Below are 57,671 nucleotides of genomic sequence, written 5' to 3'. Positions count from 1 at the left end.
CAAAATGCTAGCTGGTACCTGATACCACAAAAATATGCAGACAATCTAAAGGAAATCGCAAATCAACTGGATGAAAGCGTTAAGCCTCTCATTGATGCGCTTTACAGTGGTAAAGCGGATGCTAACGAAACTCAGCAAGTCAAACAGTCTGTACTTCAAAACTTAAATAACAAAGGCGTACTGGAAAGCTATAAGACTCTGTCACATGCGTTTTTTTTAAAAAGCATTGACGATAAAAAGGCTTATGCACAGGCGATCTATGCGCGAGAGTTACTCAAGACGTACGTCAGATTGCTATCAAACTCATCTAAGAGACCTAGGTTTGAGTTGATTAAAGAGGATTTTGACCAAGGAATACAAAGCTATGCCGCTCAACTTGGTTTAACCGAAGCTGACCTTACCAACGGAGCACCAGCGAATCAGGCGATAAAAACGATACAAAGGTTTGTCACTATTGCCCAGACAACGCGAATCGGTAACTCAACACGTTCTGACTTAGTAGCGTTTATCAATAACCATGTTATCAAGGCAATTGAAGAAAAGATTAAAGACTTCGAACATCAAGCTCAACAAACTTCAAAACAACAAGGCTACTCCTGGTATAAAAGTCACAGCAGCCAGGAATTTCGTTTTGTAAAAAACGAGGAAGTTCGCTTAGAAAAGCTATATAAAAGTTATCTCAAGTTACTACCCCACTTTCATCAGCAATATCTCGATGAATCAACCATTGGCAGCATGCAAGAAGAGTTTGCAAAGCACCAGTCGGGTCAATCCTACAACATTATCGCCAGCAACATGTTTAACGTGTTCTTAGAGTTAAACCGACGAGGGGTCGCGTTACCTGAGCAAACCTTGGACAAAAGTGAGCTATTTGCAGACAGCGATGAGACTCAAAAAGAGTTCGAGAGAATCTATAACGATTTCAGCTTCAAACAACTCGGGGAGTTGATATCCAAAGGCAATACGTTCAAATCTCTCTCTTTGAATCAGCTGCATTATGACAGCGAGAATACCGAACCTAAGCCATTGAGCGCGCTCACTCAAAGTCGTGAAATCGACTTTATTGAAAGTATGGGGTATCTCAATCTACTCAGCCTTGCCCAAACTCTAGATAAACAGCTGGCTCGTTACATTAAGCAATTTGTCGAACAAATTATTGGTGGAACCGCATCCGCGCAAGGGTATGCGGATGGGGGATTGTATTATCTTATGGCTCTTCGCTATCAGATTAACTACCTGAAACACAAAGCGAAAGTGAACCTGGAGTCAGAGAAAATACACTTTTGCAAACTTAACACACCTCAGTTCTCGAAAACGGCGCTCTTGCCGCTCGACGACATCAGTTGGACAAGTCAGGATATTCAACTGACTCAATATAAATTTGCCTGGAAAGAAAGCAACAGCCATATTGTTGAGTTCTTCTTAATGAGTGAGCAAAACAAACCCCGCTACATGTTAAGCAATGAATTAGAGAAGGTAAGCGACTACCTTGCTCTCGGTCTCATCACCGAGCTGAACATAACAGAACGGGGGAAGGCCCAGAGCACCAATACCGATCCTCACCAATTAAAACCAGTGACTTCGGCGCAGTTGAAATCGAAGTTGTCTGGTGCAATCAGCGATGCTCAGGCCGCGGCAAAAGCCAATTCATCCACTAACGTCTCGTTAAGCTCGACGCTTTCTGAGCAGGATATGGATAACTTCACCCAATATACCTCTTTAATCCAACACTCTTACACAGGAGCGGGTGGAGAGGGGCTCAACTATACGGTCAACGCCCAGGCTGAACTGCTGCGTTTTTGTTCCGACTCATTTCGTTGTGAATCGGACTATCCTGCCTCATTCGATGAGCTAGAAAAAGACGCTACTATCGCCTCCCTGAACGCAAGGGCTCAAGTTGACCTTGCCGCTGGCTTTATAAAAGTGCATCAAATGTTACCGAGCCGAAATGGCTTCTCAATGATGCTTCCGGCGGTAAAACAATCGGCGGGCAGTGAAACGTCAACTTACTTTCACCTTGGGCAACTGCGCAATGATTGTGATATGACCTTTTATGGCAGTGTTGGAGTCGGGTTATCGCTGGCGAGCTCCATTAACCTCTCTTCGGTCGATGCAGCGGTTCATCTGCAACCCGTTATCCCCGCAGACACCTCTATCAAGTTACCCGATGGTGGCTCTATTCAAGGACAAGTCGACCTGTTTGCCGGGGCGAGAATAGGGCAGGCAGTCAGCTCTCAGGTGAAATGGTGCAAGCCGAATGAACAAGCCAGCACCAAAAATTGGATCGCCAGCCTGAGTGAGGCACAACGTAACACTCTATTGAGTACCACACGATACAGTGAGACCCCTGATACAAACTGGAAAACGCTTGGCCGCCTTGGGCGTTCGGTAGAATTGAGATTTGGCATCGGCATCCGCGGTGCATTCCAGTTTGGCTACGTCAATAAGCAGTATGTACTCAAAGTTGGTGGAGGCTTTACTTATGGCGTTGGTGGCGCACTGGATTACACCATTGCCTTGTACCCGGAATCTTTACTAGACATAGTCAATGCTCTAACTGAAATCTTAGCCAGAGAAGACTTTCGCCGGGTGGAAATGTTTACCGAACAAGATGAGGACGGCACACTAGACGGATTTAAAGTCCTCAACACCTTGATCACCATGACCATGGTGACCGGCCTTGATATCACCCAATTAGCTTTACTCGATATGACCGAAGTGATCGAGCAGGAGCAGAATATGCTCCTCCATCAGCATAGTGATACGGTGGCTCAACAAGTAGTGTTGTATTTTCAAAAGAATGGTCGTTCAGACAAAACCATGCCTTGGTTTAACAATATTCCACCAGAAGCCAGAGCCCGATTACTCTATACCCTAGTAAAAGAGGAAGACGCGTTAACCCCAGAGCTTTTTGAGCGCATTGAACAGGTCAACACCTTAGGCAGAAGAGCCAAACCGTTAGGTTATGAAGAGATAGAGCAACTTCGCACAGGTGTAACTCAGGAAGTGGCGCGCTGGGTCGCCGTAGCGCGCTTACTTGAGGCATGGTCCAGTGAGCATATGGTGGTTCACAGAAAGCTCAATCGCCAAGTGGAAGAGACCTTTAGCCGCTTTAACTCGCGAGGGCAAACCATGCTCGCTCACCCCTACGGCAATAAAATTATGCCGATCGTAGTGTGGGAAAGATTAAAGGGCTTCCTACAACGGATGATTAAATGCCAGCTTCGAGATATTGAAGTACTTGGTGATGGTCTATATGGAGACAATTTGATGTCTGATGAGACTCAAAGATACATTGCACTTGTTTCTTCGATTATCAAAAATTTTAATGACTATTTTTCCGCCTATAACAAATACGAGCAAAAGACCTACCAGGTTCAAGGCCAACAATCGACCTACTATATCTATAACGAGATCAATGAGCAGGAAAAACAAACGGCTCCAGCGCAATGGTTGGATCAAGCCCAGCAGTTTGGCTACTACCATCTCGCACGTAAAGAGATCTTCCCCCAAGATTATGCCGATGCATCCATGTTATTTAGCAACCCAAAACAGTGGTTCAGTGACCGTATAGACGAGGCGAAACAAGAGGTTAACCAGCTAATTGAAGAGTTAACCGGTATTGACGATGGCTTGGGCAAGATCAACAATCTAAACGAAATACGACAAGCGGCTGGTAGTGGAGACTACTCGCGCCTATTTGAACTACTCGGAGAGATATCATGAAGTCAATTTGGTTACTTACACTGGTGCTGCTAACAAGTGTCAGCTGGGCGATGGATGAGGAGGATATTCAATATCTCCCAGAGCTACGTTCTGCTGCTTGGTCTCCGGATCTGACCAAAGAAGACATCCGTAAAATGCGAACCGCGATATTTGGTATGACCTACTATGACAGAAGCCAAGCCAGGGAATTACTTCAACCTTATATAGGTGACGCTCGAAATGTGGAAGCGCGCTATATTTATGCGTTAGCATTGGCAGATAGAAACATTAACCAAGCAATAGAAAACTTGAAAGAGCTAAGTATCGAAGGCTACCCCTATGCGTTGGAAACATACGGCGAAGAACGAGTCTGCTCGCTTAAACAGTATCGCGATATCTGTGACGAGTTTGGTTTTAATGAAGTGAAAAAGCGCGCTTATCTTGCTTGGGCACGGAAAGATCCGTTAATTCCCAATATGTATTTTCGTGCGTTTCGAAGTTCTCCGAATGGTGGCTACATCGGTAACTATGATGATCAGTTTACCGTCGAAGGAGAAGCCATTTTGAAGGAAGGGATGGAGGCCGGCAGTTATTTTGCCGCATCTACACTCTATCAGAATTATATTGATCAGGGTCGAGATCTAAACGGTTTGCTCCAAACAACAAAGAACTTGATGTTAAAGGGAAATAGTTGGGGCGCTGCAAGTATACCTACCAGAGTATGTTATAAGGACAAACAGTTAGCGAATGACAACGGCTACCTTTGCCTATCTGATTCTGAAAACCAACAGCTATTAGACAATTATTCAAAGTACGGAAACTTAATTGCTTATAACGCTTTATTTTTTATAATCGAATATAAAGAAGGAGATGAACTATTTCCGTCTTTAGATGATTATATACGCTTTGGCGATAATGAAAATAAGCTCTCACCAGAATTAAAAGCCAAGTATGACCGGGCTATTAAGCTTAATAATGGCAGAGGCTGGGGACATCATGGCGTGATAGCGAGCATAGAAAACTGGGAAAAACTGTTCAACGATAAGAAAATCAAAGGCTTCTTTGAAAAAGTCGGCACTATGTTTAATTAAATCGTGACTCTTGTATGCCCAGCGAATGCTGGGCATTTTATTGAAGCCCTTATCTAAAACCTCGCCTTAGTAAACACACTAAACCTCATACTTGGATTTATCACCGATGTCATAATGCCTTGGCATGCGCCATTTATAGATACTGGTGACAAGCAACAGAAGCGAAGATATTACTGCCAATGCCTTTGCCGCAATGTCGAAATCAAGCATCAAACAGAGCCACAAAGCTGCAAAAATTAAAGGCTGTAGACGCAGCCCTGGCACCTTGAAGCAATAATGCTCTTTGAAACACAACCCGCCCAAAGTAATAAACGCCCCTCCCAAGCCTATATACGGGTAGCCCAGCACAAAACATAGTAAGCCGACCCAAGTGGCAAATTGCAGCAGTAACCGAAACGACTTCATGTAGATGTGTAGAGAAGAAGCACACATGACAGCACATAACATCACCCAGCTTTCTATCGGTAAGCCACTGTGCCAGGGAAGTAGCGCAATCACAGGACAGGCTAAAGTAAATCCTAATCGATAGATGATAACAGTGATGTGGTCATAGTGGTCCATCGGAGATTGAATATGTGGATCAGCCATTTTAAATCCTTGTCTAAGTAGCCCTAAAGCAACTTCTTGGTTATGGTTATCGGGACACACGCGATAAGGATAAGCGTTTTAATGGCGTCTGTCCCTTTAACTATCGATTCTATAGCTCTAATGTCGAACTGCAAATTTACGACGCTTTGACAACCCTTCATAAAGAGAGAAAATCGATTGGATTGGATGACTCTCTTAATAGTAAAGATCTAAAAACCAACAGCAAAATTCCTTCGCTGGAAGAGGCTTACAACGGCTATGACTACTGGGTCACACACGCTCATTCTGTTCTAACAAAACTCAATAGCCAGCGAATAGAATGGAAACCATTGGCGTTCTTTACCGCGAATAACCAAAACAACATTAAATACCGCCACTTTTTTGCGGCTGTGCATCGTTTAAATCAGACCGGAACATACATAAAAGAACAGTGCTTAAGTGAACAGCAACTCTTTCAAGGTTGGCAAAATGTCGAGTTTCTTCGCCAGCACCTTGAGAACCATCGTCCAAGCATCGACAAATTGCTCCTTGGCTTAGAGAAGCTCAATAGAGAGACGCCTATTCACAGTGAGCTCGGTTACTACAGTGCCTATATATTGAACCTCGTTTTACTCCAGGAAGTCGCGGTTCGTATTCGAGATTTCTCTGAACGATTTGGGCAAAACGAAAACTACAGCAATTACGTTAAGCGGCTATTTGTGTTTGCTGAAAAGGCCCAAGAACGTTGCGACGCTTTACTGGTCACCGCGCAAAGCCGCGCCAACAATCCTTACTTTGATTACCAGAGAACCTCCGTTACCTTTGCTGGTGACGTTCCAACACAAAAAGCCTCGGATCGGCGTGTGGTGCTCAATGAAGCACTATGGAAACCGAAAAACTTAGACAACCATATCTATGCCAATAACGGAGCGAACCAAAGGACGATTGTTGAGTGTGCGCTCTCTTCCAAGCCAGATAAGCTGCTATATATCCTTTCCGATAGTCCGGTACTGTCGCATGATGTAGCCGATAACAAAAAATGCACTTCCATTGTTAACCTAAATTTAGCAACGTCTGTCAGCCGACAAAAAGAGTCACTATCTAAAGCCTTTGAGCAGGCACTTGGTGGCTCTTCTGACGCTGTTCTTCGCTCTTTAAAATTTGAAAAATCGATTAACTGGGCGAATATTAGCGATGTTATTTTCCCTTGGAGTAGCAAAGAGTACCAAAATGAAACGTTTGGTATTAGTGCAATGACAGAAACCAGCGGAGGAGCGCAATTTGCTCGTTTTGCTTACAGTGCCAGTACCGCTATTGACCAAGACACCTTCCACAAAGGCACCTTAAAAGCCGAGTTTCAAAGCGATTTTTCTCTCGCCAGTGCAGAGCAAAAGATAAAACTCAGGCTGCCAGCCAGCGGCAGCATGGCATTGGACATCCCTTATCGTACCCGTGGTAACCAAAAACGACATACAGAAAACATTGGCTCTGCTGTGCTTGAATTTGAAGGTAAAGTCTATGGTGTGCTCGCAGCAAGCTTAAAAGTTGCCACGCAAATACACATCGGCAATATGGAAGAATCTTCGGGAGAGCAAGAAGTTCGCCCTCTCGGCATCAAAGGAACAGTACCAAGCAGAAGTGACTATACCAATTACAATGTGTCCGGCTTAGGGCAGGAAGGCAACCGAAACAGTCCACTTGCGGCAGGAGCTACTGCGCAAGCAAAAGCTTTTGCTGGTTTGGAAGCGGGGGGCACTCTGAGCTGTAAGCTAGATTGGGCAAAAGATCAAAAAAGCGCAACACAAAACCTGTTTAAAGTCAGTTCTGACTTTAAAGTCTCGGCGGGGATTGGGTATGATGGTGTATTCCAGTGCACGTTCAATAACGGCCGTTTTATCTTTATTACGGCGATGGCGGCCACGGCTGGGGTAGGATTCGGTGGGAAATTTGCCACTGAACTGAACCCGAAAGCCGCAGATGACTTCTTTGCTGCGCTGCTTGGCGTGATGAATAATAAAGGGTTTCAGCGATTTGAGTTTTTCGATGAGTCAGGCAAAGTCAACAGTTTTGCCGAATTCAATAAAGTGCTGACGGTCGCCGCTGCATTTGGCTTAACCATTGGCCAAGTGATGATGCTGCCATTTAACATCATTGATGATATGGAGAAGCAAGCCACCGACCAAGAAAGCGCCTACTTTGTGGCTAACTTTTTGCTTTCAGAACAGCACCAACAAGAAAATCAGCAGTGGATCACCAATATGCCAGCGGAAACATTGGCTAAGTTATTGTCGGTGTTGATTCATTATAATGATATTCCAAGTATTGGCTGGGGCGAAAGTTTTAATGAGAGCAGAAATATCGCTGCAACCAGAAATCAAAATCAGCGCAAAGCGATCAATCAAATACTCAATTGGCTAGGAGCAAACCGAGCCGATACAGGGCAAATCAAGCGCTTTGAAAATGCCCTGCAACGCATGGGCTTACCATACCCCACTGAACTTAATAAAGCAGAGCAATGGCAACGCTACGCCAAAAATGTCATCAGCTTAAGAGATTTTTTTACTCAAGCCTTTTCACAGCCTTATGAAAACCCAAATGATAGAATTAAAGCTAACTATATGGAAACACTAAGTAAAGATTATGCCAAATTCTGCGAGAATATGTTCTGGTTGACACAAGATAACCTTATCCTTGAAAAAACGTACCCAGCCCGAGCGCAAATGAAAGCGGAATATGCAGTGCTCCGAGAAAAAGATAGTGAACAACTAGAGAAATCTAAGTTGCTCGGCTATCAGCTAAGTAATTGGTTACCTGAGAGATAAACCATGAAAAAAACGTTATTTATTTTCCTGCTCTTGTGCAGCGGTAAGCTGTGGGCTATTTCGCCTATTGAACAAGGGATCCGACTGTTTAACCAAAAACAGTACCCACAAGCCGAGCAGATTTTTCAACAACAATCAGACCAAGGCAGTGCTTACGCGACTTACTGGCTAGGTGTTACACAGTATAAAAACCGCCAGCAGTTTGAAGCGGGGCAGACCTTTTTAAAAGCCGCCAATATGGGCGACCCTTGGGCTATGGACGTATTGGCGGGAAATGGCAATAGCCCTTGTAAGTATCTTGGATGGCCATGTGATGAAGCTTGGACAGATAAAGCCATTCCCCAATGGGAAAAACAAGCATCCCAAGGGAATGGAAAAGCAATGTACCAACTAATTCTACGAGGTAAACCTTGGTGGGAAATAGTCCCCATCTATAAATATAAGAAATATAGGGAAATATACTCCAAAGCTATACCTAATGGTGGGTATAGGTTTTTAAATTCTAGCGTGGTTTGGGAATCGACTGAAGAAAAAATAAAGTACCTAAAACTCGCAGCCAACCAGGGCCACGCCCCCGCGATGCTGTCCTTGTACTACTTTTTTTTGAAGCCTGAGACTTTGGATGAAGCGCTAAAGTGGAACATCAAAGCAATCAAACTGGGCTACCCTGATGCTGCAACCAGTCTCTACCATGCCTATTCTCAAGGGAAAAAGGATAGTTTAGGGCAGACGTTCATTCACCCAGACGTTAAGAAAGCCTATTACTATAATCGCTTATCTGGTGCTTTGGGTGGCGAAGAGACACCGGCAGACCTCATTACAGAAGAGCATATACTTGACGAATATGGATACCCGTTAGCAGATGAAGAAGGTCGCCCTGTGTTTAAAACACTCATCACTAAAGAAGAACAAGCTGAATTAGACAAGCAAGTGGCAGAGTTTGTCAAAGACATTACGCCAAACATGTTCTTAGATGAAACGTCTCTAGAGCTTTTCTAGTTACCGTAAAAGCCACTAAGTGAAGCTAACTCCTACCACTTAACGTGTTTGGAGCGAAAACAGGGTAGCGAGTTTTACTTATACGAACGGTCCTTGATTTGGGCCGCTTTGTGATTGTAACGACCCGTAGAAGATCAAATCCACAACTGGCTGATCGGCATATCTGACTGATAGTGATGGGCAATCTGTGCTTGTAGCAACTCCGCTGTTGCAACGGCATCGGTAAGGGCATGATGGGGTGTGTATTGAGGCAAGCCATAGCGGGTTCGACTCGCTCCGAGCCTGACTGACGCTGGTTTGCGACCCTTGAGTTTGTTGACTATCCCACCAGTAAGCTTTTTCTGTAGGAGAGTTTCAATCTGCATGGTATCTACCGCGGGAAATTCTATTCCTTCGTTAATTCGAGCCATCAGTGCTTTATCGAAAAACTCACGTTCAATACGTTGGTAGTGAACCACCACTATTTTCCCTTCCATCTGTGCCAAGATCTGGTCATAGACGACAGATAGATCAGGTGCATCAAGAACGTCAGAGTGGGTGATTCCATGGATGACGACCGATTCTTGCGCTAACTGCTTACGAGGTTTAACCGTCCAATGCTTCGCTTGATTTATAAAAATGCGATTCAAGTTAAAGGGAACGGTTCCGATGGTAATAATGTCATCTTGGTCGGAGTTTAAGCCTGTGGTTTCAAAGTCCATCGCCAGAAATGTAATTTCTTCCAATGGTGTATTGGGTAATGGAACCCCAGCCGTATAGTACTGTTGTAAAGCAGCGGTTGTTGTCGTGCGCAATTTTTGAGCAAACTTTGCCGGCCAGTCGATCGAAGGGGGAGATATGATTCTGTTAAGCATCGTTACCTCACTTAAAGTTATTACTGGCTTGATAACGGAACTTAAGGAAGTTCTGAGCATTGCTTAGAATTTGGAATGCGTCCTTGAGGTTACGGCGCTCAAAATCCGATAAGTTTTCTGGTTCAATGTTGTTGTCTGGCTCGATTTCATTTTCGACGTCCAGCGCTTGGTGGCGAATACGAACGATGGAGATAAACTCAAGTGCATCACGGAGGTCTCTCGCTTTGCCTTTAGGTAAAATACCCGCCTCATGGATGTCATCCAGACGTTCAAACGAATTCTTTGACCGCGAGCCGACGGCGAGGGCATGGACGCGAATAAGATCCGCTAACGGCGCGGTGCCACGTCGTTTAAGGTTGATTGAATTTTTGTGTTGACCATCTTTTTCCATCACAAAACTCTTAAAGAAGCCCAGCGGAGGAGTTCGATTCATTGCATTGCGGGCTAAACAGGCAAGGAAACGATTGTTTCTACGTGCTCTACGTACAATAAAACCGCTGAGCTGTTCCGCCCATTTTAGACGCCCATATACACCATCAAGGTCAAAGAAAATCGAAGCGTTGAGTAACGCTTTAGGGTTGGGGTCATCTATCCAATCCGCAAAGCACTCTTCCCATTCGGTTCGAGTCATACGCCAGTCTGGATTCGTTGCCATGATATCGCCAGTACAGTAACTGTAGCCACATTTATCCAATCCTTCACATACACGGTTTGCCAGTTGCGCAAAGTAGTCGTCATGTTTCTCTTTGACGAAGGTGTTATCGAGGATGATAGCGTTATCTTGGTCAGTGACGAGCAGTTGCTCATCGCGCCCCATTGAGCCTAGAGCCACAAAGCAATAGGGTATCGGTGGTTCACCTAATTCTTGCTCTGCAAGTTCGATAATACGCTGTTTAAAGCTACGTCCAATTACGGACATCGCACTGCCAACCATGTGAGAGTTTGCGTCTTCATTGACGAGGCGAACAAAGCTGTCTTTCACTTGCTCAGATAATACCGAGAGTTCATCAATCGATTGTTGCTGGAATATACTGCTGACCAACAGAAGTGAATTTTGCGATTCGTAACGAACAATATCCGTTGCTTCGATGACGCCAATGGGCTGCTTGTCCTTGAGGACAGGAAGATGATGAACGTTGTATCGCAACATCGTCAGCATCGCTTCGTAGACATAGGCGTTGTGATCAAGTGAGATGACTTCAGTCGTCATTACGCTAGCAACGTCGTCGTTGGGGTTGAGCCCTTGAGCTAACACGCGGGTACATAAGTCTCTATCAGTAATGATTCCAACTAAAGGGCTGTTGTCGTCATCATCATCCTCAGCTACTTCGGGATCAATAATTAGCAGCGAAGAGACATTGTCTTCTGCCATTTTTATCGCTGCATTCTGGATTGATTCCGTCTTGTGAATCGTTGGTGCGATGCTGTTTAGCAAGTTTCTTACCTTTGATGTAGTAAGATCGTTTTGCTCTTTACTGTTTGAGACGGTCTGCCTCAGGCGTGCGTTATCTTCTACTTCGACAAAGTCTGCAAAGGCTTCGTGCTGCTCATACAAGTGTTGAAAGACCGCTTCTGGAATACAGTAGAGTAGGGTGTCTTTGATGGCTTTCGCTGGGAAGCGAACCTTATTGTTGGTCAGTAGTCCCATCTGACCGAATACTGCGCCTTCATCAATTCGGTTGTAGAGCTCACCTTTGCGTCGATATATTTCAACCACCCCACTGCGTACCATGTAAAGATCATGGATTTCATCACCAAAGTGAATGATGGGGGTATCCTCTCGATAGTAAGAGATTTCGATATGCTGAGTGACGTAGCTGAGGACTTCATCTTCGAGCTCATCAAATGGAGGGTATTGAGAAAGGAAGTTCTTAATTTCCAGTAGTTCTGCTTCCATGAATACGTCCAATCTTTGAGAGTGATGAGTTAATGGTACATGATCTTCAAGCGAACTTCATGGAGTGAGGCCAACACATTAAAGAAAAAAGGCTAAGATTGAATAACTTAGCCTTAGAGTGTGAAGTGGGCAGGGACTACGCCCGTTTAGCTTAATCCAATAATGTGACCATTTTCATCAAGGTCGAGATTCATGAATGCTGGTTTTTCTGGAAGGCCTGGCATCGTCATTACGTTGCCACATAAGGCATAAATAAAGCCCGCACCTGCGCACAGTTTCAGTTCCCTTACGATGACATCAAAATTATCGGGGGCGCCTTTAACACTTGAATCCGTCGAGATCGAAAGTGGTGTTTTTGCCAAACAAACGGCAAGGTCATCGAATCCGTGTGCTTTGAGCTGAGCCAACTGCTGCTTGGCGACGTCACTCAGTATTAGCCTCGTTGCACCATAGCCAGCTTCGGCGACGGCCATAAGTTTCTCTTCAGTGGTTTGTTCAAAACGGTATAAAGGAGAGAAGTGGGATGGCTTCTCGCACTGGTGGATCACTTTGTGGGCTAACTCTAGTGTGCCCGCTCCACCTTTGCTAAAACCTTCGCTGACGGCAACTTGTACGTCATTTGGCAAGGCTTCCACCATGGCTTTTAGCGTTAGCAATTCGGAGTCACTATCCTGAGGAAAGCGATTAATGGCAACCACGGCCGGAATACCGTATTTATTGACATTATTAATATGCCATTTCAAGTTTTCGAAACCAGCAAGGAGCGCGTCTTGATCGTCACTGTAAAGGCTCTGCGGAATCGCTTGGCCTGGTTTTAGATCATACTGACCTGAGTTAGCTTTAAGGCCGCGAAGCGTCGTGACGATAACTGCGCAATCAGGAGATTTGTTGGCAACCTGCGCTTTAATGTTACAGGCTTTTTCAAAGCCCATATCCGAGCCAAAACCACCTTCAGTGACCGTAAATTGTGCCAGCTTTGTAGCGATATTATCCGCAATGATTGACGAGTTACCGTGGGCGATGTTAGCAAATGGCCCTGCATGAATGAGAGTTGGAACCCCCTCTAGAGTTTGCATCAAGGTGGGTTCGATGGTTTCTTTCATGCTCACTGCCATTGCGCCCGCTACTTGTAGATCTTCTGTCGTCACCGGTTGACCAGACAAGTCATAGGCGACGACGATTCGACCAATACGTGAACGAAGATCTTTTAAATCACTGGCTAAGGCGAGAATGGCCATTAACTCTGAGGCTGCTGAAATATCAAATCCATCGCAGCGCTCAAATCCATTAATGTTTTTCCCAGCTTCATTTTGACCCACAGTTACCATGCGTAACGCTCGGTCGTTGTGATCCATGACCCTTTTCCAAACCACATTTTGAGGATCGATTTTTAATGCTTTCAAACCACTGCGTTGTTCGAAATCTTCGTATCCCAGTCTTTGCTCATGATAAATGCGAGCATCGATGGCAGCAGCGGCTAAGTTATGCGCCGCCGTGACCGCGTGAATATCTCCTGTGAGGTGGAGATTCAACTCTTCCATGGGAGCTACTTGCGAATAGCCGCCTCCCGCAGCCCCGCCCTTGACGCCAAAAACAGGCCCCATAGAAGGCTGCCTGATACACGCCATTGCTGAATGATTAAGTTGAGCCAAGCCTTGAGCAAGTCCAATGGTCGTGACAGTCTTACCTTCGCCAAGTGGCGTTGGGGTGATAGCGGTGACGACAATCAGCTTACCCGTCTTCTTAGATACAAGGCGTTTTAGGCTAGATAAACTGACTTTTGCCTTATGTTCACCTTGGCTTTGGTACTCATCGGCTTTCAGTCCAGCTCGCTGTGCAACTTTGCTTATAGGAAGTAACGGAGTAGTGCGGCAGATTTCGATGTCAGGTAGCATAAAATCCTCTATGTGGACCTAGTTTAAGTCGGGATGTGGCTACTTGTTACAAGGTTTCGATAAATATAACGTAGAAAGCAGCATTTTTAGATTTTGCATATTTTAACTGATATTGAGTGATGAATAAATGTGTGCCACCGTGCTAACTAAAAAAAGGCCTGTCTTCTGACAGGCCAGTCCCACAAAAAGTGACGAGCAACATGGGTAAAGGACGGCGGTGCACAAACGCCATCAAGTGGTAAATTAAGTTGGCGCAATTTGCACTAAGCGGCTTATATTCGTAGTGCCTACCTTTTCGAGTAATTTGACGTTATCGCTCAGTGCCCAACTCGTTACATGACTTTGGCAGCAGGACATTTGAGAAGTTGAGGGTAGTCAAGCCTGACGACATCAACACCGGCACACAACATCTCTTCAATCTGGTTTTGATCCGGCATCTCGGGTCCGAGCGTTGCAATGATTTTAGTCTTTTTCATCTTCCTTCCCTCTTAAAATCGCCCGAGGAGCGTTTCGCGACGATAGCGTACTTGGTATGCAAAATGAGCAAGTGATCGTCTGTTTTGAGGATGATGGGAGATAAGTGAACAAAACGCAAAATGGCGAATTTGAGCTAAAAGTGACTCAACTAATACATTTGGCTGGGATAAAAATGTCACTCTAGCCAGTGAAATTCGTTTCATTAGTGATTGAATGTTCCTAGGTCAGACGCGGAAATGCGTCATCGGTGACTCACAGAGCGACAGCGAAAATGATGGCTTTGTGAAGGAAATTAGACATTCAGCGCATAAATCGAGAGGGATAACATGAAGGGCTGGCGGTTTTGTTCAATAGAAATGGCGACATTGGTCATCGGTCTGATCGGATTTAGTTCGATCGTGCTCGCGGGTAAGGAACAGTTTTCGATTTTAACGACCTTCTCAAGTGAGCCAGTGAACGAGTTAATTGCGAAATACAAACAACAGAATCCAGACGCGGATATTGAGCTTATTCATCGCCGTAGCCAGTCTGCAATGCAGTTGCTTAACAGGAGCTATATACAAGGTGTTGATGTTGTTTTGAGCTCATCACCATTCCTGTTCGAGGCGCTCGATAAAAGGGATCAACTTGCATCGCTAGCGCTGGAGCAAAACCCTCCACAGTGGCTAGAGCCATTTTTATTTCCGATTAAAAACAAAGTGCTGAGTATTGGGTACTCTGGAGCGGGAATTGTATGGAACCGAGAGTATCTAGCGGCGAATAAATTGCCAATCCCCACTCGATTTTCAGATCTCTCGTCCTTTGCTTATTTTGGGCATATCACCATGAGTACACCGAGTCGCTCAGCCACCACACAGTTGATGCTGGAGAGCATACTTGCCCGCCATGGTTGGCAGCAAGGCTGGGCGACAATACTAAACATAGGCGCCAATTTAGGGACTATTTCATCACGCAGTTTTGGCGTAAGTGACTATGTCTCGAAAGGGCAGTTTGGTATTGGACCGACCATAGACAGCAATGCTATATCGCAACAGAGGCAGTTCGCCTATGTAGGATTCACCTATGACCCTGACTTTACGTTGATGCCTACTTATATCGGGATTGCCAAAAACGCGACGAAGACCACTGAAGCGATTCGATTTGTTGAACTGGCATTGTCAGATGATGTACAGCAGCGAATCCTTCAATCGAGTTTAACCAAACGATCCATCTACGACCCTGCTCTCTATCTTGGCACTAACCCTCCGCTCGACTTCAAGAAGGTGATGAAGCGCGAGAAGTTGCTCAATATTCTTTTTGATGAAGCAATCACCAAACGCTTACCAGAATTACAAGATATCTGGTTAGGTCTATCTCAATATGTGCAAATCCATAGTAATGATGCCGCAAGGCTTGAGGTTGCTCATCAGCTACTAAACCAGCTTTTTACCATTCCAGTCACGGAGCAAGAAGTGAATGAGTTAGCCACCCTCATCAGTTCGCAACGTGATGCCTCTACCTTAGAAGATGGCGAAGAACAAGCCTTGCTGGTGGAGTTTAGCTATCGTTTCGCCACTTTATATGAGGAGGGGCTGGAGCGAGTTGAAGAGATGTTTCACGAGTTGCAAGTAGAGATCGCCAATGAAAATATGTAAAACGATCGGTTCTAGATTGGTGGTGGCGTTTACCTTTACGACTTTGCTGCTTACCTTCGTCTGTGTATTAGCATGGGTAACTTGGTATCGGCTCGACCAGCAGGTGAGTCGTCTACTCGACACCAGTGTTCCTAAGTACAACACGAGTTACTTGTTGGAGAGTCGCAGTAGCGAAATTCGTTCCCGAGTTCAACTGCTTTCTACATCAACCAACAAGATTGAATTAAACCGCCAGAGAAATGAACTCGAACAGTTACTTAACTCTATTCAGCTGAAGTTGTCCGATTTTCAACCACTCAAACTTGAGAACAATGACAGTGACCAACTGTTGAGTTTATATGCGCAGTTAGAGCAGACATTAGAACAATACACTCGTTTTGTGTTCGATCGAGTTCAGCAAAGGCGTAAAGTCGCCAAGCTAGCGGAGCAAATCAACTGGTTACATCAAGATATCCATGCTGAGTTGGTGTCATTTCGGCAAGAGTTTTACTGGCAGTTGACTCGAGGAGGTAGTTCAGAAAAGCATAAAGCCACTCTCGAACAACTACGGGTGATACAAAGTGTGTTGGATCTTGAATCGAATATCTTCGTGCTAACCACAGAGTCGTTGCAGGCGCAAAACTTAGAACAGATTAAAAATGCCTCAACCGTTATTCAATTCAACATCGCGGAGTTAATCGCCACGAGTGAACCCTTGTTAACTCTGCCTTCCAGCATTTCCTATCAGCAATTGTTGCAAGAGTTGCAGGTGCTGTATGTAAGTGATGATGTGTTTTCGTTGTTGCTGTCGGAAGGGGTGATACTAAACGCACGTATCATCGAAATTAAAAGCGATATCGAAAAGTTGCTCGGTGCGATTCATCAGCAGATTGGTCAGATTATTAAATATGCCGACGCCAGCTTTATTGATGTGAAAGCGCGAACGGCTAACTTGGTCTCCGATGGAAACATTGTGTTATTGGTGTGCTTTGGCATCTCTATCCTTTTGTCTTTGTTTGTCACCTACTACTTTATAAATCGCCGTGTGGTCGCCCGTTTGAACGCACTGAGCTCAAGTATTGATGCGATCATCAAAGGCGATTTTAGTCATCGGATTGTGGTTGACGGTGCCGATGAAATCGGCCAACTAAGTCAAAAGCTGATTGACTACGGGGCAAGTGTCGAAGAGTTACAAAGAACGAATGCGGTTGGTTTGATCAATAATACATCTGCCAGTCTATTGACGTGTGATCTCGCAGGGTATGTTGAATCTGCAAATTTTAGCGCCCAAAAACTACTGGCGATGCAAGGGACGGTCGAGCACAAGCTACTGTGGCAGTCGTTTCGTAATCAAAACCGCAAGCAATTAGCAAAAGTATTTGTCACGGGTCAGGCACTTTTTACCACTGGAAATGATGCGCTTACCTTGCCATTAGATGGCGAGAGAGAGTGTTATCTTCATTTCGATTTTCACCTTTTCTCTCATGGTCAATTACATAAAGTCATTGTGACAATCACGGATGTGACACAACAAGAGTTAACGGCGATAGAACTTCAGAAGATGGTCAATGACAGAACGGCAGATTTGGTCGAGAAAAACCGCCTTTTGTCTGAAGAGATTGTTGAGCGAGAAAAGGCGGAACTCACTTTAAAACAAGCCCAAGATGAGTTGATCCAAGCGGCGAAAATGGCGGTTGTCGGTCAGACGATGACATGTTTAGCTCACGAGCTAAACCAGCCACTGAATGCAATATCGACCTACCTCTATAGCGCCAAACTTTCAACTGATTCCGGTAATTTAACCTCGACTAGTCGTTCCATTGAGCAAGTGGCTCAGTTGTCAGCAAGAATGAGTGAAATTATAAAAAGCCTGCGAACCTTTGCCAAAAAGTCGGACACTGATCAAGTCACGAACAATTTACTGCTTACTGATATCGTCATGCAAGCCATCTCAATGGTTGGCCCTAAAGCCAAGCGGCAAGCAACGAACATATGCAATTTGATCACCGAACCACTGTATGTCTATGGCAATGCATTAGCCCTTGAGCAGGTCATGGTCAACATACTGGTCAATGGTTGTGACGCCATTGCTGAGTCAAATCGGCATGGCCAAGAAATTCGAATTGAAAAGCTATTCTCGAATACATCTCACCATGTGATAGCGATATCCGATAGTGGTTGTGGCTTTAAGCCTTTCATTATAGACAAGCTATTCACACCGTTTACCACCACCAAAGAGGTGGGCTTAGGCTTGGGGCTCAGTATTAGTCGATCTTTGGTTGAGAAATATTCAGGGCGGATCTATTTGGCATCCCGTTTAGACAAAGGGGCCTTGGTTGTTTTGGAGTTATCACATGCAAGAGTTTAACTATTCTTTACTGTTGGTCGATGATGATCAGGATGTACTCGACGCTTACCAGCACTTGATGAGCATTGCAGGCATTGCAGCAAAAACCGTCGCAGACCCTACTCAAGCGATGGGTTATTTATCACCTGATTGGTTGGGCGTTGTGTTACTCGATATGTATATGCCACAGATGCATGGGCTCGAGTTGTTAAGCCAGATTAAGCAGTTTGATAAGTGGCTACCCGTTATTGTTGTCACTGGACATGGTGATATCCCAATGGCTGTCGAAGCGGTTAAAGAAGGGGCGTGTGAGTTTGTTGAAAAGCCGATCGACCCTGCCAAACTCGTCGAAACGGTACGTCAGCATCTCAAGCAACGAAAAGTCTATATCGACCAAAAGAGAGAGATGGAATCGACCATCAAACGATCTTTGTTGGGCAAGTCTGCGCAGTTGAATCATATCCGCTACAGTGTCTCTCAGTTTTCTAGGTTACGTAATCATGTGGTGGTCTATGGCGAGATGGGTGTCGGCAGACACTTAGTCGCGAACCTGATACATGATATGTCGCAATCGGGTGGTGAACTCGAATTGTTATCGGCAAACGATGCTATGGTCTGTGAGGAATTGAGTGCCAAGCTTTATTCGTTTGTTTCTGGAACCTTAATCGTTGATAGTCCTGAACGATTTTCAGAGCAGTGCCAACGCGTGTTTGCACAACATATGATTGATAAAGAGAGAAAGGGTCAGCACGGACGTGTCATCGCGATATTTGAGCAAAACCCTCAACAACTTGTCGTGGCGAATAAACTAGTGGCAGAGCTTTATTACGTTCTCAATCAAGTGGAGATTGAAGTCCCACCACTAAGAAAGCGCCCGGATGACATCGAAGTGTTGTTCCACCATTACCTTAAGTCCAGTTGCCGGAAATTGGCAAAACACTTACCCGAAGTAGAAGCAAAATATATGGATCTACTGCTAGCACATGAATGGCCGGGAAACGTTAGAGAGCTGCGAAATGTGGCTGAGCTCTACTCGGTTGGAATAATTAAACTGGCTGGCAAGGATAGTCACAATACTTCTGCCGAAGCCCAATTGCCTTTGGACGAATTGGTTGATGATTTTGAAAAACGAGTTATCGAAGATGCGTTGTTTCTGCACTCGGGTCGAATCAGTGAGTCAGCTGCGTATCTGCAAGTCCCGCGCAAAAAGCTTTACCTGAGAATGAAAAAACACAATATCGATAAGGACGCGTATAAGAGTCGATAAAAAAACGCCTCACGATTTGTGAGGCGTTTATCTCGTTTAGTACCAGTCATCTTCAGGAAAAAGCTTCCCTTCTGGAGCGTATGGATCGTCATCAAACGGATGTTCTGCCTTGTTTCTCAGGCTGTCCAATTGATGCTCTAGCATTTTGACGGTGTCGTAGTCTCCTTCGGAACAGGCGACATAAATCTGTTGCTCCAAGGCTCTGATGCTATCGTTAATACCCATAGTTACCTCCGTATGCGTTGTCTGCGCAGTTGAACGGTTCTACCTATTCTCAAATCTATTGTAGTCAAGAAGACCAAATTCGATAGGCTGATTTTCCTTATACCAAGCATGAACCCGGTCGCTAAAAGGCCAAAACTGGGTCGAGCTGCGTCGAATTGCGAACGTATCCAACAACTTAACATACTCCTCTTCGGTGCGGATATTTTTCAACATTTGCACCAGTTGAGGGATTTGTTCTTCTTTAAGGGATAGATACGCAGCGGGATAGCTACCGATCACTCCACGCACCAAAGTTAAGTCATCATTTGCTGGATCACGATTACTCTCTTCATCAAACAGACTGGAAATATTCGTATGCGCATTGTTATGGAGCAGAGTGAAGAGTTGTTCTTCTCCGTGATTGGATTCAATCATCATCATTACAATTTGCGGTATAACGAGTAACCCTGCTCCTTTGATATCATTGATGCTTTTCAGTAGTGCTTCATTCTTAGCGCTAAAACCGGTTTGCTCTATATCGTAACGATTACTGAGCACAGGGGAGAGCTGAGTGCGAAGAATGTCATAAAGCTCTGCTTTGGGATCATCCGTGTGGTATGGAACCTGAGTTGGTTGATCGAACGGTTTAACATTACGCTGTAAGAAGTCACTAAGTTGGGTGCTTTGGTCTTGGTACCAGCTTGAGTGTTCTTGGTGACGCATCGCTTTTGGCAAGAGTGCGATAAAGTTACTTTCCCCTTCAAGGCGCAAGAAATCCATAAACATACGTGTCATCAATTGGTGGCCAAAGTTGCCATATACGTCAAACCCAGCGACCAACAGATAGTGAATACGTTCGAGCAGGGAATAATCCAGTATCCATGCTGTTTTTGGTGGTTCACCAACCATACCTTGAACCACGGATGCGCTATCAAAATGGCGGAATACTGTGAGTGCTGCATTAGGGTTAGTGCCGTTCCCCGTCCAGATAATGTCGGTAGTTAGGTATTTACCGCCTTCAAACCATTGGTTGATAAACTCAGATTTAGCCTCAAGGTAACGCGCTTGCTGACGTGAATAGGAGACCCAGTTGGTCACGGGCAAAGTATTACTTTCTAACTCTCCGGGCAGTTTTAAGTTGTCTGCTTGAGAGCGGTAAAATTCATTCACTTCCGGCAGATCGGCTTTGTCTGGGTCAAGGAAGAACACCCAAAATCTGTCATTGATAACGTTGAGCGCGAGTTGTCCACGACACACCGGCCCTTTAATAAAGGCATTGATGGTGTTTTGGGAATTATCGAGCATAAATTTAAAACGTGCTTTCACTGGCAGATCGATAAATGCGCTCATCGGGTTCGCAGCAACTTCTACATCGTAACTTGGTAGTTGAGTAACCTTGTAGTTGGCGTCGATGAACCACTCTTTCCAATCTCTCATCCGTTGTTCGTTCAAGGCGAATGGCATGTGGGTTTTATCAACGATGGTGCCTTGCTCAGGAATTAGGCGGTAATACACTCGTTGAACGCCAGGATCATCGTAAGGACGACGCGTAGCAATTCGTTGGACGGGCTGGCCCGGTGGTGTCGATGAGCGAACCAAGGTGAAGAAACGTGGTGTTTCTTCATTGAGGTCAGAAAAATAGAGATGCGACAAAAACAGGTGCTCATAGATGTAACGAGCAGTCAGTTGCACCTTACGTGGGCTCTTGTTGAGCAATGTCTCGTATTCATTCACTAATTGAGCTTGCTGGTCAGTCAGTGGTATCGATTTGTTCATGATCGCGCCATTTTGCAGCCAACTGGTTAACGTCGCGTACTCATGTGAACTGAGGTTTGGCATCCCATAAGGCATGCCCCAAGTCGGATAGTCTGTTAGGTACTGATCGTATTCTTCAATGGTAGGGCAGACCTGACTGCGGTCGATTGCAAAGTCGAAACCCTCCAGTTGTTTCTGATCTGGCAGGGGATGTGCCTCTTTTTGAGCGAGCATGCGCGCAATTAAGCCCGCTTCTAGGTTTGCGGTCGGGTTTTGCACACGCTCATTAAGCACAGGATGAAAACCAAACTCTCGCCACTGTTGTGTCGTTTGCGCATCTTCGAAAAGACGATGAGGCGTTGCGGCGGTAAGGCGAGTGCCTTGATAAATTAGTTCTTTACTTGAGCCCCTGTCGATACCATCAACTGAAGAGAGTTTCAGTTGGCAGGGTGCGTCATAACAGGCATGACAAACCACGCAGCGGTTATCAATGATCGGTTTGACTTCAGATAAGAAGAAATCACTTTCTACACTGTTTAAATCGCTGCGACGCTCTTGAACACTCGCCTGTCCAAATAGGTGGTCATAATTAAGTCCGGCGTATGTCGCACAGCCCGCGAAACTTAAAACAACAGCAAACATGAAAAATGTACGTAAATTCATCTGGATAATTGTACTGGTTCAATATTGGCTTAATTGCAGCAGAAGCCCATCAACTTAGCAAATAAAACATGGTTCAACATCGTCAATTAATTGAAACAATATCGATGTTAGCAGGTAACAGAGGAGACTTTGAGTTAAATAACGGTTACGTAGGCAACAGAGAAGGGGACATTTAACCGGGTAAATTGATAGAACCATCGCCACTGATTATCTTGTAGTTTGTCCCCAGGACCTTTCACTTCGACCCATTCGAAATGACCGTCTTTAAACAAAATTAGGTCGGGCATGCCGCTTCGGTATATTTTGAGGTCGGAGAGGAGAACGTTAAACAGTCCGACAACCATCTCATTGGGCATTGACTCGATGCATTTATTTAACAAGGGCAAATCAAAGCTATGCCAATAGACAAAAGGGTTACTCACCCCGTGTTTAAGCTGATAGCACTCTCTTAGATGGCTAAGACCAAACTGTGCTATTTGCTCCAATACCGCTTCGATTTGTGAATGTCGTTTGGTGACGAAATCTGCGTGATAGAGGTCTAGCGGTCGATCTTGGTATGGATTGATAAACGCCCCCTCAATAGGCGCGAAGATGACTTCCCAAAAAGCGAGACCAAACAAACCCGTTAAGACGGCATTCTCTGCATAGAAGACGTGATAGCCAAGCTGCTCGAAATGCGATTTGACGGCGAGTTCTACACCTTGTGTGCTGAGATCAAGCTGTAAGTGATGTTCAATCACTTGTGGCTTTTGGGGACGCGTAACTCGCTCGCCTCGTTTACGTTTGATGCGCTGCGCTAACTTGTGCCCGATCTCTAACTCACAGATGTCATAAGGGCTAGACAATATTTCTGTGACAACGTCACTCATTGCCTGCGTTTGATCGAGCTTGTCATAGATTCTCGCTTGCCGCTCTCTCGAAGGAGGAAGTCCAGACCGTTTAAACCAGAAAATTGCGTCGGTGAGTTGCCCTATGCGTTCACAATCGCGCGCCAAATCGTTGATCAGATGCTGACGTTTACGTTCGATGTATGAGTGCGCAATAGGGTCTGGAATCTGTTGCAGCAGCTTAGTTAGATGCTCTAAATCTCTATTGTTGGATTCAGAATAGCATTGGTGAAGCCGGGAAAGTGCGAGCAACTGATCAAGCTGGTGGCGATCAGAAAAGAAGCGACGCGTTTTACTGAGCGAATAGTTTTCAAATCGATGTAGGCCGAGGTCATCAAGGACAAACTGGCTTAAGTCTTGGCGGGTATTTGCAAAGAACAGCGCCAGTAGCAGATCAATAACCGCAGGTTGTAAAAGTTTGATGACCGTAAAAGGAAGTTGTTCGAAACGAGTAAAATCATCGCTACTGAGTTCATTGAGCATTTGTTCTTTGCGCAGGGTTCGGCTAGAGACACTAAATAGCGCAACTATCTCAGCTTTGGTCAATAACTGGCGAGCGAGTTCAGCTTCATCGAGTTTGGGGTTAAGGGTAATAAATCCGTGTTGGTGAAGTGCGTCTAGCGCGGCGGGAATACTGTTTATTTCTAGATATTGAAGTTTATCTGAGCGGAACCATTCACCTTTGCGTGACAACAGCCTGACCAGTAGGCACTGAGCATCCTTTTCAAGTTGTTCGAAAGCGGTAATCCAAGCGTGTTCGGTCTTAGAGAGCAGATCTGGATACCACTCTATGGCATGGAGCGTCAGTTTTCTGAAGTTACTAAGATAATAATCGGGTTCGAGTTCAACAATCTCAGACATGATCAATACATACAAAAAAGGCTTAACCCTAAGGTTAAGCCTTTCTATCAGCAATTCAATCTATTAAGCGTGTTTTAGCTCAGCGATCTTCGCTTCTGAGAGTGGCTTAGTGATGAATGAAAGCACAATACAAACGGCCATCATTGCTGCTGAGATAGTGTAAGCTAGCGTGTAGCCTGTGCCGTTAGTCATTGAGAAACCAACGACTGCTGCACCGATTGCACCACCAATACCCCATGCTGTGTAAAGTACGCCATAGTTAGTGCCGTAGTTTTTCAGACCGTAGAACTCAGCGGTAAGCGTAGGGAATACCGCTAGCAGCGTACCGTAGCCAATTGCCGCGATTGCCGTACCAATGATCAGTGTAAACTCTGTTTTGAACGTTGCGAACAGAACCATATTGATGCCTTGTAGTACGAAAGCAAGAAGCAGAGTACGTACGCCACCAATTTTGTCAGCCAGCATACCAGCAGCAACACGACCGCCAGAGTTAAATATCGCTAGGATAGAGGCAAGGTATACCGCATTTGGTAGGTTAGCCTGAACACTAGCAATCGTTGTAATGTTACCGATGATCATTAGGCCTACTGACGCAGCAAATGCATACATGATCCACAGTGAGTAAAACTGTGGTGTTTTCAGCATTGCTTTCCAAGTTAGGTCATCAGATTTCTTAACGGCTTTAGGTGCTTGACCTTGTTTTACTTTTGGTTCTGTTGGTGTGTAGCCCGCAGGTGGGTTGTTGATTGTTGCTGCAAGAGGTACTGCGATAGCAAGAATACCAACGCCCAAAACCATAAAGCTGGTTTGGATGCCCATGCTGTTAATGAGTGCAGAGGTTACTGGAGCAAGGTAAATTGCCGCTAGACCAAAACCTGCTGCAATGATGCCGTTAACCATACCTTTCTTCGACGCGTGGAACCACTTCATCGCAGAAGGAGACAGACAAGCATAACCAAAGCCGATACCAGCGCCAGTGATAACACCGAAAGTGATGTTTAGCATCAGTGGTGAGTCGACAAAGCCAGACGCGATCATACCTAGGCCTGTTAGCACAGTACCAAGGATTAGAATAAGACGTGGACCCATACGGTCTTGCAAGATGCCAGCAACAAGAAGACAGATAGAGAAAGTGATGGTTGCTGTCGCGTATGGTGCTGATGCTTCAGCCGCGGTCCAACCAGATTCAGTGACTAGTGCTTTGTTGAATACACTCCAAGCATACAGGATGCCAAGACAAAGGTTGATACAGAATCCCGCTAGCAGGATGCGCATAGCTTTATCAATCTTGCTCATTTTTCTTCTCAGTTGTCCTCACAATGAGGATCGGTTAACAGACGATTTGTTCAAATTAAGTTTGCGTTTATCAACACAAGGCATAATGGGCGCGAATTATAACCGAATGAAGTGTGATTGGAATCTCTTTTTCAACTTAATTTGAATATTTTTCAAAAGTGTTGAATTTTTGTTTCTGACGTGTGTGAATACTGAGTTAAATCGATGAGGCGTGGCTTGGATGGTTTGTTGAGTTATGGGTTTGAGGCGTTAATACTTAATCGTTGTGCAACACGGTACGATAAGCGCTCAAATTGAGGAACAAGAAACAGTCGCGTGACAAGGAACTGATTGAGATTGCAGAAAAAGGCATAGACGGGCGCCCATCTATGCCTTTTGACGATGATTAGTGGCCGATCAGCGCAGGAATCCCTGGCAACTGACCAACGACAGCAAGAGAGCCGACACAGACGATGAAGGCGGCGCCAGGGATCAAGTACTTGTCTTTTGCCGATAGAGTCTTGGCACGTTCATGGTCACCAATCAGCCCCATGTTATCCAGCAGCATTGTGGTTGCCCAACCAAACACAGGGTTAACAAAGGCACAAGCGAAGATACAAATACCAGCACTTAATGAATCTTTATGTTTGTGGATCATCTGCATACCCGCTTCGAGAAGTGGTAGAAACACACCAACGATCAGAGCAACGCGCAACACGGGTTCCCACATCGCTAGATCCATCGGATAACCAATGATGGATGCGGCAATACACATTAAGCCGGTAAGTAGCGCCCCTCCAGGAATTGGACGCTTTGCAATGGCGGCTGGGATCATATACGTACCCCAAGAAGAGGCAAGGTTACCACCACCCAATAGAGCACCGACACCTTGACGGATAGATGCACCGACCATAGTGTCATCGACGTCCATCAGCACGCCTTTTGCTTCTTTCGGGTAGTTAAGCTCTTGGAATACACGGTGGCCAAGGTAGTCTGGTGACCACATTGCAACCGCTAAAAGTGCAAATGGTGTGACGGCAATAAAATGCTCTAAGTTCGGCCAACCCAATTGCCAACCCGTATTCTCACCCCACCAGTAGAATGGGCTGAAATGTGGTAATCCTGGTTCGGTAGTAAAAGCAAACTCAGCACCCATAACATAAGCGACGATGCCCGCTAAAGCAGAACAGAGTGGAATGGCCAGCCAACGTTTGTTGATTTTAGCGAGGTAGGCGTAGACCATCACCGTTACACCAATCACAGCAAATGAAATATAGCCTTGGTCAGTACTTGCGGCCCATGCTTCCGTTTTATTGATCTGACCGATCAAGCCGACAGCACCAAGATAGATCAATAGCCCACCTCGGACACCGACACCAGTTAGCGTCATCAGCTTTGAACCGCCTTTGGTAAAGGCAAGAATCAAACCAAATGCACATACCATGAGACCGAGTGCGAGAGGGTGTCCTCCAGCCGCAGCAATAAGCGGAATGAGCGGTATCATTGGGCCATGAGTACCGGCTAAGTTAGCATTGGGGTTAAGAATGGCGGAAAAAGGATAACAAACAGAGCGCCAGCGATGAGCAGTTCATAGCGTACGTTTTCCGCGACGAACTCAGGTGACAATCCAAACTGAGCGGCAAAAGCGGCAACCATAGCTGTAACCATTACCACTTTACCTATCGTCGCTGCGAGTGCAGGTACCCAGTCTTCTATCTCGATGCTGTAGTCGCGAGAAGGTAAATGGATACCCCAGCGACGAAAGCTCATGATAGTCAAATCATGGTTTAGAAATTCTTCTCGGCTTTCAAATTCCTGCGCCTTGCGGCGCATATCCCTGTAAAAGGTTTTATTTTTGTTAGACATTCAGTCTTCCTTTGTTATGTTTCGAAGTTGAACCATGTCAATTAGAGTTCCGCTTTCACTTGGTATACTGACCTTCGATCAATACGAGACGACATCCCAGACGCTACCAAGCACCTTTATGTTGGATAAAGAGGGAAACATGGTTTTACTTCGCTAATGAAGACAAGTTAGCAAGTGAGCTAGCTTGTCAAAAATTCAATCAAACATGGCAGCCATACTAAGAAAGGGGTATGGGACAAATATTGATTTGGGTTAATTAAGCGGGCGAAGTCATAAGCTGGGAAATTGGATGTTAGTAAAAATGCAACGCAGGCCGCACTTTTTAACAATTTATTAATATGAAATTGGGTTAATTGAAACCAAATGAAAATATCTGAACATGCTGACCGTACAGAGAAGCTGCACGGTGTCAGAGCCGAAGAGATTCATCGTTGGATTGATGGCTTCTTTGACTACAATGGCGAAGAGCACAGTGACACCATGGCGGATGGGGTAGAATTCGATCCCTATTCACATAGACGATTTCGTCACTGCAAAGAAGCGCTGACAGAGGCAATTTCTGAGTTTGGCGACAGATATACCCTTCAACAGATTAAAAACGTTTTAGAAACGCATATTCGCGACGATTACCACGGCTATTTACCCACTCGCGCAGATTTTACCAACGACTCGTTTACCGCAAAGTATCACGACACAAGTCATGACCAAGATCTGTCGGAGGTATTGGACGAGACTGAACTTGCCGACTACTTTGTGGGTTTGAGTACACATCAGAGCGAACATCAATCGACGCTGAGTAACTTTAGTCTAAGGATCGTTGTTCCTACCGTGGTTGCGATTACGCTGTTTGTCACGGCAATTATCTATGTCATTCTACCTTTGGTGGAAGAGTCGATGCTCAACCAAAAGCGCCAGATGCTAAAAGAGCTGACGTCAACCGCGGTGAGTATCGTCGACAGCTATGTTGGCTTAGAGCAGCGTGGAGTACTCAGCCTCGAGGAAGCGCAGAAAAAGGCGGCGATGGAAATTCGTGCGATGCGCTATGGGCCTGAAAATAAAGATTATTTCTTTATTACAGATATGCAACCCAACATGGTCATGCACCCCTATAGGAGTGACTTAACCAACCAAGACCTGACCAACTACTACGAAAGTGAAAACAGTACAGGTTTCCCCATTTTTGTCGAAATCGTCAAACTGGTCAAAGCGTCTCAGCAGGGTTATCTCGAATACCAATGGCAGTGGAAGGATGACGCGTCGATCACCGCGCCTAAGATGACCTACGTCGAAGGCGTTGAAGAGTGGCAGTGGATTATTGGCACTGGCGTCTATTTTCAAGACGTCGAGCAGGAGATAGATAAATTAGAGAGCACCTTATACCGAGTTTTTGTTGGCATTACGCTCGGATTGGTGGTGATTCTCTTGTACGTTATTGGTCAGTCAAAGGCGATTGAGAAGAAGAAAAAGCGTGCCGAAATTGCACTTCACGAAGCAAAAAACCGGTATAAAGCGCTGGTAGAGTCGTCAAATGAGGGCTACATCCTTGAGGCTGATGGCAAGATAATATTTTCTAATACTCGGTTGCACCAACTATTGGGTTATACCGATACGGAACTCAAATCACGCACTATTTGGCAAGAGCTGTTTTCCGACCATCCACAAAATCGTCGTGTGTTAAATCACTTGCTACAACTGTTCAATCATCACAGTGAGCCTGCCGAGTTCGACGCCCAAATCGTGACGAAGAGTGGCCGTACTATCGATATCATTTTGAGTACCTCACGCATCTTCCTATCAGAAAAACTTGGTCATGTTGTTTCGTTCCGCCCGATTGTGCGTAAAGTGTATGGGGCGAGTTTCGGCTCGGTAAACCCGAGTTGTGATTATCGTAAAACGAGCAGCAGTATCATTACTGATATAGAGAGTAGTGACAGTCATAGCCATGTGGTTGAATCTTTGAACAGGCTAACAGACCTGATTCGTGAAATGATTGCCGCAGGCACACGCTCCGATCATTTGCGTAGCTTGATAGGTTGTACCTACGATGCCGCCATTTGTCGTTTTGTCGAACTGACAATTAAAGATATCGGGCCGCCGCCAGTGCCATTCTCGTTTGTTTCGTTTGGCAGTAATGCTCGTCACGATATGACACTGTTTTCAGATCAGGACAATGCCATCGTGTTTGAGACACCAGACGATGAGGATCTGAAAGCGATACGACGTTATTTCCTCCATTTAGGTGAAAGTGTTTGTGCGATGCTCAATCAGGCAGGATATAGCTACTGCGATGGATTGATCATGGCATCAAATCATCAGTGGTGTCTGAGTAAGAGAGAGTGGCAGGACAACTTTACCCGTTGGGTGGAGCAAGCCTCCCCAGAAACCATTTTAGAGTTGAACGTCTTTTTCGATATTCGGGCCACGTATGGCGACGCATCATTAGTCGATGATATTCAGTCACATATTCAACAGCTGTTGGTCTTACATCCTGAGTTTTTACCCATCTATGCGCAAAACTGCCTCTCGCATAAAGTGCCTTTGCCTGCCTACAATGATGATCCAGAGAGCAAGCAGGGATGTATGTCGATCAATCTCAAAGAGTGTCTAAGACCGATGGAGATCTTCTGTCGACTCTACGCTTTGAAGCACGACATCAGAGAGTGCAATACACGTATTAGATTACAAGGTTTGCTCAATGCGCAGGAGATTGATTCAAAAACCTATCGAGAAATGGTCTACATCTTCGACCATATTTGGCACCTACGTTTTATGAACCAGATCGTTGAATACAGTGATTTGCGCAGAGTAAACGATGTACTGGCTGTTAACGATCTTACCCCGCTGGAGGTACAAAACCTAACCAATGTCCTCAATCGAATCGGCATCTTCCACGATAAAGTGACAATGGACTTTGCCAGCCACGAACGTTAGTCAACACACGGAAGTGAGGGAATCGATTCACATCTCTGTGTAGTTTGGACCACCACTTTCGGGCGGAACCCACGTAATGTTTTGCGATGGGTCCTTTATGTCGCAGGTTTTGCAGTGAACGCAGTTGGCTGCGTTGATTTGTAGTCTTCTCTGGCCTTCAACATTGACGATTTCGTAGACCCCCGCAGGGCAATAGCGTTGACTCGGTTCATCGAACAAGGTCATATGATGGGTTATTGGAATGTGTTGATCCGACAGCAGTAGATGGCAAGGCTGATCTTCTTCATGAAAGGTTGCAGAGAGATACACAGAAGAGGGCTTATCAAAGCTTAACTGACCGTCGGGTTTATCGTAATGAATAGGATGACAACGAGAGCGTTCGTATAAGGTGACATAGTCAGCTTGTGGGTCGCCAATATCCCAACTCAGTGCTGTGCCCGTTAGACGTTGCCAGATGTTTTGCTCAAACAGCGTCAGTGCGCCACCAAATAATGTTCCATAACGATGAATGGCACCAGGGAAGTTACGGTTCTGGTTCAACTCCTCATACAACCAGGACTCAGTAAACCGTTGTGCGTAATTTGCTTCTTGCTGCTGCTGTTCTATCGCTTCAAACACGGCTTCAGCGGCAAGTAAGCCTGATTTCATGGCGGTATGACATCCTTTGATTTTGGCAGCGTTAAGGGTGCCTGCTTCACAGCCAATCAGTAGCCCACCACAGAACTGTTGTTTGGGCAAAGAGAGTAACCCGCCTTTGGCAATGGCTCTTGCACCATAGGCAATACGCTCCGCTCCTTGTAAGTACTGAGCAAACTGAGGATGATGTTTGATGCGCTGAAATTCATCAAATGGACTTAGAAAGGGGTTGGTATAGTTGAGGTCAGTGATAAGACCGACGGCGATTAAATGATCCTCGAGATGATAGAGAAAGCCGCCTCCGCTTGAATCTGACTCGCTCAATGGCCACCCAGTCGAGTGAATTACCTTGCCCGCACTGAAACGAGAGTCATCGGCCTTTAGACGCCACAGCTCTTTGATACCGAGCGCGTAGTGCTGTGGCTGACTCTCTCTATCAAGCTTAAAGTGGCTAATCAGTTCTTTTCCTAAGCTACCTCTCGCACCTTCGGCAAAGATGGTTTGTTTGGCGTTAAGTTGAATCCCCGCTTGAAAAGTGCTTTTTTGCTCTCGCTGTTTGTTGAGTCCCATATCTGACGTGATAATGCCAGTTACATTCCCTTGTTCGTCGTAGCAAACTTCTCTCGCAGGGAAGCCCGGAAAAATCTCAACCCCAAGCTTCTCTGCTTGAGTCGCTAGCCAGCGGCAAAGCTTGCTTAGGCTAATCACATAGTTGTTGTGGTCATTGCGCAAAGAAAGTGGGGTCAACCAATGTGGTACTGAGATATGGTTTGCCTTGCTGGTACAGTAGATAAATTGATCCGAGGAGACGCGAGTCGTCACAGGCGCACCTTGTACCTGCCAGTCTGGGAAGAGTTCGTCGAGCGCTCTGGTCTCGAATACCGCACCAGAAAGTATATGCGCTCCGACTTCAGCGCCTTTTTCTACCACACAAATTGACAGCGTTTGTTGATGTTGTAAGGCTAATTGCGCCAGCCTACAGGCGGCAGAAAGTCCCGCGGGGCCAGCGCCGACAATCACGACATCAAAGTCCATACTCTCTCTTTCCATCTTGCATAACCTTCACGGCGATTCAACATCATGCAATAAATATAGTTACAGTTGACGTAAACGTAAACTTTACTAAGCTCAATTTATCACTTTGCTTTTCGGAGATTGCGATGAAAGTTCTGGTAGCGATTAAACGCGTAATTGACCCGTACACGAAGGTACGTATCAAAGCTGACGGATCGGGTGTAGAAACCGACAACGTTAAAATGGCAATGAATCCTTTCTGCGAGATCGCCGTTGAAGAAGCGATTCGAATGAAAGAAGTCGGTAAGGTAAGTGAAGTGATAGTCACCTCTATCGGTACTGATGATTGCCAAGAGCAGTTGCGCAGTGCGCTCGCATTAGGCGCGGATAGAGCGATACATGTCAGCAGTGAGAAGATGCTTCAGCCACTCGCGGTAGCAAGAATTCTCAAACGGCTTGCAGAAAAAGAGCAGACCCCGCTGGTTATTGTTGGCAAGCAGTCTATTGATACTGACAACAACCAAGTGGCGCAAATGTTAGCCGGTCTTATGGCGTGTCCTCAGGCGACGTTCGCATCCAAAATCGATCTTGTTCATGATGAACTGACGGTCACTCGTGAAGTGGATGGTGGACTGGAAACGCTTAAGTTAACCCTGCCTGCCGTCATAAGTACCGATTTAAGACTCAATGAGCCACGTTATGCATCGCTACCCAATATCATGAAGGCGAAGCGTAAACCATTAGAGATCGTCAACGTTGAAAGTTTGAATGTTGATTGTTCGCCGACTCAGACTGTGCTGGAGGTTTTTGCTCCTCCTAAGCGTGAAGCCGGAATCATGGTTGCGACCGTCGCCGATTTGGTCGACAAACTTAGAAATGAAGCCAAGGTGATTGAATAAGGAGTGTGTGATGAGCGAAGCCAATATTTTAGTTATCGCAGAGCATGATCATAAGACGCTCTCGGCGGCGACATTATCTGTGCTGACTGCTGCGATGCAATTAAAAGGATTTTCTTCCGGTGCAAAAATCAGCGTATTGGTGGCGGGGAACCCTTGTGATGAGATTTGCAATCAACTCAGTGGTTGTGAAGGAATCGACGAGTTGCTAGTGGCAGATAGCCCAGTGTATCAATCTCAGCTAAGTGAAAATCTCGCACAATTGGTGATGAGTCGTGCCTCTGAATATGGCTATTTGCTCTGTTCGTCGTCGAGCTTTGGCAAAGACATAATGCCTCGGATCGCGGCTCTGCTCGGGGTTGGAATGATGTCTGACGTGGTTGCTATTGAAAGTGGCGATACGATAGTGCGCCCGATATACGCAGGTAATGCGTTAGCGCGAGTACAAAGCCATGATGATCTAAAAGTCATGACGGTGAGAAGCACTGCGTTTGAAAAAATATCCCTTCAGGGGGCAAACACGGTCAAAATTGTGCATCTAGACCTAACGATAGATTGTCAGGGAACAGAGCTTATCAGCCGAGACAACATTCAAAGTGAACGCCCAGAATTATCCAATGCGGATGTGGTGGTTTCTGGTGGGCGTGGTGTCGGCAGCAAGGAAAACTTTGCCATGGTAGAAGCTTTGGCTGATAAGCTCGGTGGGGCGATAGGAGCCTCACGAGCGGCTGTTGATGCGGGTTTTGTTACTAACGATTTACAGGTCGGTCAGACGGGCAAAATTGTCGCACCGCGTCTCTATATCGCAGTGGGCATTTCGGGGGCGATACAGCATTTAGCAGGTATGAAAGACTCCAAGGTGATTGTTGCGATTAACAGCGATCCTGATGCGCCTATTTTCGAAATTGCCGACTATGGGCTGGTGGGGGATTTGTTTACATTACTCCCAGAATTAATAGGACAAGTCGGACGAAATGACAGATAGGATTTCTGTCTAACTCATAGATAAATAGAGTGATTTGTTCATAAAGTTCATTAACATCATTAATGAACAAAAGGGTCATTAAGAAAGGTATCTGAGCAAGATTGTTGTCGCTATTATCAAGTTTATAAGTAAACCAAATAATAATAAATTTGATTCAAGGAATGACAATGATTGCCAATAAATTCACCTTACAAAGTCGCTTAATTTTTGCGGTGCTACTGCCATGCATCGCATTAATTGCTGTTGGTGTTGCGGGATACAAGAGTATCAGTAATCTCAATCAACAGTCTGAGAAACTGTATTCAAACACGTCTGCGCCGATGCGCTCAATGGCCGAAGTCGCCTCAAGAATCCCTCGAATGCGAGTCGGTATCGATATGATGCTGCTGCAAGACACCTCCTTACGTGATCAAAAAGGGGTGCTCACTCGGGTAAAAGAGACCCGAGAAGAGGATATTCCTGAGATGCGTCAGGCAATCGAAAATGCTGTACAAGCGCAGGCAACCACTGAACTCAAGCAAGAGGTCACCAAGTTACTCAAGGAATTTGAGCGCATGGTCGCTCAAGAACTGAATCCTATGTTGGCGGTTCTAGAAAACAATGACTTGGAAAGTGCACGACAGATTTATAAACAACAATATGCTAAGACGTATGGTGTGTTAAAAAATCATGCAAACGCCATTCTTGATACCTTACTTGAACAGGCACAGCAACAGCACCAGCAGAGCAATAGCGACTATCTTGCAGGCAAACAGCAGTTGTTTGTCATTATTGCGATTGGCTTATTTTTGTCTGTTGTAACCGCGCTGGTAACGGTCATCAATCTCAAACGACGCGTCGCTTATCTGCAAGACTCTATTTCACTTGCTGCACAGCAAATGGCATTAGACAGCCGCTTAGCACTGGCAGGAATCGATGAGCTATCCTCCATTGCAGATAGCTTTAACGCCTTTGTAAGCCGTGTTCATGATTCGATTAAAGAGGTGGCGACAACCTCCAAACAGCTAGCACTAACCGCTCAACAAGTCTCCCAACATGCAGAGTTAACGCAGAACCATTGTACTAACCAAAGAGACCGTACCACACAGGTCGCGACAGCGATTCATCAACTCGGTGCCACGGTGAGTGAGATTGCTACCAACGCCGCGCAGGCAGCCGAAGTTGCCAAAGACGCAACCAGCCAAGCCCAATCGGGCTCTCAAATCGTCGATGATGCAGGAACCCAGATTAACCAGTTGACTCAAGAACTAGAGCAAGCCAGCGAAATTGTGACTTCATTAGCGAGCCAAGTTGATGATATTAGTTCGATACTTGATACCATTCGTGGTATCTCGGAGCAGACAAACCTGTTAGCGCTCAATGCTGCGATTGAAGCCGCACGCGCGGGAGAGCAAGGTCGAGGCTTTGCCGTAGTGGCTGATGAAGTGCGTAAACTTGCCAGCCTGTCTGCTGACTCGACGGAAGAGATCCAAGGGGTCATTAACCGTTTGCAAGGAGAGTCAAACCGAGCCGTTAATGCAATGGTTAATGGCAAAGGAAAAAGTGTATTGGTGGTAGAAAGTGCCGTCAATGCTAATCAGTCACTGAACAGAATCGAGCAACATATTACTCATATCAGTGATCAGAATATCCAAGTTGCAACGGCCACAGAGCAGCAATCCAGCGTGGTGGGTGAAATTAATCGCAATGTCGAAGAGATCAATCAGTTTACTGTTGAAACGGCGCAAGTTGCACAGCAATTGAATGTAAGTAGTGACCAGCTAATGGGACTATCTCGACAGTTGGATGGACTGGTGAGTAACTTCAAAGTGTAATGCTTAACACGCCAACGTCGCTCATGATAGATGCGACGTTGGCTAACCGTTAACGTTGAAGATGCTCGACCAGTTTCTTGGTGAATCTTGCTGCTTCGCCGCCTGTACATGCACGGTGGTCAAAAGTAATCGATAGTGGCATGACTTTAACCGCAACTGGAACGCCATCTTTTATCACCACTCGTTCGATGATACGCCCAGCACCAACAATCGCGACCTGGGGTGGTGAGACAACGGGCGTGGCGAAAATGCCAGCAATGGCACCAAAATTAGAGAGGGTGATGGTTGCATGCTGTAAACTGTCTCGGCCAATTTTACGTTCTCTAATTCCTTGGACGGTTTCGTTTAACCATGTTCGGATGTCGTTATCGTCATAACTCTCAGCGTGTTTCAACACGGGGACGTAGAGCCCGTGGCTGCTGTCAACGGCAATACCGATATTGACTCGGCTATGGACACAGCGGGTCATGGTTTCTGCGTCGAACCACGCATTCAGAGCCGGTTCTTCCTGACAGGCATAGACAACGGCACGAATCAATCGCCCTGATATATCCTCCGCTGCTGTCCAATTTGCCAGAGACGCTTCTTCGGTAATCGTCACTGCCGCGACACTGTGATGCGACTCAGACATGGTTGACACCATGGTTCTACGTGCACCTTTTAACACTTCAGTGCCAGGACTCTGCTTACGCGCTTCGGCATAAATGTCATTATCGGTGATTATTCCATTCGGCCCGGTACCGCTGACGTTGTTTAAGTCTACGCCGAGCTTTTTAGCCAGCAGGCGTGTTGAAGGTAGCGCCGTAACCAGTCCGTCTGTGGAAGGGCTGTGAGTGCTGCCGATCCAAAAATCGTCAACGTCAACATGGTGTGTGGTTTGCGATACATTGCCAACCACAGTGGCCGCGTCTTGTTGCTTCTGTTTTGACGCAACGGTGCCAACTAACTCAGGTTGCTCTTCAATTTCGAGCAACAGTGCACCGATGTTTATCACATCACCCGCTTCACCATGGCGACTGACCACAACGCCTGAGTAGGGGGCCGGTACTTCCACCACCGCCTTTGCTGTTTCAACGGTAAGCACCACTTGATCTAGCTCGACCGAATCGCCAACATTAATGTGCCATTCGACAATTTCGGATTCTGCTAGACCTTCGCCCAGATCTGGTAATAAAAACGTTTTCATTTCCAACCCTCCACAAGCTCACGTGCAGCTAAGACGATGTCTTGCTCATGAATCATAAAATAGTCTTCGTTACGGTAGTAAGGCATGATGGTATCGAATCCCGTGACACGTTTAGGTGGTGCTTTTAGTAGACACATCGCTTTTTCCGCGGTGCGAGCAAGAATCTCCGCTCCAACGCCACACGTTTTGCTGGCCTCATGCACAACGAGCAATCGGCCAGTTTTTTCTAACGATGATAGTATGGTATCCATATCAATAGGTTTGATGGAGGCGAGATCAATGACTTCCGCTTCAATTCCTTGCGAGGATAAGGTTTGCGCCGCTTGCAATGACTCAACAACGCAAGCGCCCCATGTCACTAAAGTAATGTCTCTGCCTCTACGCAGAGTAAAGCAAGTATCTAGGGGAAGCGCTTCTCCATTATCAATCACATCAGATTTGACAGTACGATAGATGCGTTTTGGCTCGAAAAACATAACGGGATCGTTGCTTCTAATCGCCGCTAATAGCAATCCATATGCGCGTTGTGGGGAAGAAGGGATGACAACTTTAAACCCAGCAGTGTGAGCAAACAGGGCTTCAACACTTTCAGAGTGATGTTCCGGAGCGTGAATACCACCGCCAAACGGTGCCCTAAATACGGCGGGACAGGTTAGGCGACCACGTGTTCGATTTCTCATGCGAGCCGCGTGACACATAAGGTGCTCCAACGCAGGAAAGACAAACCCTTGGAACTGGAATTCTGCAACGGGCCGCAAGCCCTGACTCGCCATGCCAACTGCGACACCTCCAATAAGCGCTTCAGCAAGCGGGGAATCAATCACACGACGAAGACCGAATTTTTCTTTTAAGCCAACGGTGGCACGGAATACACCACCGTTATCGCCGACGTCTTCGCCTAGAACCACTACGCTAGAGTCGTGACTCATTTCATAGTGCAGTGCAAGGTTAACTGCTTCGACTAGGGTAAGTTCAGCCATGTTTACCTCCTTGCATGCGCATTGCTTTATTTATTAGCTCATCGCGTTGTTGATTCAGTTCGACGGGGGCTTGCTCATAAAGAAAATCAAACGCAGTTTCAGGCGCTTGAGGTGGCAGAGACAGGTAATGTTCGACTGCTAATTCGACTTGTTGTTTGCACGAGACGAGCCACTCCTGTTCAAGGTTATCGTTCCATGCGCCGTGGCTAGTCAGATAGGTCTTGAGACGTTTAACGGGTTCATATAGCCAGGCTTGGTTCAGTTCGTCACCGCTCCGGTAACGCGTCGCATCATCGGCGGTGGTATGATCACTAAGTCGGTAACTGACGGCTTCGATTAGTGTCGGCCCTTTACCTTTGCGAGCGCGATCTAACGCCGCTAGAACCGTGTCATGCACAGCAACAACATCGTTCCCATCGACGGTAATTCCACGGATCCCAGCTCCTTGCGCTTTATCAGAGAGAAAATCAGCGGCGCATTGCAGCGCACGGGGTACCGATATCGCCCATTGATTATTGTTCACGACGAACACAAGTGGCAGGTTCCAAGCACCGGCGCAATTGATGCTTTCTAGAAAATCACCTTTCGAAGTCGCGCCATCGCCACAGGTGACGAGGGCAGCGTGGTGTTGATTGTCTATTTTCAGCGCTGCCGCAACACCAACAGCGTGGGTGCATTGAGTCGCAATAGGTACGCAGAAAGGTAAGTCATGGCATGGTTCTGGGGTATCTCTTTGGGGCGCAACATGAAAGTCACTGCCTCGTTCATCGCCTCCCCAATATTGAAGGTTCTTTTCCATCGCGATGCCTCGTGCCCACATTGCGGGCATATCGCGATAATAGGGAATAAAGACATCTCTTGGATGCATCGCATGGCCAATTGCCACACCATAAGCCTCAGAACCCAGATGGGAAGGGTAAGTCCCCAGTTTCCCCGTCCGTTGCAGCGCCACCGCTTTATTGTCATAAGTTCGGGTGAGCAGCATATCTTTATAAAAATCGGTTAGGGTCGCTAAGTCTGCCCATGCGGGAAGTTGGTTGACCGCGTTACCTTCGTGATCGATGAAGCGTAACATGGGTAGTGTCTGAACATTCATTACTATCTCCTTTATGTTACTCATTAGTGGATCGCACTTGGAGCAACGGTGTCTGACTCAGTGACCATGTTTCGGCACATCAAAGCCCAGATAGATACTTAAGTTTCATACATCTCTAAGTTAGTGACTAAAACAACCTGCTGATGAATTCGCCACCTGCGTATTTTTCACCTGTAAACAAAGATGAAAACAGCGATCAATTTCAATCATTACACTTTAAGGTAAGTGTAACAAAGATGTTAAAAGTTGCGTGTTGAGAATGATTATTGTGTAGTAAAGCTGAGCTTACACTTGCGTGAGTTGTGGCGAAAAATCGCGTTTATTAACAAAGACGGGATGAATAGTTAGTTATTTATACTTGTGATTGAGCTTGATCTAGAGGATTGGTTTGCAAGTTTAGATACAAAATATCTGTTTGTTAGCCGTGTGTCTAAACGAAAACAGCAGACCGAAGCCTGCTGTTTAACGAGTTAGAGCGAGATGTCAGATTATTCTGGTTGCTCTGCTAGGTTTTGTTTTGGTTGCTGTGCTTTGTACACTTTACCTGCGTTGAAACGTTCTAGGTAATCCGCTAGGTCACGTTTCACTTCTGGTACTAGGATGTAAAGACCAACAATGTTCACTAGAGCCATTGCAAAGATCATAGCATCTGAGAAGTCGATAACTGGACCAAGGTTCATTGCCGCACCAATGACAACAAAGATACAGAACTTAACTTTGAAGATGATTTCTGCTGTTTTGCTCTCACCGAACAAGTAAGTCCAAGCTTTTAGACCGTAGTATGACCAAGAGATCATCGTAGAGAAAGCAAATAGGATTACTGCTACAGCAAGTAGGTAAGGGAACCAGCTAATTGCGCTACCAAATGCGGCAGACGTTAGTTCAACACCCGCTAGACCTGTATCTGTGTCTAGGTAACCTGTGATGATGATAACTAGTGCAGTCATAGTACAGATAACAACAGTATCAATGAAAGGTTCTAGTAACGACACAAAGCCTTCTGACATTGGTTCTTTTGTTTTTACCGCTGAGTGAGCGATAGCCGCCGAACCAACACCCGCTTCGTTCGAGAACGCCGCACGTTTGAAGCCTTGAATTAGAACACCGATTACACCACCAGCAATACCTTCACCAGTGAATGCGCCGTTAAAGATTGCTGAGAATGCGTCATCGATGCGATCAAAGTTCATCAAGATAATGATGATAGCAGCACCAACGTAGATGGTTGCCATGAATGGAACAACCTTCTCAGTCACTTTAGCGATAGACTTAATACCACCGATGATAACGATACCAACGACCACAGCGAGGATTAGGCCAAACAACCAACCTTTATCTGCAAAGAATGAAGCATCGCCACCAGTAACACTTACAACCTGTTTGAACGCTTGGTTTGCTTGGAACATGTTACCGCCACCAAGTGAACCGCCGATTGCGAACACAGAGAACAGAACGGCAAGAGTACGACCGAATGCGGCGTTACCACGTTTAGCCAGACCTTTGCTTAGGTAGTACATTGGACCACCAGAAACAGAACCGTCTGGGTTTGTGTTACGGTATTTAACACCAAGTGCACACTCTACAAACTTACTCGACATACCAAGTAGGCCTGCAAGGATCATCCAGAATGTCGCACCAGCGCCACCGATAGACACCGCCACAGCAACACCAGCGATGTTACCTAAACCTACAGTGCCCGAAAGAGCTGTTGTCAGTGCTTGGAAGTGAGAAACCTCACCATCTTGTTTTGATTTTGGATCTGAGAACTTACCAGATACCAGTTCGATAGCGTGTTTAAAACCACGCACGTTAATGAAGCCTAAGTAGACTGTGAAGAAAGTTGCTGCAACAACTAACCAAAGAACAATCCACGGCACCTGTACGTCACTAAAAGGGAACGGAATAGTCGAGAAGATCATTCCTACAAAAGGGTTAACGATAGGTGCAACGACTTCGTTGATCTTGTCATCCAAGTTGGATGCTGCAGCGCTACCTGCAAATATACTCGCCAATATGGCTAGCGAAATACGCTTTGTCATGCTTTTCCTGCCTGTGAAATGGGTGTTTTTATAAATAATACTTATATTGTGTTGTGTTTTGTTACATTTGTGTAACGTTGCCTATTATTCATTTAATAAATAAGCACGCAACATCTTTGACGGAAAAGTTGATCTAGCAAACAATTCTGATTTTTACTAACCAGTTAGGCTGATTTTGAACTTATTCACTGCTTTTGGTGAAAAATCTGGATTTTCTATAAAGATATAATTGACTATTTTGGTCGGATATTTTGCGGTTTGGGCGAATATATAAAACTGTCTGATTACTATTCGAACAGTGGTAGATGAGGCTAACCCCCGATTTTGCAGATTATTTGTACTGGATTCTGAAACAAAATGTTATCGAGCCTAAATCTGAGCAGCGCGATCACTATAGAGGGCGGATTGGGTATTGCCAAAACACTATATATAGATTGTGTTGTAGGAAATAACCTATTTAAAACAAAAGGTTAACATAGTAAATTTTGTGTCAAATGTCTATTGTGATGGATTGATTTAGCCGATAACAAGAGTACGATGCGCGCCTTCTTGATTAAGTGGTGGTATACATGAAAACTAACGTATTAAAAATGGCTATTGTAGTAGGCTTAGGTGTTTCTTCTCTTACTGGTTGTATGGGACAAATGGCGACCACAGGTCTTGTGTCAAAATTCAACCTAGAAGTGGTAGATAACCGCTACGGTCGTGAAGGTATGTTCCTGCTTCTTTCACCTATCTATGGTATCGCCGGTACTGTCGATCTATTCGTCTTCAACGCGATTGAGTTTTGGACAGGTACCAACCCAATTTCTGGTAAATCACCAGCGGTAGTAGACACTCCGACCAAAAACTACATCAAAGTGAATGGCCATTTAGACAGCTCACTTAAAGATGTTCCTTTGTCGAACAACGCAAACATCGAAAAAGCAACGATGCAGCAAATCGACGAAAACACAATGCAGATGGATATTTCATACATTGATGGTACTCAACAAGTACTTCGTGGTGAAAAGTCGCAAGATAGCGTAGCCTTCTACCTAGATGACCAGTACATTACGACAGTCTCTAATGATGAGCTAACGAATTACGTAGCAGCGGCAAATATTTAATAGCCCTGTTATATCGTGTTTCCAAGTCCTCGCTTAGCGGGGACTTTTTTTTGCACTTACCGACTGGCTCATACAAAAGTTTAATTTATTGATACACATTTATTTAACAACATTGAGCAAGACGCTATAGTAAGCATTGAACTTACTATAGGAGTTAATGGATGAAACTCACGATATCAGGGAAGTTACAGCTAAGTTTTCTGTCACTTGCAGTACTTTTTATCGTTTCCGCATTTTTAATCTTCCGCAGCATTAATACTGTCGATACGCAGACTCGTTCGTTACTAGAGAGTGATCTGCCGACCGTAGATGCCGGTCGTTCCATTCAGCAATCTATTCAAGCTACAGTCTCTTCTCTACGAGCGTACATGCTGCTTGGAGGGGATGAAATGACGGGGGCTGAGCAGAGAGACAACTTAGCCCAAGCGTTACTCAAGGTTGATGAAGCGCTCCCCCAATTAGAAACGCTGTTAGTTGCAGAGAGCTACCAAAGAGTTTTGTCACAATGGACAGTGGTAACCAAATCATTGAATGAAATCGCCGAGCTCAGCCATAGCGATGAAAACCTTCCTGCTCACTCACTATTTATCTTTGAAGCCGCCCCTATCGCAGAGGTCGCACTTGATCAACTGCAAGGTTTAATCAATGACGAAGCAGGGAATAAAGAGGGTGGAGAGCGTAAGCGTCTATTCAGGCTCTATGCAGATAGCTATACCTCGTTAGCAAACGCCCTTTCATCAATGCGAGATTTTCTTCAATACGGTAGCCAAGACCATCTCGACAAGTACCAAGAATTTCTAAACATCCACGCCAAATCTGTAGATGAAATCGAGTCTAAGACCGATTTGCTATCAAGCAGTGACCAAGGACTATGGTCACTGTTCAAAGAGATGCAACAGCTCTATTTTCCCTTAGCGGATCAGGTAGTGAATCTTCGTAAATCGAACGATTGGAACATCGCAAATCAGAAGATGGCAAACGAACTGGTTCCTGCTGTACAGCAACTTGATGCTAGCCTCGAGGCGGTGATCAACCAGCAGCAAGCTCAAGCTGATGCGAGTGGGCAAGGGATCTTTAGCTCAGTCACGAATGTCATTCGTTTGCTGGTTGGCTCGATTGCTCTGGTCGTGATCGTATCGGTAACGACTGCCCACCTCATGGGCAAAAACATCGGTCGTCGTGTATCGATTGTGTCCAAACGTGCCGAGTCCATCGCTGATGGTGATGTATCCTGATGGTGATGTATCTCAAGCCTCGCTAGAAATTGAAGGTAGCGACGAGCTGGCCAGTTTGATGCATTCGATCAATCGAATGAATGATGAGCTCGCCAGTATAGTAAAAGGTGTCACGACTAAAGCGAACACTGTCAGCGATAGTATGAAGTCGTTGCTCGACGCCAACGAAGCGACGGTTTCTCAGGTCGAACGTCAGAAGGCGACTATGGCACTAGTTGGCCAGCAAGTGAGTGAAGTGAGCCAGTCTGCCAACGACACTGCAATACAAGCAGAGCAGTCAGTGACTAATTTGCTTGAATCGAAACAACAGATCGAACGTGGTTCACAAGCGTTGGATCTCAATAAACATACTGTAGGTTTGCTGCACACAACAATAGAAAAAGCGAGTGACCAGGTGGATGAGCTCAGCAAAGAAAGTGAAGCGATTGGCCGGGTTACCGAGGTGATTGAAGGTTTAGCGGAACAAACGAATTTGCTCGCGCTAAATGCGGCGATTGAAGCTGCAAGGGCAGGGGAATATGGTCGAGGTTTTGCTGTGGTTGCCGACGAAGTTCGATTACTCGCTATGCGCACCACAGAATCGACTACAGAAATCAACAACATCGTTAACGCGATCCAAACTTCGACGAGAGCCGTTGTCAACGAAATTGACAAAAGTAAGGATTTAGCTCGCGAAGGTGCGGAACATACCGAACTGGCGTATGGGACACTCAACTCAACCACGGATCAAATTGAAGTGCTTAACCAACAGATGAAAGAGTTATTGAGTTCCGCTCAGCAACAGTCGTTAGCGACCGACGAAATACAGAGCTTAATGGAAGAGGTCATCTTATCCGTTGAGGACGTCGCGAAGATATCCAATTCTTCTTCTGATATATCGAGTCAGGTTCGGACTCAAGTGAACGAACTCAACAATGAGATGGGACAGTTTAAAATAAGCTAATTTGTTGAATTAGTGAGATTTGACGCGAATTACTTAACAATAATCATAATTGATGAAATTGATCGAAGTACTATCTATACCAACCTCGATATATGGTCTATAGCTTAATAGTCGTAACAGTCAGCTTAATGATAAGGGTGGAAGTGCTTCGATTTTTTATTAGTGTATTGGTTCTAGTGAGTTTTACTTCTTGGGGGCAAGCTGAATCGCCGCAAAAGCTTGTTGTGGCTAACTCAAAAGCATGGAAACCCTTCTCATTTATTAATCAAGAAGGTCAGCCTGACGGTATATTGATTGAGTATTGGCAGGAGTTTGGTCATAAGAACAATATAGACGTTGAGTTTCTTTTGTTGGATTGGCAATCATCACTCGAAGCCGTAAAAGATGGCCGTGCAGATGTACATGCGGGTTTGCTATGGTCCGAAGGACGAGACAGCTACCTAGACTTTACCGCTGGCATTATGTCTATCGACACTCAGCTTTTTATCAGTCAAGAGCATATAGGCTCTAGTCTAGATGAATTCATGCTCTCTAAGCACGACAATAAGGTAGGGGTTGTTGCGGGCGGTTATGAGGAAGAGTTCACCAAACTGCATTTTCCGAATCTCAATCTGGTTAGCTTTGCCAATAACAAACAGATGATCGAATCTGCGTTTGCGGGTGATCTTGATGCGTTTGTTGCAGACCTACAAGTGGCTAACTTCTATATCCACACATCTCAAAAAGCCCCGAAATTTATTGGGGTTCGCCATCTCTATTCTGGCGAGTTAAGGGCGGCAGTGGCTGAAGGGAATACAGCGCTACAACAACGAATTTCACAAGGTATCAACTCGTTTGGTGTTGAAGATAAACAGAAGATCTTCAATCGCTGGATGTACATCAATACCGTGTATCCTGATTACCTAATACCGCTATCTGCACTTGCGATTGGTTTAGTTACTTTTGGCTATATCGTAACACTTAATATTACGGTTAAAGTTAAAACTAAGGCGCTGGAGCAGGCCAACCGAGAGCTTAAAGTACTTTCTGAAACAGACCAACTGACAGGGCTAAGTAATCGACGCCACTTTGTTGCAGAGTTAAAGCAACGTCTTGCCAGTGAAGCGGCAATTTCAGTAATGATCTTTGACATTGATGATTTTAAGAGCATCAATGATACCTACGGTCACCAAACTGGTGATGAAGTGATTAAAAGTGTGGCACATGCCGCCGCCGATATCGTCCCTGAGCAACATTTGATTGGTCGTATAGGCGGGGAAGAGTTTGCAATAGTCATGTGTGGTGAGGAGTTTGGCAAAGTCGTGGATATTGCAGAAAGCCTATGTGCCAGAATTCGACACTTATCGACTCTCGATAACCCAAGCATCAAAGTTTCAGTCAGTTTAGGCTGTGCACATTATTTGTCTAATAACGGTGACATCACGCTATCAGACGCTGACCACCTGATGTATCAATCAAAGTTAGAAGGGAAGGATAGAGTCACCGCGATCTGCTATCCCTAGTATTCACAATGAGATTTTTTCCCGAATAACTTCTGAATCTGGCGGCTAATTTGTTGCCGTCAGAGAGAGAATTCGCGGAAAAACCACTCACATTGATGCTTAACTGTCCACTTGAACGCAAACTCCAAAAAAAAGGTTTTCTTTTCAGTCAGATGTGGCATATTAACTAGGTCTTCGACGCAAAGCGTACTTCGTATAATGGCTATTACCTCAGCCTTCCAAGCTGATGATGCGGGTTCGATTCCCGCAGTACGCTCCAAAATTCTTCAATAATTTCAAAGATTTACATCAAATTTAAGCAATTCCAATTGGCACTGATACGACAAGGTGTCACGATGTACGTTTTCCGAAATCGTAATTCTACCTACTATTCTCGTTTTTACTTTCCCTCTCAATGGGTTAACTTTGGCTACCCAAAAGAAGTGCGTTTTTCCTTGCGTACCAAGGAACGCTCCATCGCTATTGATCGATCTTTAGTTCTCCTTCAGTCTGCACGTTCAATGGTCGGTGGGACAATCCCTGATGCAAGCGTTAGCGAGTTCGTATCTACATTCAAGGAGACGATCAGTACCATCGTAAAAAATGGCTTTGTGAAATCTGACGAAGTTGCACCTAGCCGCACTAGCACGATACAACCAGTATCTATGGAGCCGCGTTCCATTGCCTCTAATGTAAGCCCTTCTGTTTCAGTGTTATTAAGCGAGTTTGTTGAATACAAGCAGCTTGAAGGTGTTAAGCCCAAAAACGTTGATCTGCTTAGCTCCAGAATCAATAACTTTTTCGAAAGCCAAACCGTTAGCCTCGATTCTGTGACCCCTCGTCACGCTAGTGCATTTCTAAAAAGCCTTTATTGTCGAGGGCTATCAGCCAAGACTGTACGGGACTATCTCGCAGCGATTCGGCAGTTTTATAGCTGGATGATTGCAATGGAGTACGCGACTGTTAATCCCTTTGAAAATGTTAGGGTCAAAAAGGACGTTAGGCTCCCTAGTGAGCAGCGCAGAAGGTGGAGTAGGGAAGAGCTAGTGAAGCTATTCTCACATGACAACTTTGTTGGTGTAATCGGAACAAATGATTCACTAGTAAACTATCAGAAGAAGCTAGAAGACTACTGGATCCCGTACCTGCTATTGTTCACTGGTGCACGAGTGAGCGAGATCTGTCAGTTGCGTACCGAAGATGTTCAAGAGCGAGAAGGTGTTTGGTGCATTAGCGTGAACGAAGATGAAGGTAAAACTGTTAAAACTAAAGCGTCCATTCGCCATATACCGTTACACAGAGAATTACTCAATATGGGCTTCTTGAGTTATGTGAACCATCGTTACGGCGCACGTAAGGATAAGTTGTTTGATATTAGGCAGTATGGCAAAACCATGTGTTGGTCAGAGCAGTTTGGTAAGCGTTTTACTAAGGTATTAAAAGCTATCGGGTTTACAGGTGCTCAACGACCGACGTTGCACGGTTTGCGTCATACGTTTGTTGATTCTGCTCAGGCTATAGGTTTGCCTGAAAATGAGGTTTGTGAAATCGTCGGTCACGCAAAACAAAGCATGACATATGGAAGATATGGAAAACGCCTATCGTTGATGAGGTTAAAGAGCTTGATAGATGAGATCGACTTTGGTTTTGTTCCAATCACCCGACAACTTCACAGTCGGTCTTGAAGTGTTCGTCTCAAATTTTCTATTCTTTAAATAAACCTATGGATAATACAACTAGAGAATATGAATCATTCATTATGCAGAGTGAGCAAGAGGCGTTTAATCAGTACCTACGCCCTTACTTGATAGCGCATCATCACAGCGCATCTAAACTCGAGTGTGCAGTAATCAGTAAAGTTTTCGCTGTTTATTTAGAGCTAGGTATCCTAGATGGAGAAGCATTAATAAACGAGAGCAAGTTTGCCGCTCTGGTATCTCGTAGATGCCGCGCACATTTGAGATCAGAGTCGGTTATAAAAACTTATATTTCCTCAGTTAAGCCAAGCGAAGAAGTCAGTATCAACGCGTCTCAACTAGCTTTCAGAATAGTGAAAGAGATAGAAGAGTTAATTCTCAACGAAAGTCGCCACAGAGACTCTACGGTGGTTGGGCGCATGCCAGACCAAGAACTAGGTTACTTGGGCAACTAGTCTGAGCTATACAACAAAACGACTTTTGTCCTAAACAATTTACAGCTGGCACTTTCTACCTTGAAAGTGTCCCATTTAGTATTAGATCTTTTACTCATTCATATCTTGTTAATCTGAGTTTGACCTACTCAAACTTATCCACTTGAGTTGAGAACTTAGCGTTCCCGTTTTTAGGCGACATTTTGTATCTTAGTATCCCTTGTCTTACTTTAACTTATTGATTGTTAATTGAACCAATATGATTAAGAGTGCATTATATAGAAGAAAAAGACGACAGTTTGTCGACTAATAAGCGTTATGTTTTTTCAGTTCATCGTTTAAAAATAATTAAGAGGAACAGTATTTGTTATCAGAATTTTTGCAATTTGGGTATTTAGGTCTTTTAGGGCTATTGATTACTCTTTGTTATAAAATTGTAGCTTTGACCGAAACGCGCAATCGAGCGTTAAGGCATACGCTTACGTTGCTTATATTATTTGCTGTTATTGCATTTTCGGGTGGTGGGGCTGGCTATATTTGGGCATCTAAAGAATTAGAAGTTGTTCAAAAGAAAGAGAGCTTGGCTAATATCAAAAAAGGGCAGATTTCAGAAATTAGAAAAGCTTACGAAGCGGAGATTACGCCTTTACAGGAAGGTTTAGCAAACGCCGTCTCCTCGCTACGAATCAGTGGTTATGATTCGAGAAGTCGAGATGAATACCTCCAACAAATAGAGAGAATTGAAGCTCTTATTCAAATGCGCAAGCAAGCTCTAGCAAATGAAATTAGTGCCATTCAATCAGTATTTGAAAGTGAGGCGCCAAAAACATAACAAGCATTTAAGAGTGATTCGCAACGCTCAAGTATAGCCAAGCGTCGCTCACACCTTAATTTGGCGTTATGCGACAGTCTCTATCGGAGGTACGGTGGATAAAATAATCAAACTTAGTTCTTTGTGGAACACTGAGAATTTCATACGAATAGCAAATGTTATCAGTGCGGCTTCTTTCCTTGCTTATGTCTTTGGTATGTTCATTTTCCCTATATGGAAAGGTGCAGGAGATTGGAAATATATCCACGATGTTTGGTATTCATGGCAAGCGCTAAATGTCGGTATGCTTGCATTCGCTTCTAGCCTCATTGCTTTCAATATCTCACGCTACAATGCTAATAAACAAACGGAACGAGAGTTTATAGCCTCAAAGGCTTTTTTACCTCAGGCACTTAGTCTTCTTTGTAATTACCTAGAGACAAGCAGTAAAGTTGTGATTGAAGCAGCCGATAGGAGCAGAGATAGAAAGAAAAGAGCAAAGCCTTTTGCGTCTGCTGTACCTACCCTGCCAAGCTACCATGCAGAAGTGTTCAAAGATTGTATTAAACATGCGCCACCAGAAGTTAGTAAATATCTTGCGAAGATACTCAGATTGCTTCAAATCCATCACTCTCGTATGGAGACAATGCCTGTAGAGGGAGGTGGAAACTACGCATATTATAAATCTTGTTTGTATAGTCTAGCTGAGCTTCAATTCTTAGTTGATGGTTTGTTTGACTTTGCTAGGGATGAGACTGATTTTGAGGCAGTAGTTTATAATTGGCCACAGTTTGCTGCAATTTATCGACGGTATAGCATGGACTTGGACAACTATCCCAAATTAGAAGAGTTTACTAAGAGCTTGCTCGATAAGTCGTAGCTCGTCGCATAACAATAAATTTAAGAGTGATTCACAACGCTTGGCGCCGTCACTTCAAGTCAGATTAGTGTTTATGGCACAATGTTTTAGGTAAGGTGCCAGCGTTGTTCACACCTTAATTTGGCGTTATGATTTATAGGAAATTTCGAGAAGTAAATGAGTGAGTTAGATCATTTGGAATCCCTATTCGATAGGGTCGAATATCTACAGAATTTGTTAGTTGCGGAAGCAACTGGCGGAACTGGAGATAACAGTGATTACCAAACTATTAGAGCAGAGTTACTGGGTAACCCTACCGTAGCTCAGATGATTCCTCGATTTGTGAAAACCAATCGTAATCTAGAGCAATTTTGGCAATTTATAAAATTTGAGTATGGAAGTTATGCTGAGCGTCGTCAGTTCCTATGGCAAGAGTTTAATCCACTCCTAGAGTTCCTAGAAAAAGGTCAGTCTCATCCAGCTCAACAATCAATTTCTGAAGTTCTACAGAACTTTGATTCTGAAAGCATCCATCATGCATGGACTAAAGCTTTAGAGCGAAAAGTTAGAGATCCAGAGGGAGCAATTACAATTGCAAGAACCATTTTAGAAAGTGTGTGTAAGCATATTCTTGATGAAAAAGGCGTTGAGTATAATAGCACATCCATTGAACTCTCCGAGCTGTATAAGTTGACGGCAAAGGAGTTAAATATGGCACCAGAACAGCACAATGAATCCATATTTAAACAGATTCTTGGTGGTTGCTCTGGGATAGTAAATGGTTTAGGAACCCTACGGAATAAGCTGGGTGACGCTCATGGTCAAGGTAAGCGTCCAGTAAAGCCACAAGCAAGGCATGCAGAGCTTGCTGTAAACTTAGCTGGGACAATGTCACTTTTCTTAATCTCTACATATGAGGCAAATAAAACATAACAAGCAATTTAAGAGGGATTCACAACGCTTGGCACTTTTGCTTCTACTTCAAATTTAGTGTTTATGGCATAATGCTTTAGGTGTGGGAGGAGGCGTTGTTCACCCCTTAATTGGGCCTTAGCCGTCATATAAGATATCGAGTAAAATTTGAATAAGTTCAGTGTGTCAAAATTTTATATAAGAGGTTGTAAATTCGTGAAGTGGCTGTTTGATACGTTTGTGGTTAAGCCTATAGTGTGGCTATTTTCATTTCAGCCAGAAGAGAAACAAGAAAAGGATCCTGCACAGAAGCTTTTAAATAGCATGAGAATTACTGCAAAATGTAGGTTTAATGCCTCAGTCAGACTGGAAAGAGCAAGTACATACTCGTTCTTAACCACAACGGTATTGTCACTGGGCCTGATCTTTATGCCCTTGTATCAAAACTCCGGTCTAACAATCCCATACAGTGATAAAGTTCTGAGTATGCTGCAAATTTTCTTAGCTGTAGCGGTTTTGGTTTATTCTGTTGTTATTGGTACGTCCAAGCATGATTTACGTGCAGCTGCACTTGACAGTTGTGGAGTCGGTATCAAAGAACTAATACGTAAGCTAAGAAACGAAATCTCTGAATCTAAAGGAAGCGGAGTAAGTATTAACTTAGAAAAATATCATGCTGATTACCATGAAATATCTACAGAACCAGAAAATCATGTTCGCGTGGACTACTTGTTTGCTGTTTTAGAGTCACGTGCCGACTTTAATATAACAGGATTAAAAAGGCTGTTTCTTTTAGGGAAGGCTTATGTAATGTATTCGATCCCATACATAATTCCGACTGCAATGATGCTTTTTGAAGTTTTGTTTATTCTAGATATTTTAGGAGTGACGAATTGCTTTACTAGTGTGTTTGGTATTGCTAAGGCAGCTCCAGTATCAACTGCCGGCTAACAATAAATTTAAGAGTGATTCACAACGCTCGGCGCTTTCACTTCAAGCAAGTTTAGTGTTTATTGCGCAATGGATTAGCTAAGGTGTAAGCGTTGTTCACACCTTAATTTGGCGTTAAGTGCCCAAGGAGGTTTTACAATTGAATGAAGCAGAAATCAGAGAGACGCTCGTAAAGGAACTCTTTGAACTCGGATATCCTGAAACATCAATTAGATATGAGTTCACTGTTTCGTTAGGTCGTAGCCAGCGGCGTCATATTGATGTCGCAATAATTGACCCTGATACAAACGACGTCATCGCAATCATTGAGGTTAAACGCAAATACAAAAGTGACGCCTTAGAGTTGGCAGCTAAGCAGGTTGCCGCATACTCAAAAATGCTTCCTTCGGCTCCTCTAGCATTTATCTATGTTGCAAATGGCAATGAAAAGCATATTGGGTTAGTGTCCGAAGAAACTGGAAAGCTAGAACTTATACCATCATTACCCAATTTTTCCGCTCTAAGAGTAGGTGACCGAGCACAACAAAAAGTTGAAACGAAGAAAAAATCTAACCGTATTACGGATAGCTTTACTGTCATTTGTTACGTATTGGCTATATTAGTTGCCATTATTTTATTTCTGGACATCTTTTCAATATTTAAATTTAGTTCCCAGCAGTTAACCTTACTGGGAATCGTCATCGGTCTTTTGATTATTCCATATGCAGCTAAATTCAAACTATTAGGCATGGAGTTCGAGCGACATAGCAGGCCATCAAATAAAGGCACTTAACAAGCGCTTCAAGACGGATTCGCAACGCGTGGCATTTTTACCATGCGTTGATTTTAGTGATTTAGGTGGTATATGGTGACATCGGTATTGCGTTGCTCACCACTTAATCGGGCGTTATATTCATTTTCGTTCAAAGGTTTATAGTCAGGTTTATATGGAATTACCAGCAATTTTAAGCTCAATCGGTCTTATCTTAGATATCATTGCTGTGATGCTAATTTGGTTCTTTGGTATTCCCAAGATTTTGAACCGAGGTGGTGGGGTGAATCTTAAAGCACGATCAGATAATCCCGCTCAAGAAAAACGAGAACTCCGCAGAGAAATGTTGTTTGATCTACTAGCCAACCTAGGTGCATTTCTACTAATTGTTGGTTTTGCATTTCAGCTCGCAGCGAACTTTGTGTAGTACGAATATAACAATAAATTTAAGAGTGATTCACAGCGCCCGGCGCTTTCACTTCAAGCCAGTTTAGTGTTTACGGCACAACGGTTTAGGTTAGGTGGTAGCGTTGCTCACTACTTAATTTAGCGTTATGTGAATGGAGGTGCAATGCGAATACTATCGGCAATATTGGTATTTCTAACAGTAATGGGTTCGAATTACGTGTTCTCTCAGGATGAACACAATACAAACGACCCTATTATAGAGCAGCATAGTCGCCTAGTTGAATGGATGCAGAATACGCATAACAAAATTCAGCGACAGCTACTCATTTTAGAAGAGTTCAGTGGGCAGGAAGTTAATATTGATGTCTTTGGTAATGTTGTTGATATCAAGTTACTAGAAACTTCTGGAAAGAGCAGTTTAGAAAGTTATGCAAAGTCAGCTATTTTTCGGGCAGACCCGTTTGATCTGTCCCAGCTTGACGAAAATGACTTTGTTAGAGTTCAAGTTTTTAATGTTGCCTTTGCCCCAAAAACATTTAGATTAAATACTCTACGTAATTGAGAGGGCGTGCGTTTACCCTACTAAAACTTATTCGATAGATCTTGAAGTAGTTCACGAGCCAACAGCGGCAAACCATTTTCCGCATCTTCGAGGATACTACCAATAGTTTGTTGAGCCGAGTAGCGACCTTGCGGCATCACAAGGCCAAACTCAGAGAGTAACCCTCTGAGTTGGTTGATGGTAGCAGTTCTTGTTTTAATTAGCCCCTGACGGATTCGATGCAAGCAAAGCACCGCTTGTTGCTCTTCACTTTTTATAGAGACAAATCGTGTTTTAGGTCTAGATACTGCTTCGCAGATAGCTTCTGCGTCGTTGGCATCGTTCTTTTCATTTTGTCGATATGGAATAACGAATTTGGACGCCATGATTTTAGGGTGATGACCGAGTTTAATTAACTCCCTTGCCCAGTGATGTGCACCAGAGCAGGCCTCCATACCGATGATGCAGGGTGGTAGATTGGCGAAAGTGTCTAACAGTTTGTTTCTTTTGACAGTTTTGCGTAAGACGCACTTGCCATATGCATCAACGCCGTGAATACTGAACACATTCTTGGCGAGGTCAACGCCAATAGTTTGAATGTTGGACATGATAACCTCCAGTTCTTCAGCGTGTACTGAGTCAGTATGGCACGCGGAGTTTCAGGGAGAGGGAGTCCATATCATTCGTTAGGCAGCGATGACCAATATCGAATGTAGTATTCCACTGTGTTAATATACGGACTGTTATTCTAAACGTTGGGAATCAAGGTGAAAAAAGTATTAAGCTTTGTGTTAGGTATAGCGTTGTTAGGCGTCTTATGGGTTTTGTCATTTGAAGAACTAACTACTAGGGAAACGTCATTATTTAGTGCCACCCTTGCGATCCTATCTATGGCTGTCTCATGGCTGATTACTGATTTGTATGCTGAAAAGAGTAAGCAATCAGCTTTAGAAGAGGCAAAGACATTTCACCAAGAAAACTTAAAGACTTATGTAATAAATGCATCGGAAAAAGTAAACAATATTTCTAATGAGCTAAGTCGGCTGACTAAACGACTGAAAAACACAAGCGGCTCGTCTGAAAACTTCTCTCAAGATATTATTGAAGAACGTATTAATAATGTAATACACGTAATCGAAACGTTAAAATCCGTTAATGACACTACCATTAATGACTGGCGTGGAATCATTGGGTTAGAAATAAAAACATTCAAAGAGAAAGAAGAAGAACAGAAAGCAAAGGAAATAGAAAGCTTATTGTTGCGTATAGAAAACTTGGAGGCGCTTGAGTTATCTGACTCGGAAACTGAGCGGTCTGTAATGGATGCTAGGTTATCTCTAGATGATTTATTGGGTGATACGGGCTTTTCTTTAGATAAACAAAAAAGCTTGCATCGCGTTACTCGTCAGTGTCCTAGTTGTGGAACGATGTTTAGCTATGACCAACACACAAGAAGCGATAACTATCGACACTTAAGGTGTCCTAAAGCTTCATGTAACACATTCTTATTTTCTGATTTTAAGCAAGTTACTGGCAAGATAGAGCTTTGGGAACCAAGGCTAAAGAGTCACGAAGTTTCCTGTGCTATTTGTAGTGAAATCAATGACATTTCTGTACCTGATTGTGAGGGTGGACGCGGGAATAATAAGTGTAAGTGTGGGAATGTAATAACACTAAAATATACCAAAGAAAAAGAGTTGTTAGAACATAACAGCAAGGCTATGCCTAAGAACGCAGAAGAATCGTGTACATTATCTGAAGAAATGATTTTATCGGTTAAAGAAAAACTACCCCCTCAACCATGGGAGAAGCATGTACATAAAGCGATTGCAGTTGAATTGAATTTATCCAATTCACAAGTAAGGAAAGCAATCAAAGAGCTTATGAGACGTGGTGATATTTACCAACAAATTGACGGTGTATTATATCAGCAAGTCGAACCCACTGCCTAACAAGCAATTTAAGAGGGATTCACTACGCTTGGCACTTTTGCTTCTACTTCAAATTTAGTGTTTATGGCACAATGTTTTAGGTTGGGTGGAGGCGTTGTTCACCCCTTAATTGGGCTATGCCTACAGGAGAAAAAGTGGAATTAATTAGTTCAGTTGAAGAGCTGTATCAAAATATTACGGAGCTTGGAGTAAATTTAGATCAAGGTATAGCTGAGGCCCGTGGTCTAGTGCAGAGAGGGCGATGTTTCGTTGTTAGTGATAATGACGGTATTTTACAGTTCTCGCCATCACGTTATATTGGCTATAAAAATAACACTCTAAGCACTCATTTATCACCTGGTGCAAACATAGATGGTAGAGAAACAGACATACAAATTTCTCGAGTACTAAAAATTGTAAAACGAGATAACCCTGTAGCAGAGAGCGCATATCAGCAAATGTGTTTGAATTTAGGTTTAACGCCACCAAAGAACAAAAGAACATTTTGGGTTTTACCAGAAGCTGAGAAGCTTCTTCAAAATAAAATCGTGTCAGAGCTAGAGTCTGCTGACATCTCAAAAACAGAAAAGCTTAATTTAGTTAAGTCACGATTAGGTCAGGGCAAGTTTCGTACTGCACTACTTAATAAGTGGGGTGTATGTTGTTTAACTGGTGTGAGCCTAGAGACTGCACTAAGAGCATCACACATAAAACCATGGAGTCACTGTAATAACAAAGAGCGCTTAGATCCTAATAATGGTTTACTTCTTGTTGCAAATGCCGATAGCCTTTTTGATTCAGGTTTAATTTCATTTAATGAAAATGGTCGACTAATTAAGTCCAAGTATTTGCCTGAAGTTGAGCTCACATTACTACTTGGCAAAGGTGACTATTCTTTAGAACTAAATGAATCCCAGAAAAGCTTTATGGAATATCATAGAAAGTGTGTGCTTCAAAAGTAGGCATAACAAGCATTTAAGGCTTCAAGATACTTTTTCTAATCCAATCTTGGCACGTTAGAATCCATACTCTAACGTGCTTTTGTCCATTTCTGAGTTTATAAGCAGAAAATTATCATGTGATCACCAAGCGATTCTGTCGTACCTTAATTACCAAGCGACTTTGTCATTACGTTAACTACCAAGGGAAAATGACGGGACTGAATTGGCGTACTTTTTAAAGTAATCAAATATGCTTTAAAGGGTGCTAAGGATGTTCTACATGGATTCAAAATCACAGTTTACTGTCGATATCATTAGCAAAGTCATTGATGGCAAAATCACTATCAATAGTGCCACTCAGTTGCTGCAAAAATCACGAAGAACCATTGAGCGTTACTTGTGTCGATATCGTAAGGAAGGCATTCGTTTCGTAATTCATGGTAACACTGGTCGTGCCCCCATCAATAAAATCCCTGAGTCACTCAAGAAAGAGGTTCAGAGCCTTATTCAAACCAAGTACTACGACTTTAACCTTCAACATCTCTCAGAGTTTCTGATGAAGAATGAAGGGCTGTCGATTAAGCGTGAGACATTGCGCTCTTGGGCACATGAAATTCACCATGTGAAACGCTCTAAGCGACGTAGAAGTCGAGTAAGAAAGTATCGAGAGCGTATGGAGTTGCCACGGCTTATGCTGCAAATGGATGGCAGTCCTCATCGCTGGTTTGGTGATGAAAAGTCCTGCTTGATTGCCATCATTGATGATGCTACCAGTGATATTCATGCGCAGTTCTTTCCGTCAGAGACCACTGAAGGTTGCATGAAGGTGATGCGAGCTTATATCGAAAAGCGAGGCATATTCAAAACCCTCTACGTGGACAGAGCGGGTATCTTTGGTGGGCCTAAACGCAGTAACTTCTCGCAGATGCAGCGGGCTTGTGACGAACTCGGTATCGAAATTATCTTCGCTAATTCGCCTCAAGGTAAGGGGCGTATAGAGCGCTCCTTCGATACCTTCCAAGATAGACTGGTGCCAGAACTTCGATTGCATAACATCACCGATATGGAAAATGCGAATCGTTATTTACAAGAAGAGTTCATACCAAACTACTGGACAAAAAACGTCATGGTTCAGCCTACAGGCTTGCGCTCGGCCTTTAAGCGCATACCTGATGATTTAGATCTCAACACTATCTGTGTGCAGAAAGAATATCGCAAGATACGACGAGACCACACGTTCAGCTTTGATAATAAGATGTATGTCATCGACTCGCCCGTTCGCTATTCGATAGTCAACCAACAAGTGGAAATCCGTTGTCAGTTCGATGGTAAGTTCTCTGCCTATTTTGGTCACCGTCGACTCGATATAACGGAGCTCGTTGAGCCTCGTAAATGCAGTGAATACGGCAAAGAGGTACAGCGGAAAATAGAAGCATTAGAGCTCGTTGAACAGTTGGGGAGTATAACTAAAGCGGCTCGTATCCTTGGCTGCTCCCGTCAATCTCTCTACACCTATCAGAAAATAATGGCTGAGGAAGGGCCGATGGGGTTAAAACGGATCAATAAGCCTCTCAAACGCAGCAAGAACCGCATACCAGAGCACGCAGAAGACAAAGTTATCGAGTTGACGCTTCAGAACCCTCACCTCACATTGATGCAGTTGATGATGGAGTTAAAAGAACACAATATCACTGTGAGTATCGGCACGATTAAAAACATCTGGAAGGAAGAAAAACTTAATACCAGAGAGCTTAGGATAAAAAGATCACAGTCACTGAATATCGATGTGTGAGGTGAGAAATATCAATCCTGACTAAAATGTAAGAGCATGACAGAATCGGTTGGTACTTATCCCGTCATGTTCCCTCAGTAATGACAAAGCAGAAAATTATCAGGACTAACTCGTCGCGACTTACAAGCTAATGTGTAGTCTAGTCAGAACTAGTATTGTAAACCTCTGTAAACCTCTGTAAACCTCCCCTAAACTAGTGGCATACCATTTTAGAGTTCTTCGGCTTAGACTGAGCATAGAAGGAGAACCCGCG

Annotated in this window: 39 protein-coding genes, 1 tRNA gene and 3 pseudogenes (1 of these 43 running past the window's edge); 27 read left to right on the top strand and 16 right to left on the bottom strand. The window is 44.5% G+C overall.

Translation table 11 applies throughout. From position 1 onward, the window contains the following. Together ACQEXT_RS17020 and ACQEXT_RS17015 are read left to right on the top strand one after the other, a co-directional pair. A protein-coding gene (locus ACQEXT_RS17020) for a hypothetical protein (protein WP_426953011.1) crosses the window boundary here: on the top strand, positions 1–3,726 show its 3' portion. 123 nt of this gene lie to the left of the window's left edge; only the last 3,726 of its 3,849 coding nucleotides appear in the window; its start codon lies beyond the left edge, outside the window; the stop codon is at positions 3,724–3,726. Then, a complete protein-coding gene (locus ACQEXT_RS17015) occupies positions 3,723–4,796 on the top strand; it encodes a hypothetical protein (protein ID WP_138971697.1) in 1,074 nt (357 codons plus the stop codon). The genes ACQEXT_RS17020 and ACQEXT_RS17015 overlap by 4 nt, the downstream gene beginning before the upstream one ends. Before the next feature lie 78 nt (positions 4,797–4,874). Here the strand turns inward: ACQEXT_RS17015 and ACQEXT_RS17010 are convergent, their stop codons facing one another. Beyond that, the gene (locus ACQEXT_RS17010) at positions 4,875–5,384 is read right to left on the bottom strand and encodes a DUF2301 domain-containing membrane protein (RefSeq protein WP_426953010.1); all 510 of its coding nucleotides are present in this window, start codon (positions 5,382–5,384) and stop codon (positions 4,875–4,877) included. Between the two features lie 182 nt (positions 5,385–5,566). Between ACQEXT_RS17010 and ACQEXT_RS17005 the strand changes: the two genes are divergently transcribed. Further along, positions 5,567–8,185 carry a LysM domain-containing protein gene (locus ACQEXT_RS17005; RefSeq protein WP_426953009.1) on the top strand — a complete coding sequence of 873 codons (2,619 nt, stop codon included), beginning with the start codon at positions 5,567–5,569 and terminating at the stop codon, positions 8,183–8,185. 3 nt (positions 8,186–8,188) lie between these two features. Further along, positions 8,189–9,184 carry a tetratricopeptide repeat protein gene (locus ACQEXT_RS17000; protein ID WP_426953008.1) on the top strand — a complete coding sequence of 332 codons (996 nt, stop codon included), beginning with the start codon at positions 8,189–8,191 and terminating at the stop codon, positions 9,182–9,184. 134 nt (positions 9,185–9,318) lie between these two features. On the opposite strand, the gene ACQEXT_RS16995 is transcribed toward ACQEXT_RS17000, so the two are convergent. The 4 genes from ACQEXT_RS16995 to ACQEXT_RS16980 all read right to left on the bottom strand — a co-directional run bounded on the left by ACQEXT_RS16995 (position 9,319) and on the right by ACQEXT_RS16980 (position 14,306). Beyond that, positions 9,319–10,038: a 3'-5' exonuclease gene (locus tag ACQEXT_RS16995; protein WP_426953007.1), complete on the bottom strand. Its 720-nt coding sequence runs from the start codon at positions 10,036–10,038 to the stop codon at positions 9,319–9,321. Positions 10,039–10,045: 7 nt separating this feature from the next. Next, on the bottom strand, positions 10,046–11,935 hold the full coding sequence (locus ACQEXT_RS16990) for a DUF294 nucleotidyltransferase-like domain-containing protein (protein ID WP_426953006.1): 1,890 nt from the start codon (positions 11,933–11,935) through the stop codon (positions 10,046–10,048). Between the two features lie 146 nt (positions 11,936–12,081). Further along, entirely contained in the window at positions 12,082–13,830 is a 1,749-nt protein-coding gene (locus ACQEXT_RS16985) for a formate--tetrahydrofolate ligase (protein WP_426953005.1), read from the bottom strand. A gap of 332 nt (positions 13,831–14,162) precedes the next feature. After that, complete coding sequence (locus ACQEXT_RS16980; protein WP_426953004.1) at positions 14,163–14,306, bottom strand: hypothetical protein; 144 nt, start codon at positions 14,304–14,306, stop codon at positions 14,163–14,165. A 327-nt stretch (positions 14,307–14,633) separates the two neighbouring features. Here ACQEXT_RS16980 and ACQEXT_RS16975 point away from each other — a divergent pair, with 327 nt between their 5' ends. From ACQEXT_RS16975 to ACQEXT_RS16965, 3 genes are read left to right on the top strand one after another with little or no spacing between them, the layout of a single operon-like run. Continuing rightward, positions 14,634–15,941: an ABC transporter substrate-binding protein gene (locus tag ACQEXT_RS16975; protein ID WP_426953003.1), complete on the top strand. Its 1,308-nt coding sequence runs from the start codon at positions 14,634–14,636 to the stop codon at positions 15,939–15,941. After that, a complete protein-coding gene (locus ACQEXT_RS16970) occupies positions 15,928–18,288 on the top strand; it encodes an ATP-binding protein (RefSeq protein WP_426953002.1) in 2,361 nt (786 codons plus the stop codon). Before ACQEXT_RS16975 ends, ACQEXT_RS16970 begins: the two co-directional genes overlap by 14 nt. Continuing rightward, positions 18,275–19,534 carry a sigma-54-dependent transcriptional regulator gene (locus ACQEXT_RS16965; protein WP_426953001.1) on the top strand — a complete coding sequence of 420 codons (1,260 nt, stop codon included), beginning with the start codon at positions 18,275–18,277 and terminating at the stop codon, positions 19,532–19,534. Before ACQEXT_RS16970 ends, ACQEXT_RS16965 begins: the two co-directional genes overlap by 14 nt. A 36-nt stretch (positions 19,535–19,570) precedes the next feature. On the opposite strand, the gene ACQEXT_RS16960 is transcribed toward ACQEXT_RS16965, so the two are convergent. From ACQEXT_RS16960 to ACQEXT_RS16940, 5 genes and pseudogenes are all read right to left on the bottom strand, one after another. Beyond that, entirely contained in the window at positions 19,571–19,759 is a 189-nt protein-coding gene (locus ACQEXT_RS16960; protein WP_006879632.1) for a hypothetical protein, read from the bottom strand. A 39-nt stretch (positions 19,760–19,798) separates the two neighbouring features. Next, positions 19,799–22,156 (bottom strand): fatty acid cis/trans isomerase, encoded by a 2,358-nt coding sequence (locus tag ACQEXT_RS16955; protein WP_426953000.1) that lies wholly within the window; start codon positions 22,154–22,156, stop codon positions 19,799–19,801. Between the two features lie 134 nt (positions 22,157–22,290). Continuing rightward, positions 22,291–23,904, bottom strand: coding sequence for a VRR-NUC domain-containing protein (locus ACQEXT_RS16950; protein ID WP_426952999.1), 1,614 nt, complete (start codon positions 23,902–23,904; stop codon positions 22,291–22,293). 63 nt (positions 23,905–23,967) lie between these two features. Further along, the gene (locus ACQEXT_RS16945; protein ID WP_138973646.1) at positions 23,968–25,200 is read right to left on the bottom strand and encodes an L-lactate MFS transporter; all 1,233 of its coding nucleotides are present in this window, start codon (positions 25,198–25,200) and stop codon (positions 23,968–23,970) included. A 385-nt stretch (positions 25,201–25,585) separates the two neighbouring features. Further along, positions 25,586–27,045 (bottom strand): annotated as a pseudogene (locus tag ACQEXT_RS16940) (DUF3360 family protein). A gap of 363 nt (positions 27,046–27,408) precedes the next feature. Here ACQEXT_RS16940 and ACQEXT_RS16935 point away from each other — a divergent pair. Beyond that, the gene (locus tag ACQEXT_RS16935; protein ID WP_426952998.1) at positions 27,409–29,976 is read left to right on the top strand and encodes a DUF294 nucleotidyltransferase-like domain-containing protein; all 2,568 of its coding nucleotides are present in this window, start codon (positions 27,409–27,411) and stop codon (positions 29,974–29,976) included. A gap of 27 nt (positions 29,977–30,003) precedes the next feature. On the opposite strand, the gene ACQEXT_RS16930 is transcribed toward ACQEXT_RS16935, so the two are convergent. Further along, positions 30,004–31,662 carry an electron transfer flavoprotein-ubiquinone oxidoreductase gene (locus ACQEXT_RS16930; protein WP_426952997.1) on the bottom strand — a complete coding sequence of 553 codons (1,659 nt, stop codon included), beginning with the start codon at positions 31,660–31,662 and terminating at the stop codon, positions 30,004–30,006. Between the two features lie 110 nt (positions 31,663–31,772). Here ACQEXT_RS16930 and ACQEXT_RS16925 point away from each other — a divergent pair, with 110 nt between their 5' ends. From ACQEXT_RS16925 to ACQEXT_RS16915, 3 genes are all read left to right on the top strand, one after another. Further along, the gene (locus ACQEXT_RS16925; protein ID WP_426952996.1) at positions 31,773–32,525 is read left to right on the top strand and encodes an electron transfer flavoprotein subunit beta/FixA family protein; all 753 of its coding nucleotides are present in this window, start codon (positions 31,773–31,775) and stop codon (positions 32,523–32,525) included. Positions 32,526–32,535: 10 nt separating this feature from the next. Beyond that, the gene (locus ACQEXT_RS16920) at positions 32,536–33,507 is read left to right on the top strand and encodes an electron transfer flavoprotein subunit alpha/FixB family protein (RefSeq protein ID WP_426952995.1); all 972 of its coding nucleotides are present in this window, start codon (positions 32,536–32,538) and stop codon (positions 33,505–33,507) included. Positions 33,508–33,674: 167 nt separating this feature from the next. Continuing rightward, on the top strand, positions 33,675–35,321 hold the full coding sequence (locus tag ACQEXT_RS16915; protein WP_426952994.1) for a methyl-accepting chemotaxis protein: 1,647 nt from the start codon (positions 33,675–33,677) through the stop codon (positions 35,319–35,321). A 49-nt stretch (positions 35,322–35,370) separates the two neighbouring features. Here ACQEXT_RS16915 and ACQEXT_RS16910 read toward each other — a convergent pair whose 3' ends face one another. The 4 genes from ACQEXT_RS16910 to ACQEXT_RS16895 all read right to left on the bottom strand — a co-directional run bounded on the left by ACQEXT_RS16910 (position 35,371) and on the right by ACQEXT_RS16895 (position 40,622). Then, the gene (locus ACQEXT_RS16910) at positions 35,371–36,507 is read right to left on the bottom strand and encodes a dihydrolipoamide acetyltransferase family protein (protein WP_426952993.1); all 1,137 of its coding nucleotides are present in this window, start codon (positions 36,505–36,507) and stop codon (positions 35,371–35,373) included. Then, positions 36,504–37,487: an alpha-ketoacid dehydrogenase subunit beta gene (locus ACQEXT_RS16905; protein WP_426952992.1), complete on the bottom strand. Its 984-nt coding sequence runs from the start codon at positions 37,485–37,487 to the stop codon at positions 36,504–36,506. Before ACQEXT_RS16905 ends, ACQEXT_RS16910 begins: the two co-directional genes overlap by 4 nt. Beyond that, the gene (gene pdhA / locus ACQEXT_RS16900) at positions 37,480–38,583 is read right to left on the bottom strand and encodes a pyruvate dehydrogenase (acetyl-transferring) E1 component subunit alpha (RefSeq protein WP_426952991.1); all 1,104 of its coding nucleotides are present in this window, start codon (positions 38,581–38,583) and stop codon (positions 37,480–37,482) included. Before pdhA ends, ACQEXT_RS16905 begins: the two co-directional genes overlap by 8 nt. Before the next feature lie 488 nt (positions 38,584–39,071). Continuing rightward, positions 39,072–40,622 (bottom strand): alanine/glycine:cation symporter family protein, encoded by a 1,551-nt coding sequence (locus ACQEXT_RS16895; protein ID WP_426952990.1) that lies wholly within the window; start codon positions 40,620–40,622, stop codon positions 39,072–39,074. A 569-nt stretch (positions 40,623–41,191) separates the two neighbouring features. Between ACQEXT_RS16895 and ACQEXT_RS16890 the strand changes: the two genes are divergently transcribed. The 13 genes and pseudogenes from ACQEXT_RS16890 to ACQEXT_RS16830 all read left to right on the top strand — a co-directional run bounded on the left by ACQEXT_RS16890 (position 41,192) and on the right by ACQEXT_RS16830 (position 52,775). Continuing rightward, positions 41,192–41,731, top strand: a complete 540-nt coding sequence (locus ACQEXT_RS16890; RefSeq protein ID WP_426952989.1) for a DUF3332 domain-containing protein — start codon at positions 41,192–41,194, stop codon at positions 41,729–41,731. A gap of 161 nt (positions 41,732–41,892) precedes the next feature. Further along, positions 41,893–43,909: pseudogene (locus tag ACQEXT_RS16885) on the top strand (HAMP domain-containing methyl-accepting chemotaxis protein). A 143-nt stretch (positions 43,910–44,052) separates the two neighbouring features. Then, complete coding sequence (locus ACQEXT_RS16880; protein ID WP_426952988.1) at positions 44,053–45,411, top strand: transporter substrate-binding domain-containing diguanylate cyclase; 1,359 nt, start codon at positions 44,053–44,055, stop codon at positions 45,409–45,411. A 184-nt stretch (positions 45,412–45,595) separates the two neighbouring features. After that, a tRNA-Gly gene (locus ACQEXT_RS16875) sits at positions 45,596–45,670 on the top strand. A 76-nt stretch (positions 45,671–45,746) separates the two neighbouring features. Beyond that, entirely contained in the window at positions 45,747–47,075 is a 1,329-nt protein-coding gene (locus ACQEXT_RS16870) for a tyrosine-type recombinase/integrase (RefSeq protein ID WP_426952987.1), read from the top strand. 38 nt (positions 47,076–47,113) lie between these two features. Continuing rightward, on the top strand, positions 47,114–47,542 hold the full coding sequence (locus ACQEXT_RS16865; protein ID WP_426952986.1) for a hypothetical protein: 429 nt from the start codon (positions 47,114–47,116) through the stop codon (positions 47,540–47,542). A gap of 343 nt (positions 47,543–47,885) precedes the next feature. Next, on the top strand, positions 47,886–48,353 hold the full coding sequence (locus tag ACQEXT_RS16860) for a hypothetical protein (protein WP_426952985.1): 468 nt from the start codon (positions 47,886–47,888) through the stop codon (positions 48,351–48,353). Between the two features lie 94 nt (positions 48,354–48,447). Beyond that, positions 48,448–49,212: a hypothetical protein gene (locus tag ACQEXT_RS16855; RefSeq protein ID WP_426952984.1), complete on the top strand. Its 765-nt coding sequence runs from the start codon at positions 48,448–48,450 to the stop codon at positions 49,210–49,212. 156 nt (positions 49,213–49,368) lie between these two features. Then, positions 49,369–50,124 (top strand): abortive infection family protein, encoded by a 756-nt coding sequence (locus ACQEXT_RS16850; RefSeq protein ID WP_029831856.1) that lies wholly within the window; start codon positions 49,369–49,371, stop codon positions 50,122–50,124. Positions 50,125–50,319: 195 nt separating this feature from the next. Continuing rightward, positions 50,320–51,054, top strand: a complete 735-nt coding sequence (locus tag ACQEXT_RS16845; protein WP_426952983.1) for an SLATT domain-containing protein — start codon at positions 50,320–50,322, stop codon at positions 51,052–51,054. Positions 51,055–51,193: 139 nt separating this feature from the next. Next, positions 51,194–51,826, top strand: a complete 633-nt coding sequence (locus ACQEXT_RS16840; protein WP_426952982.1) for a type I restriction enzyme HsdR N-terminal domain-containing protein — start codon at positions 51,194–51,196, stop codon at positions 51,824–51,826. A gap of 154 nt (positions 51,827–51,980) precedes the next feature. After that, entirely contained in the window at positions 51,981–52,232 is a 252-nt protein-coding gene (locus ACQEXT_RS16835) for a hypothetical protein (RefSeq protein WP_426952981.1), read from the top strand. A gap of 144 nt (positions 52,233–52,376) precedes the next feature. Beyond that, positions 52,377–52,775: a hypothetical protein gene (locus ACQEXT_RS16830; protein WP_426952980.1), complete on the top strand. Its 399-nt coding sequence runs from the start codon at positions 52,377–52,379 to the stop codon at positions 52,773–52,775. Between the two features lie 35 nt (positions 52,776–52,810). Here the strand turns inward: ACQEXT_RS16830 and ACQEXT_RS16825 are convergent. Next, positions 52,811–53,362, bottom strand: a pseudogene (locus ACQEXT_RS16825) (IS110 family transposase); the annotation flags it as partial. Between the two features lie 159 nt (positions 53,363–53,521). On the opposite strand from ACQEXT_RS16825, the gene ACQEXT_RS16820 reads away from it, so the two are divergent. The 3 genes from ACQEXT_RS16820 (at position 53,522) to ACQEXT_RS16810 (ending at position 57,418) form a co-directional block, all read left to right on the top strand. Beyond that, the gene (locus ACQEXT_RS16820) at positions 53,522–54,706 is read left to right on the top strand and encodes a hypothetical protein (protein WP_426952979.1); all 1,185 of its coding nucleotides are present in this window, start codon (positions 53,522–53,524) and stop codon (positions 54,704–54,706) included. Between the two features lie 134 nt (positions 54,707–54,840). Then, positions 54,841–55,647 (top strand): HNH endonuclease, encoded by an 807-nt coding sequence (locus ACQEXT_RS16815; protein ID WP_426952978.1) that lies wholly within the window; start codon positions 54,841–54,843, stop codon positions 55,645–55,647. A gap of 250 nt (positions 55,648–55,897) precedes the next feature. Next, positions 55,898–57,418, top strand: coding sequence for an ISNCY family transposase (locus ACQEXT_RS16810; protein ID WP_426952977.1), 1,521 nt, complete (start codon positions 55,898–55,900; stop codon positions 57,416–57,418). Positions 57,419–57,671 lie beyond the last annotated feature (253 nt).

The organism is Vibrio sp. TRT 29B02 (assembly GCF_050113655.1).
Classification (GTDB): Bacteria; Pseudomonadota; Gammaproteobacteria; order Enterobacterales; family Vibrionaceae; genus Vibrio.
The sequence above is the reverse complement of the archived record's forward strand: the minus strand, read 5'-3'. Positions and strand labels throughout refer to the sequence as shown.

Excerpts from the sequence above, each read along its gene's own strand:
- ACQEXT_RS17015 (WP_138971697.1), top strand. The coding sequence starts at position 3,723 with ATGAAGTCAATTTGGTTACTTACACTGGTGCTGCTAACAAGTGTCAGC.
- ACQEXT_RS17010 (WP_426953010.1), bottom strand. The coding sequence starts at position 5,384 with ATGGCTGATCCACATATTCAATCTCCGATGGACCACTATGACCACATC.
- ACQEXT_RS17000 (WP_426953008.1), top strand. The coding sequence starts at position 8,189 with ATGAAAAAAACGTTATTTATTTTCCTGCTCTTGTGCAGCGGTAAGCTG.
- ACQEXT_RS16995 (WP_426953007.1), bottom strand. The coding sequence starts at position 10,038 with ATGCTTAACAGAATCATATCTCCCCCTTCGATCGACTGGCCGGCAAAG.
- ACQEXT_RS16990 (WP_426953006.1), bottom strand. The coding sequence starts at position 11,935 with ATGGAAGCAGAACTACTGGAAATTAAGAACTTCCTTTCTCAATACCCT.
- ACQEXT_RS16985 (WP_426953005.1), bottom strand. The coding sequence starts at position 13,830 with ATGCTACCTGACATCGAAATCTGCCGCACTACTCCGTTACTTCCTATA.
- ACQEXT_RS16980 (WP_426953004.1), bottom strand. The coding sequence starts at position 14,306 with ATGAAAAAGACTAAAATCATTGCAACGCTCGGACCCGAGATGCCGGAT.
- ACQEXT_RS16975 (WP_426953003.1), top strand. The coding sequence starts at position 14,634 with ATGAAGGGCTGGCGGTTTTGTTCAATAGAAATGGCGACATTGGTCATC.
- ACQEXT_RS16970 (WP_426953002.1), top strand. The coding sequence starts at position 15,928 with ATGAAAATATGTAAAACGATCGGTTCTAGATTGGTGGTGGCGTTTACC.
- ACQEXT_RS16965 (WP_426953001.1), top strand. The coding sequence starts at position 18,275 with ATGCAAGAGTTTAACTATTCTTTACTGTTGGTCGATGATGATCAGGAT.
- ACQEXT_RS16960 (WP_006879632.1), bottom strand. The coding sequence starts at position 19,759 with ATGGGTATTAACGATAGCATCAGAGCCTTGGAGCAACAGATTTATGTC.
- ACQEXT_RS16955 (WP_426953000.1), bottom strand. The coding sequence starts at position 22,156 with ATGAATTTACGTACATTTTTCATGTTTGCTGTTGTTTTAAGTTTCGCG.
- ACQEXT_RS16950 (WP_426952999.1), bottom strand. The coding sequence starts at position 23,904 with ATGTCTGAGATTGTTGAACTCGAACCCGATTATTATCTTAGTAACTTC.
- ACQEXT_RS16945 (WP_138973646.1), bottom strand. The coding sequence starts at position 25,200 with ATGAGCAAGATTGATAAAGCTATGCGCATCCTGCTAGCGGGATTCTGT.
- ACQEXT_RS16935 (WP_426952998.1), top strand. The coding sequence starts at position 27,409 with ATGAAAATATCTGAACATGCTGACCGTACAGAGAAGCTGCACGGTGTC.
- ACQEXT_RS16930 (WP_426952997.1), bottom strand. The coding sequence starts at position 31,662 with ATGGAAAGAGAGAGTATGGACTTTGATGTCGTGATTGTCGGCGCTGGC.
- ACQEXT_RS16925 (WP_426952996.1), top strand. The coding sequence starts at position 31,773 with ATGAAAGTTCTGGTAGCGATTAAACGCGTAATTGACCCGTACACGAAG.
- ACQEXT_RS16920 (WP_426952995.1), top strand. The coding sequence starts at position 32,536 with ATGAGCGAAGCCAATATTTTAGTTATCGCAGAGCATGATCATAAGACG.
- ACQEXT_RS16915 (WP_426952994.1), top strand. The coding sequence starts at position 33,675 with ATGATTGCCAATAAATTCACCTTACAAAGTCGCTTAATTTTTGCGGTG.
- ACQEXT_RS16910 (WP_426952993.1), bottom strand. The coding sequence starts at position 36,507 with ATGAAAACGTTTTTATTACCAGATCTGGGCGAAGGTCTAGCAGAATCC.
- ACQEXT_RS16905 (WP_426952992.1), bottom strand. The coding sequence starts at position 37,487 with ATGGCTGAACTTACCCTAGTCGAAGCAGTTAACCTTGCACTGCACTAT.
- pdhA (WP_426952991.1), bottom strand. The coding sequence starts at position 38,583 with ATGAATGTTCAGACACTACCCATGTTACGCTTCATCGATCACGAAGGT.
- ACQEXT_RS16895 (WP_426952990.1), bottom strand. The coding sequence starts at position 40,622 with ATGACAAAGCGTATTTCGCTAGCCATATTGGCGAGTATATTTGCAGGT.
- ACQEXT_RS16890 (WP_426952989.1), top strand. The coding sequence starts at position 41,192 with ATGAAAACTAACGTATTAAAAATGGCTATTGTAGTAGGCTTAGGTGTT.
- ACQEXT_RS16870 (WP_426952987.1), top strand. The coding sequence starts at position 45,747 with ATGTACGTTTTCCGAAATCGTAATTCTACCTACTATTCTCGTTTTTAC.
- ACQEXT_RS16865 (WP_426952986.1), top strand. The coding sequence starts at position 47,114 with ATGGATAATACAACTAGAGAATATGAATCATTCATTATGCAGAGTGAG.
- ACQEXT_RS16850 (WP_029831856.1), top strand. The coding sequence starts at position 49,369 with ATGAGTGAGTTAGATCATTTGGAATCCCTATTCGATAGGGTCGAATAT.
- ACQEXT_RS16835 (WP_426952981.1), top strand. The coding sequence starts at position 51,981 with ATGGAATTACCAGCAATTTTAAGCTCAATCGGTCTTATCTTAGATATC.
- ACQEXT_RS16830 (WP_426952980.1), top strand. The coding sequence starts at position 52,377 with ATGCGAATACTATCGGCAATATTGGTATTTCTAACAGTAATGGGTTCG.
- ACQEXT_RS16810 (WP_426952977.1), top strand. The coding sequence starts at position 55,898 with ATGTTCTACATGGATTCAAAATCACAGTTTACTGTCGATATCATTAGC.